We start from the raw sequence: 56,695 nt of genomic DNA, 5'->3' as shown, positions 1-56,695 counted from the left end.
AATTGGCAGAGCAGCCGGCTGTTAACCGGCAGGTTACTGGTTCGAGTCCAGTCGGGGGAGCACGCTGAACGAGGACCCCGGCGGGGTCCTTTTTCATGTTCGGCGCATCCGCGCAGGCCGCGGCGCGGTCCCCACGGGCGGCGAAGTCGACCATCCGAGGCAGGAGATCGTATGACCGGCTATGCTGCGGCAGACGGCGCGCACACATGTACGCGACACGCCGTTATGGGGCGGTAGCTCAGCCGGTTAGAGCAGCGGACTCATAATCCGTCGGCCGTGGGTTCGAGTCCCACCCGCCCCACCACAACGCTGATGACGCAGGAAGGTTTCACCCGGGTCGCCAGCGTCCACGGTGGACTCGCGGTGAGCTGGAGTTTCGTAGCGACACGGTGGGCTCACCCGGACACAGCGCATGACGTACATGACTGTGGCCCCTGGATTCGGTCCAGGGGCCACAGTCCGTTCTGCGCCTTTTGGTGGGTGGGGTGAGGAAGGATTGAGGAAACCCGTTCCCCTTTCTGTGGAACGGCCGCGTCAGGCGGCGGTCTGGCCGCCGCCGTCGACGACGCGCAGGGGCCGCTGGCGGCCGGCGCGGGGCACGATGGCCACGGCGGCCTCGGCGGCGGCGCGGGAGAGGGCGGGGACGACGCTGGTGTAGGTGTCGGCGGTCAGTGTGATCGTCGAGTGGCCGAGCATCTCCTGGACGACCTTCAGATCGGTGCCGGCGGTGAGGGCGAGCGTGGCGGCCTCGTGCCGGAGGTCGTGGAGCCGGATGGGCGGCAGGCCGGCGTCCTTGGCGAGGCGGCGGAAGCGGCGGCTGATCCACTCGGGGTGGTAGGTCGAGCCGTCATCCTCGGAGGTGAAGACGCGGCCGGTCTCTGTCCACTTGCCCTGGGCGCTGAGGGAGCGCCGTTCCTCGTCCTGCCGGGCCTTCCACTCGAGGAGTAGCGTACGGGTGGTCTCGTCAAGGACGATGGTGCGCTCGCTGTCGGCCTTGGGGGTGTCGGTGTAGGGCTCGTAGGAGACGGCGACTATCTGCTGGGTGATGTTGATCAGGCCCTGGTCGAGGTCCACCTCGGTCCAGGGGATCGCGGTGGCCTCGCCACGGCGCAGGCCGCGGAAGGTGATCAGGTGCCACAGTGGGAAGAGCCGGTCGTCGGTGACGTGGTCGAGGAACTGGCCCACCTGCTCGGGCGTCCAGACCATGACGGGGGACGGGGCGGTGCCGGTTCGCTGCCACTCGGCGACCCGGGCGTCGGTCCACATGAGGGCCTTGGGCCGCTTGCTGGAGGGGAGGGAGACGAGCTGGGCCCAGTTGGTGGTGATCAGCCTCTGGCGTACGGCGTCGGTGAGAGCGCTGGACAGGGTGGCGCGGATGCGGTGCTGGGTGGCGACGTTGGTGTCCTTGCGGTGCGAGGTGCCGTTCCGTGCCTCGCGCAGATCACTGGCCGCCCGGTGCCACTCTGCTTTGAGGCGCGCGCGGAAGGCGCGGATCTCGGTCCGCTTCCTGTAGCCGCCGTGCGGCTTGGGGGCGGCCTTCCAGCGCGTGTGGGCCTCGTCTCGGAGGGCTTGGAGCTGCAGGACACGCAGGCGGTCGGCCTGACGTTTCTCGTTGGCCTCACGGATCGCGCGGAACATGACGTCGATGTGGTGGGCCCTCAGCTCGGTCAGCTTGATGCCACCGAGGTGGGGGACGAGGTGGTTCTCGATGTGTCCGCGGTAGCTGTTGACGGTTGATCTCTTGAGGCCGGCTTGGGCCTCCAGCCAGCGGCGCAGGTACTGCTCGACGGTTTCGTCGTTCGTGACGTGGATGCCTTCGGAGGACTCGTTGAACAGGCGCGTGCCCTCGGTCTTGGCTTCGGCTCTCGACTTGAAGCCGCCGCGGCGGACACGGACGGGATCCCGGCCGGGCTGCGGGATGGAGAAGTAGAAGTACCAGTAGCCGTGCGAGTGCTGCTTGAGTTTCGGGCAACGGTCGCCGAGTGCGCCGATGACCGGGGTTCCGTCGTCGTTGAGAACCGGTTTGCCCGCGCGGTCGATGCGCGGCCCCTTGCAGGTGCAGCGCTTGTACGTGGTGACGCTCATGAATGCGTCGAGCCCCCTTCTCGTGCCAAAAGGTGCCGGAGCCTAACGGCCTTGTCCGCGCGGTGCCAGGGACTTTAGGCTCCGGTCGGAGCGTGCGGGGGGAGACGAGGAGCACCTCTATGTACGTTCAGGACACGGGAGTCACGTGCTGGACGGCGGTGAAGCCGTGACGCGTGACGAGCTTCTGTCACTGCCCGTGACGGTCGATGTCGAGACGGCGGGCCGGGCGTTCGGAGTCGGACGGACCGTGGCCTACCGGATGGTCCGCGACGGAGAGTTCCCGGTGCCGGTGATTAGGGTGGGGAACAAGTACAGGGTGAGTGCGGCCGAGTTGTGGAGAGTGCTGGGCGTGGCCCCGGAATGAGTCGCCGGACCGGGCGCCGCGGTGTCGGCGCCCGGCCTGTTGGTGTGCGGCGGGGGAGACCTGCCTTCGTCGAGGCCGCACCAGGACGCCCCCTGACCTCCCACGCGTATGACGTCTCTACCTGTCAGTAGGCGTGTAGGGTCCCCGTACTTCCTCCTGACCAGGGCATCAGATACCCCACATGTCGGGGTGACAATGGTCGGTTATGGCATAACCTGTGACTGGGGAGCACAGGGGGGACACGGGCTGGAGAGGGCATGAGGGCGTACGGCCATGAGACGGACGGGGTCACCGCCGTCCCGGAGGAGGCCGGCTATCTGGTGGCGGTCGCCAGGCTTCTCGTCGAGGAGAAGGCGACGCTCACGGAGGCCACGCAGTGGATGACGGAGAACGCGGGACCAACGGTCTCGGGGCGCCCGTGGTCGCCGACCACGCTGCGCCGCCGCCTGCGGAATCCGGCGATCGCCGGCCTGAGGGAGAACGCCGACGGTGAGCTGGTCCCGGGCCCTGCCGAGCCGCTGGTCGACCGCGAGACGTTCGACGCGCTGCAGGAGCTGTTCCAGGAGAACCAGAGGAGCCAGGGCAGCAAGCCGAAGCACGTGCACTACCTGTCCGGCGGTCCGGCGACCTGCGTCCTGTGCAAGCAGCCGCTGGTGGCCCGCTCCACGGCGAACGGCGGGCGAGGATACGTCTGTGAGACCGAGGGCTGCGGCAAGGTACGGATCTCCGCCGAGCCCTTGGACGAGTACGTCGGCGAGCGGGTCGTGGCCCGGCTTGCCAGCCCCGCACAGCTCAGGCGTCTGGCCGCGATCCGCGACCGGTTCGCGGCGGAGGCCCGGGAGGCGGATCGGTTCCAGAAGGAGCTCAGGGGCCACAAGGAGGAGTTGGCTCGGGCGTACGGTGCCAAGGAGCTGAACCTGGGTGAGTTCCGGGCGGCGAAGGCCGCGTTGGAGAAGCGGCGCGGTGAGGCGATGGCGGCCGTACGCCGGGGCAAGGCCCTCGAGGAGCTGCCGGAACTGACGCCGCAGGGCGTCGAGACCTGGTGGAACGACACGGCGGGCCGCGAGCAGCGACGGAACCTGGTCCAGCTCACCGTGCGCGAGGTGCGCGTGGGCCCGGCGACGGTGCGTGGGTCCCGTAGGTTCGACGAGGCCCGGTTCGAGATCTTCTGGCGATAGCGCCTGTGCGCGTGGGCGGTGCCGAGACCGCCCACACGAGGACCGCTCAGGCCAGCCCGGCGAACACGGCGCCGGCCACCAGGGCGCCGAGTACTGTGCCGGCCACCACTTGGCCGAACGTGTGGTCCCGCAGGGCCACCCTCGACCAACCGATGAGCGCGACCAGGGGGAAGGCCAGGGCCCACACAGGGCTGACGCCGACGGCAAGGATCGCGATCGCCCCGGCTGCGACCGAGGTGTGCACGCTGATCTTCCAGAACGCCGTCACCGGCAGGATCGCCCCGAGCGTGGCCAGCATCGCCACCACCAGGGCGGTCATCTGCGCGGGCGCGTCCCAGATCACCATGGCCGCGATGGCGATGCCGACGGACGCCATGATCACGGGTATGAGGTGCAGGCGTCTCTCCCGCTGGCCGACGTGCCGGTCCTGCCAGCGCCCGGAGCGTATGCCGTACTTGATGTACGCCATCGGGATCACCGCGGCGAACACGATGGCGTGGACGGCCCACGCCAGGCCGACGAGCATGTCGTTCTGGGCGGCCCCGAGGACGAGGCACACGGCCAGGATGACGTTCTTCGGCTCCAGGCCGTCGGTGACCGCTCGGGCGGTGCGGTTCTCGGTTGCGGGGATCGTGGTCACGCTGTCTCCCTGAGGGCGGCGAGGCGGGATTCGAGGACGTCCATGAGCGGCGAGTCGTAGTAGGCGGCCACACGGGTGAGCCAGGCTGCGTTGGTGTCGAGGTCGTGGCCCATGCTCAGCAAGGGGACGGCCAGGGGGCGGTCGACGCGGGGTTCGTCGTCCGCGCAGCCGCGTCGGCCCGTGCGCAGGCACAGCGCCTGCGCCGCGGCTTCGGCGTCGTCCGCCGTGAGGCCGCAGGCGCGGGCGGCTTCCGCCGCGCGCCGCGGCAGGTTGGCGTCGATCCAGGGCAGGACCTCGAGGGCGGAGTCGCTGATCTCCAGCACCCGCTGGTCCAGCCGGTTCCACAGGCCGCGCAGGTCGTACCGGTCACGGAACCGGGACGGTGCCTCGGCGAGCACGCGGACGATGGCCTCGGCGGGAAGGATCGAGACCAGTTCCTGCCACAGCCGGCGCAGCGCGATCAGCCTGCGTCGGCGTCGGACCAGGTGGGTGGCGTTGTCCCAGCCGCGGAACGAGACGCCGACGAGGATCAGGCCGATGGAGACGACCTCGATAAGACTGGCCACCTCGTCGGCGTCCTCGATGGACATCGGATAGGCGGCGTCCGCCAGGCCGTAGACCAGGAAGCTGCCGCGGAAGAAGCAGTAGCCGACCCCGATCCAGCAGCCCAGGGACATCAGACGCATGCACGCGCTGAACATCCGCTGTCCCGTGCGCCGCGCGGCTCCGGCCGCCACCGCGCACAGGGCCCCGGAGAAGGAGAGCGCCAGGGCCATGGTGCCGAGGTAGGCGGCGAGGTACGCGGTCCCCACCGGATGGCCCACCTGCGCCCCGATGAAGTCCCGATCACCGCCGGCTTCGATGAGGGAAGGCGCGGTGAACGGGAACATCAGACAGACCGCGGCGAGGGCCGCCGTCGCGATGACGGCGCGCGGGCGCGCGGTCGTGAGCTTCTGCCACCACCGGCGGGGTCCCGGGACGGCTGCGACGGAGTCCACCCAGCGCCACAGCAGCACCGAGCTCAGCATCACGGCCAGGTGCTTGACGAGGACGGCGAGGTCGCCGACACCGGTCCACTCGGCGACACCGTGCTCCAGGCGGTTCAGTCGGAGGGTCGCGGCAAAGGCGAGGACCGCCAGGACGGTCCACAGCTCGCGCTGGCCTCGGGTGCCGCGGAGGTATCCGAGGCGGAACAGGCACCAGGTCCACAACGGCACGATGGTGCACAAGGCGATGACGTCGTCTCTGATCATGCGGAGGTCTTCACCTGTCGTCGGTCGTCTCTTCTCAGAGGCTGCGGTGCAGCCGGTCGAGCAGCGGATCGGAGTGTCGGCCGGCGTTGCGCGCTTCGGCGCGCCGGCGGAGAAGCAGGGCGAAGGACTCGGCCTCGTCCTCGCGTTCGGTGTACAGAGGATCCCGGCGATGGTGCGGCGACCGGGTGCGGACACCGAGGAGGTCGCCGTCGAGGAACGCCGGAGACAGCCAGGTGAAGGTCACCGCCTCCTCCGGTTCCGGGAGCCGGGGCTGTGCGTCGTCACCCGACACGACAGGAAGGGGAGGGTGGCCGAGGAGTTGGTGGCCCAGCTCGTGGGCGTAGGTGTGGACCGCCTGAGCGCCGACCGTCTCGGGAGCCACCCAGATGTGGTCCGCGTCCTCCGTGGGCCACCAGAGGCCGCACGGGCGCTGGAGACCAGGCGGAAACGGATCGCGGTGCAGTACCAGGGGCCGGTCATGGTGATCGACGGCGGCCTGGTGGAGCGTCTCGATCGTCAGCGGATACGGGATCGGGAAGCCGTCGACTGCTTCGACACAGCGTCGACGGGCTGAGGGCCTCAACACGAGTGGTCAACACCCTTGGAGGTCGGTAACTGGAGGGTGGTCACTGGATTCGGAGGGGTCGGGGGTTCAGTCCTGGGGCTTCTGCATCTTCTGGAGGCTGGAGACGAACTCCATGGCGAGCCTGAGGCCGCGGGCGTCCAACCGGCGGGCGCTGCGCGCCAGCATCTGGATTCCCTCGGACTCGTCGGCCACCTGGCGGGTCACCGTCTCGGTGTGCTTCCGCCGGATCTCCAGGACCTTGTGCGCCTCGGCGGCGACCGCCTCGTAGGTGGCGGTGCCTTCCTTGAAGGCGTCCAACGGCACCTGGAAGAAGGCGGCGATGTGCGCGACCTTGTCGAACGACGGCTGAGGGCCGCCTGGTGACCGCAGCTTCCGGATCGTCTCGTCGGAGATCACGCGCCTGCCGGCACGAAGGTTGATCGCGTTGGCGACCTCGGAGTTGGTGTACTCAACGCCGTTGCGGGCGGTCGCGGCCGCCTCGAACAGCAGGTTCAGCATCCGGGCGCTGAATGACCACTCATCCACGGACACAGCGTCAGGTCGTGACACGCGCATCTCTCCTGTCGAACCGGCGCACGGGCCACATGATAGCCACGGGACACAGATCCTTGGTGGGCCAACTCCCCTCACGCCAAAGATCCTTGACATTCCGTGAAGCAGATGTGTTGGATCTGTAGCGCAAGTGAGCGGTTTTGTTCCTGTCAGCTGCCAGGTGACGCAATCCGGCGCGCTACACGCTCCGGGACAGGCAGGGCTGCCGCATTCCTGACGACGCCTGTCGCCGAAGGGCAACTCCATGGGAGCCATCGACACCTCGTCCCATCGCAGCCTCTCCCTGCCGTCAGAGGAGGGGTGGGCGGCGGATGTGGGGGACTGGCGGGACATGGAGCTCCTGAAGGTGTTCATGGGGGCCGACGTCGAGCTGAGTGAGGAGGCGGAGGCGCCTGTGCAGGAAAGGGCGGATCTCGCCTGACATCCTCATACCCATCAAACTAAATAACACTTGACGCTCAAGATCGTTTGATCATAGTATTTAGTCATCACCTCAAAGAACTCCCCCAAGGGATCGAGAGCGCAAGGAGTCGACAGCATGAGCGTCAACGAGGCGAACGTCCAGGTCACCGCGATCCCCCTCGCGGACATCGAGCCCAACCCGGACCAGCCCCGCAAGTTCTTCGACGAGGCCAAGCTCGAGGAGCTGGCGGCCCAGTTCCGCTCGGTCGGGCAGCTCCAGCCCATCGTGGTCCGGCCAGCCGGCGACAGGTTCCAGATCGTGATGGGCGAGCGTCGCTGGCGGGCAATGCACCTCGTCGAGGGTGCCACCACCATCGAAGCCAAGATCGTCGGCAGCGTGGACGACGAGAAGGCGTTCGTGATGGGCATCTCCGAGAACATCGGCCGGGCGGACATGACGCTCATGGAGGAGGCGCAGGCGTACGCGGACCTGGTCGGGTTCGGGTACACGGCCGAGGGCATCGCGGAGATGTTCGGTAAGACCACCGACTACGTGCGGTGGCGGATGGACCTGCTCAACCTCACCACGGACATCGCGGAGCTGGTCTCCGAGGGCAAGATCAAGGCGGACTTCGCCTGGTACCTGTCGAAGCTCACGCCGGCGAACCAGAAGGTCGCCGTCACCCGGTACATGAAGGGCGACTTCAAGACGGAGACCGACGCCTCCACGTTCGCGCAGGCCCTGCGGATGAAGGAGAACCAGGAGGGCTTCTTCTCCGAGAAGGAGCTGTCGGAGAAGGAGAAGGAGACCAAGGCCACGGAGCGCAAGCAGGCCAAGGGCAAGGTGGATCAGGTCGAGCGGGCCGGCGCCCTGCTGGACGAGCTGGCGAAGCTGACGCCGTCCGAGCTGGCGGACCTGTTCGAGGGGGAGGTCGGCAAGCGCCTGGACGCGGTGGAGCGGGTGCGCAAGGCGGCGGCCGAGGCGGTGAAGAAGCTGCGGAAGGCGAAGGCGATGTCCGAGGCGAAGCAGCTGACGGTGCGTCCGGAGCTCGAGGTCGAGTCTCAGGCGGAAGCCGAGGAGCCCACCGAGGTGGAGCTGGCCGAGGTGGAGGCCGAGGTGCCGACGGAGGATGAGCTGGAAGTGGCCGCCTGACGGTCACCTCCGTCAGAGCCGATGGCTGGGAGCCCCCTGGGTTCCTGGCCATCAGGCGTTTCCGCGCCGACGAGGTGGGGCGGCAGAGGGGTGAGGGTTGGGGTCCTCGAGCGTAGGGCCCTGATGTGAAACAGTTGACGGTCGATCAAGTGTGAAATAGAATTTACTTGACAATCTCGATCACGCGACGCAGTGAGTAGCAAAGGAGCGATGTGTTCGAACTGTTCACGCACAGGTACCAGGGCTTCGAGTCGTCGATGGGTGTACCGGTGCGCATCACGCTGGGCGCCCCGCGGTGGACCCTGCCCTACTCGTTGGAGTACCAGGTGCGGGAGGCCGCGCCGAGCCGCGAGTACTTCGGGGCCGCGCGGGCGGTGTACGAGCCGGCCTACCTGGGGCAGCTGGACCGGCATGGTGTGGGTTTCTTCGCCTCGCGGTTCCAGGAGATCGCGGTGGCCGCCGGGGATCCACGGCTGGTGCTGCTGTGCTTCGAGGACCTGTCGAAGTCGGGCCAGTGGTGCCACCGGCGGATGTTCGCCGAGTGGTGGCAGGAGAGGACGGGCGCGAAGGTGAGGGAACTCGGGCCGCTCGGGCCGGAGTACGAGCAGGGGACGTTGCTGTGAGCGAGAAGCGGAGACCCAACTGGGCGGAGATGAGGCGTGAGGACTTCGAGGCCCCGGCGCGGCCGCGGCCGGCGCCGCCGGGTCAGATGGAACTGTTCGAGCCTGGCCCGGGTCAGGCGAGGGCGAGGTCGAAACCGCAGCCTGAGTGCCCGGTCGGGACGCTGAGCATCCTGGACCTCGACGACGCGGACGCATAGCGGTCACGGCCCTCGACATCTGATGTGGCGGGTGCGCTCCTGCACCCGCCACATGTGTTGTGACAGTGAAAAGTCTGGTACGGTTCACATCCGGTGAGACGATCTTCCTTCCCGGTCGCCTCACCACGCGCTGGTGGTGCACCTGGCAGCACGCCCCGCCTCCGGTGGGGAGAAGCCCGTTCGAGTCGGGCCCGGCGCTCGAGGACGCGTCCGCACAGGCACGTGGTGCGGAGCCGACCAGCCAAGGAACCATCCCCCTCCAGGCGTCCCCCGCGCCTCCTGGTTCCCAGGCGGCCCGGCACGGCAGGTTCAGCCCCCTGCTCCTCCGGGCCCGCGTCCTTTCCCTCACCGACTCCGCGCAGGGGAGGCAGCGTTGTTCCACGGCTCGGTCCCCGCGGACCTGCGCGCGATCATCCACGAGCACGCGGCCACCTGGCGCGGCCGGGCGGAGGACGTCTACGTCGGCTGCTCGGGCAACTTCACCATCGAACGCGTCCTGCACGACTCGGGCTTCCGACTCCACGGCTGCGACGTGCAGCTGTACTCGTCGGCGATCGGCTGGTACCTGTCCGGCCAGGAGCTACCGATCACCGTCCGCCAGGAGTCCGCGGAGGAACTGTCCTGGGTGTCCCCGTACATGGACGGCCGGGCGGGGAGCCTCGCGGTGGTGCTGCTCGGCTCCCGCTTCCTCCAGTGGACCGGACGTGAGGACCACCCGTACTACGGGCGGATGTTGGCCGCGTACCGGCAGCAGTTCCCGCAGCTGCACGCGAAGACCGTGGCGAAGATCGAGGCGCTGCCGCTGCGGCTGGCCTCGTACGCGCCGATGGACGTGAACCAGTGGCTCGCAGAGCAGGTGCCGGACGAGGCCCCCGTCGTGGCGTTCCCTCCGTTCTACGCAGGCGACTACGAGGGCCAGTTCGCGGCCCTGGACAAGCACCTGGACTGGCCGGCGCCTGACTACCCGGTGCTGGACGACGCGGCGAAGCAGACGCTGGTCGAGCGGATCACCGACCGGCCGCACTGGGTGCTCGGGCTGCACGTCGACGTCGACGAACTGCGCGAACACCTGCGCGGTCAGGTGCAGACGGCCAACCGCGGTCTGCCGGTCAACGTCTACTCGTCGGTGCCGCGGTCGCGGATCGTACGCCCCCACCAGCGCCTGGAGCCGGTACGCGCACCCAGGCTCGTACCGGGCCGACGGCTCGGCGAGACGCTGACGCTGGCCCCGCTGACCATGGGGCAGTTCTCAACCCTGCGGTCGCAGTACATGAACCACAACATCCGCCCGGGCACGCCGACGATGGCCCTCGCGGTGCTGGTGGACGGCGTCGTGGTCGGCGCCTTCGCGTTCTCGACGCCGAAGTACGACCCGCACAACGTGTACCTGCTCTCCGATTTCCCGGTCGCGCCGACGTCGTACGGGCGGCTGGCCAAGCTAGTGCTGTACGCGGCGCTGTCCACCGAGGCGCAGTTCCTCGCCCAGCGCACCATGAACACCCGCCTGACCCGGCTGAACACGACGGCGTTCACGCACCGGCCGGTGTCCATGAAGTACCGCGGCCTGCTGCGCCTGAACTCGCGTAAGGACTCCACCGACCCCGCCCACCGCTACCAGCTCGACTACGCCGGCGAGCTGGGCCGCTGGACGCTGGCCGAGGGCTTCGCCGAGTGGAGGAGCAAGCACGGACACATCACCGACGGACTCGCGGAGGACCTGCCCCGGTGACCCAGCTCAGCAAGCCCCGCGTCGTAGAGGGCGACCCACGTGATCTGACGCTGCTGGACGTGAACGCCCGCTTCATGCGGCACGAGCAGTTCCAGCGCCTGGTGGCGAACGTCCGCGAGGACGGCCACCTGACGTCGACGCCGCTGGTGTGGCACGACACCGAGAGCGGCCGACGCATCGTCCTGTCCGGCAACCACCGTACGAAGGCCGCCGTCGAGGCCGGCCTTCCGTCGATCTTCTGGCTGGAGATCACCGACCCCCTCCCACACCAGAAGCAGATCGCGCTGCAGCTCTCCCACAACGCGATCAACGGTGAGGACGACCCCGCCACGCTCAAGGCCCTGTACGAGGAGCTGGAGGACGTCTCCATGCGCCTGTACTCCGGGCTGGACGACAAGACCCTCGACCTGCTCGACGAGGTCACCGTGCCGAGCCTAGCCGAGGCCAACCTCGACTTCGCGACCGTGCAGATCGTGTTCCTGCCCGAGGAGAAGGAGGCCGCGGAGAAGGCGCTCGAGGCGGCCCGGAAGGCCGCCTCGGCCGACGCCCGCTGGCTCGCTCGGATCGAGCAGTACGAGCAGGTCCTGGACACGCTCGACTCGGTGAAGGGCGCGCACAACATCGGCAACGTCGCCGCCGCGTTCGCGATCGTCCTCTCGGTCGTGGAGCGGCACCTCGGCGAACTGGCGGAGGGCTGGTACGACCCGGACGAGCAGACCGCGAAGCGCAAGGGCACCGCCCCGATCGAGACGGTCCTGGCCACCCGCACCATGCCGGCCGACGCCGCGGCGGTCGTGCAGCGGGCGATCGACCACATGGAGCGTGAGGGCGACATCGCCGCCGGTCAGCGGTGGCGCGCCCTGGAGCTGTGGGCCGCCGACTACCTGGCGGGTGCCTCGTGAGCACGGTCCGGGCGGCGAACGAGCAGCTGTACCGCAAGCTGCTCACCGAGAGGTACGGCTCCCTGGCCCGGCTGGAGGCCGAGCGCTACCCCGTGACGACGGACCCGGCCGGCGTGGCCGCGGGCGCGAGCGAGGAGCAGTGGCGCCGCCAGGTGCGCGACATCGCCACCCGCTACGGCTGGCGCCTGCAGTACCACACGGCGGACTCCCGTCGCTCGGATCCCGGCTGGCCGGACGAGGTCTTCGGGCACGTCGGCCAACGCCGCACCCTCTTCGTGGAGTTCAAGACCGACACCGGCCGCATACGCCCCGCACAGCGCGAGTGGCTGTCCCATCTGGCCGACAGCGGCTTCGAAGTCGCCGTATGGCGCCCTCGGGATCTGCCCACCGTGCTCGAGGTCCTCGGCCCCGCCCGCCGACGCGCCACCCTGCCCCCGAACTTCCGGAGAGCCACCCCGTGAGCACCCCGCACCCCGACGACCTGAACCGGCTCCACGCCGAGATCGACCACCTGACCACCGTGCAACGCACAGCCGCCGGCCTGGCCCGCGTTCTGACCGAGCACCTCGCGGACGAGCCGTTCCGCCTCGCCGACCAGCTCGCCCGACTCCTCGAGGGCGAGCTGGAGCCCGACGACGTACGAGAAGGGATCACGCAGTGAACCTTGCCAAGGACTCCGCATCCTGGGAGCGCACCGTCTCCGTCACACCGTTGCCCGACTCCGTGCGCCGCAAGGCCGCCCTCCAGGTCGCTTCCCGCTCCGCCACCGGCGCCGACTGCCGTGACCTTCTCGAACACCTCGGCCTCTTCGATCCAGGGCTGCGCAGCACGACGAGCTGAAGCGAGAGGACCCGGCCACCGGGAGGAGGCGGAAGGGCGGGTACGGACCACGGCAGGAGATCTTCGGACGGATGGCGGACAGCGCCGAGGCATGGGAGCGGCAGCCGGGCGAATCGGCGGCCGCGTGGGAGGCGTTCGCCTGCTACCGCGACCTCGGCCTGTCCCGCAGCATCAGCAAGGTCGCAGAGCGCCTGGCCAAGTCCCGCACGCTCATCGAACGCTGGTCGACCGCCCACCGCTGGGTGCTGCGCGCCGAGGCATGGGACCGCGAACAGGACCGCCTCTGGCGCGCCGACCAACAGCAGGCCGCCCGCGAGGTGGCCCGCCGGCACGCCCGCCTCGCGTCCGCCGCCCAGTCGAAGATCGTCGCTCAGCTTCAGCAGCTCGACCCGTCCCGCCTCAGCCCCTCGGACGTGATCCGCTGGCTGGAGGTCACGGTTCGCATCGAGCGGCAGGCGTACGGCATGGATCTCGCCGAGGCCGCCGTGGGCCGGGCCACGGGCACGGAACCCGCGGACGTGTCCGGCCTGACGGACGAGGAGCGCCGGTCCCGGATGGAGCAGCTGCGGCGCGAACTCGAGGCACGGATCGGGACACCGGGCGGTGAGGAGAGGTGACCGCCGATCCGCTGGCCGGGCTCCCGGACCCGGCCGGCATGTCCGACGCCGAGCTGCACGCCGAGATCACCGCACTCGTCGAGGCCGACGCCGCCTCGGCGCGCCGCTGGGCCTGCGACCGCCCCGGCTGCGACGGTCTGCCCCACGAGGGCTGGCTGCACCATCACGCCCGCGCAACCCAACGTCTGCCGGAAGGCGACTGGGCGGCCTGGATGATGCTGACGGGCCGCGGCTGGGGCAAGACCAAGTCGGCCGCTGAGGCGGTCCGGACGTGGGCCGGGGCGCCGGGCACGATGGTCGCGGTCGTCGCGAAGAACGCCACCCTGGTCAAGGAGATCTGCTTCGAGTCCCCCAAGTCCGGCCTCCTGGCGGTCATCCCGCCCGAGGACATCCGCCGCTACAGCCCCGGCAACGGCCTGACCACCCTCCGCCTGAAGAACGGCTCCGCGATCTACGGCTTCGGCGCCGAGACCCCGGACAACCTGCGCGGCTTCGCCTTCGACAAGGGCTGGCTCGACGAGTACGCCGCCTGGAACCGCCACACCGCCCAGTCCGTGTACGACATGCTCTGGTTCTGCCTGCGCGAGGCGCCGAGCCCGCAGGTCGTCATCTCCACCACGCCGAAGCCCCTGCCGCACGTCAAGCGCATCGTGGAACGCGGCCGCCGACCCGGCTCCACGGTCGTACTGACGACCGGCCGCACCGAGGACAACCGCGCCAACCTCTCCCCGGCCGCCCTCGCCGAACTCGACTCCGAGTACGGCGGCACCCGCCTCGGCCGGCAGGAACTCGACGGCGTCCTCCTCGAGGACGTCGAGGGCGCCCTCTGGAAGCAGTGGATGTTCGAGGTGGAAGGCTTCCGTGTCGCCCGCGCCGCGGTCCCACCGCTCGACCGCCTGGTCGTCGCCGTCGACCCGGCGGTGACGACGACGGACAGCGCGGACCTGACCGCCTTCACGGTGGCCGGCCGCTCCTACCCGCTGGAGCAGATGTACGGCGACCGCCGCCCCCGCGGCTACCTCCTCCACGCCGAACAGGACCGCTACACCCCGACCGCCGCGATGCGCCGAGCCGCCGCGCTGTACCACGAGCACCAGGCCGACTGCGTGGTCATCGAGGCCAACAACGGCGGCGACTACCTCCCCGCCCTCCTCGCCGAGGTCGACCCGACGGTCCCGTCCCGAGTCGTCCACGCCACCCGCGGCAAGCGCGCCCGGGCGGCGCCGGTTGCGATGCTGTACGAACAGTCGCGCATCAGCCACGCTGGCTCACCGCGGACGTTCGCCGTGCTGGAGGAGCAGATGACGACGTACGTCGGTGCGTCCGAGGCCGAGGAGAAGTCGCCGGACCTGCTCGACTCCTGTGTCTGGGCGCTGACGGATCTCTTCCTCGACGCCTCGATCGCGGCTACGCCGTCACGTCCCTCCGACGGCCGCCTCACCGGCCGGCGCTGATTTCCCTTACGGCGGAGGTGCTGCGTGACTACTGGAGAAGGATCTCCTCAGGACGTCGGTTCGTGACGGCAGTCTCCTGGCCGCTCAGGACGTGCTCGATACACGCCGTCAGGTCACCTCCGTGGTTGTCGCGGGCGATGTTCTGCAGTTCGCGGACCAGGTCCAGGCCGTTGATCAGGACGACCGGGTACTGATCCTCCACCATCTCCGTCTGGGCAGACTCCGAGTAGGCCCCGGTCGTCACGTACACGCCTATCCATCCGCGACGTAGTCGGGCCACCACGCGAGCGATCTGCTCGGCGGTGATCAGAGTGTCGGGCCTGACGCACTTCGCCTGCCCGAGCACGACGAGGCTGGTCCCGGCCAGTCCGCTGCCGAGATCGAGCCGCCCGACGAAGTCGGCCCCGCCGTCGCCCGATCTCCGTGTCAACCAGCCTTCGAGGTAGCTGTGTCCGGACCCGCGCAGAACGCGTGCGGCCACGGCGGAAGCCAAAGCCTCGAAATCGTGCTTGCGTCCGTCGAAGTACTTGTAGACCAGCTCCAGGTCGGTGGCGTCCGTGCTGCCGGTCTGGGGGCGCTGATCGCGCACCTTGGTGACCTTCGCTCGCGCCACTCTGCGCCGAAGTCTGGGCAGAGCGGAATCGCCGTGCTTGACCCATTCGCGCCAGGCGCGCGGTGCCAGCGCAAGCGCCTGGGCACTGGTCAGGTCCTTGTCCCTACGAGCGTGGATCCACTCCCAGGCCACCTCGTCGTGCTCGGCGGTCAAGTCTATGAGGGCGATGTCGTAGACGTAGTTCACGAACGTCGTATGCTCACGCCCGCCCCACTGCACGAGCCGCTCGGCTCGCTCGATGACGCCCAGCCCACAGAACTCCACGTGGCCCTTCGGCTTGCCGTTGCGTGACACGGCGCGGAACAGGAGCAGGGGCGTCGCGGCTGCTCGCTCTTCGGGCGTGTGCCCCTGATGACTGGTGAATGCTTCCAACAGTGCGGCGTTTCCCGTGGTGGTGCCCGGTGCAGCTCTCAGGCCGGCCTTGTGATCACCGAAGTAGCGGACGTGCCCGTTGTCCATGTCGAATACGTCGTGCCATGGCGTCTGCTCGGTGCCGGCCTTCCAGGGACTCGACCGGATGAGGATCGCCGGACGCCGCACGCCATCTGGACCGTTGACCTTGGCCATCCCGTTGATGCCCGCTTCCAGCAACGCTCGCTTGAGGCCCGGCGAGTGCGTCACATGATGAAAATTGGGGTGACCGTCCAGAGTGGGCGGGTCCGGGTCCTTGCCGCTCGCGTAACGGTAAACCTGCCCGACTCGCAAACTACCGCCCATGGTTGGCTCTCTCCGCATGGCTGACTCGACGACCTTCACCGACAGTAGCTGTCCCCACCGACAGCAGCTTGTGAGCTGCAGATTCAACGGCCCGGTAGGGCTGAGAGGGGGGCGACGAGGACCCACGAGCCCGGGAAAGGCCATCCCAGGCCGGCATCTGCGCTGGTGGTCCGCCCCACCGGATCCGTGACGGCACCGGACCGGGTTCCGTTAGGCTGCGCCGTCCTTCAAGTGGGTCATCGCTGGGAGTTCGGATGCGGCGCTGGAGAAAGGTGCTCATCGATACGTGGAGTGCGCTGGGGTACAAGCCGTCCTTCCACGCCGCCGTCGAGGGGCGGCCGACGACGCTTCCGGGCTCCGTGGGTGCCTCGTGGGTGCCTGAAGCGGATCGTCGTCGCCTCGCGGCGTACACGTTCCTGGCCGCATACGACAACAATCAAGCCGCGGTGCTGCTGGGAGAGAACGGCGACGACCGACGCGAGTACGGCGACGCCTCGTTGATCGTCGACCAGACATTGACCCATCTGCTCGGGGAGACCCAGCAGATCGTCGTCGACGGCAGTGACGACGACACGGTGGCCCAGGAACGAGAGGCGCTGCTGCGGGAGTGGGCGCAGAAGGAACAGCTGCGAATGCGCATGCAGTACGCGGAGCGCAACGCCGTTTTGCTCGGCGACACCGTCTACCTGCTCGCCTGGTCCCGGGCCAAGGGCCGTCCCGTGCTGAAGACGATCGACCCCGGCTTCTACTTCCCCGTCCTACCGGACGGAGCGCTCGACGGCGAAGAGTACCCACAGCGCGTCCACCTGGCATGGGAGGTGCCGGAGGACGCGGCCACGGGGCGGAAGGGGAGCCTGCGACGAGTGACGTACGAACTTGGGCCCATCGGCGACGGCAGTGCGCGGCGGACGTACCCGTGGTCGAGCCAGCCGACCACCGTCACGTGCTACCTCACCGACGCCGAATGGGACCTGGGCCAGGTCGACCGGACGGGGGACATCGACGCCCTCTCCCTGTCCCACGCCCGCTTCCGCACCAACGCCGACGGCCAGGTCCTCAACCGCCTCGACCTCCAACTGGACTTCATCCCGCTCGTCCACGTTCCCAACACGATCAACGGCGCCGAACACTACGGCCAGTCCAGCCTGCTGTCCGCCGCGCAGCTGCTCGACGACCTCGCTGCGGCCGACACCGACAGCCAGCGCGCCTCCGCGACAACGGGCTCGCCGATCATCGGCCTGTCCGGGTCCCGGTTGCCGGTGGACCGCAGAACCGGCAACCCGCTGCCGGTCCAGGTCGAGCCGGGCATGGTGTGGCCTCTCGGCGACAGCGGGCAACTGAGCACCGTGGACACCTCGGCCCAGCTCGCCGAACTCCGCGCCTATGTGGAGACGTTGCGGGACCGCCTGTCGGTGGTGACCCGCCTGCCGGCGAGCGTGCTCGGCACCGTACGTCCCTCCGAGGTGCCGTCCGGGTACGCGCTGCAACTGAGCTTCGGCCCGTTGGACGCGATGGTCCGCTCCATGCGCCTGGCCCGCGAGGCGAAGTACCCGCTGCTGCTGAAGATGGTCCAGCGGCTATACCAGCTCGGCGGCGTGCTGCCACCGGGCAAGAATCCCCGGGCTGCTATGGCCTTCGGCGCCTACCTGCCCACGGATCTGTCCGCGGCGCTGGAGCTGGTGGCACGGGGGGTGCAGGCAGGAGTTCTCTCGCTGGAGACGGGCGTACGGCTGCTGGTCGATGCAGGCTTCCCGATTGAGGACGCCGCGCTCGAGGTCGAACGCATCCGGGCGAGTGCCTCGCCCTCGGCGGCCCCACGTGGGACGAACAGGTCCCAAGAGGATGAAGAAGCTGGCCAAGCCGCGTGATCTTGTACACGTCGGAAGGCACGCCAGGCACCCACGCGGGTTAGACTCCGCGCCGACGCGGGGGCGTCTGGGCGAGGAGAACGTCTGCCCATGAGCGTACGAAAGCACGGTACGCGTCCGCCGCTGCCGCTCGCTCCCCTCGGCTACCGCCGCGATGGCCGCCCGATCCTCCCGATCGTCGGGGCATCCTCCGACGATCCAGGGGACCCGCCGACCGGCGATCCAACGACCGAGGACACCGGCGTCACGTTGGTCTCGATCCCGCAGGACGAGCTGTCACGCCGCTTCGCACGCGAGAAGGACCAGGGCCGTCGCGCCGGCGTCCGGGACCTTCTCGGCCAGCTCGGCTTCGAGTCGGCCAAGGCCCTGACGGAGTACGTACAGAACCAGCGCCAGGCCGAACAGCAACAGAAGGACGCCGAACGGGAGCGCCTGTCCGAAGTCGAGCGGCGCGAGCAGGCCGCAGCGGAGCGCGAACGCCAGGCCCGGGAGCGGGAAGCAGCCGCCGCCGCCCGGGAGCAGGACGCCGCCCGCCGGGCAGTACTGGTCGGCCTGGGTGCCACCGGCGCGGAACTGGAGGACGCGGTGGTTCTCTTGTCCCGCGAGATCGAACCGGACGTCGACAAGACCGCGCTCGCCCAGGCTGCTGAGGAGCTCAAGCAGCGCCGCCCGGAACTCTTCAGCACCGCCGCCCCGCAGGCACCGGCGCCTCCACCCTCGGGCAGCCCGGCAGGAGTCCCTGCCCGGTCGCGCGGCATCCCGCCACGGCCAGGCCAGCTGGGGTTGGACATCGCCCGGCGTCGCGGCCACCTCAAGACCTCCTGACCCACGGCCGTTAACGGGGACCGCGCTCCGCTCCACCTCCGCGGACTACGGCACGACCGGTGACCGTACGCATCGCACCGAGACGCCCTACCCGGAGGAACCCGGCGTGGATCTCCAGACGATCACCTACTCCGAGTCCGCCACCGCAGACCGCCCCTGGCTGGCCTCACGCCACGGACTCGACACTCCGCTCACCATCACCCTCGATACCGCGCTCTTCACCGAGGGCACCCACTACACGCCGCCCATGCTCGGCCAGCCCCGCAATGTCATGAAGGCCGGCATTCCGCTCGGCCGCGTCACCGCCACCGGCCTGTACGGCCCGTGGGACACCACCGCCACGGACGGTCGCGCCACGTTCACCGGCGTCCTCCTCGCCGACGTGCCCTTCACTCAAAGCGGCGGCCGTGCCGGTGCAGCCCTGCTCTGGCACGGCGTGATCGCCGCAGCCCAGATTCCGGGTGGTCTGGACCCGGCCGCCATCACCGCCTCGACCGCGCAGATCCACTTCATCTGACTACTGAGGAGCCTGCCCCACCATGCTCGAGACCCTGCTGCGCGACATCGACGCGGCCGACCTCAACGCCTTCGCCCGCACCATGCAGACGCCGGCTGACTTCGAGCTGACCCGGACGGTCATGCCCGAGCGCCGCCTCAACTCCGTCAAGTTCCGCATCAAGAGCAGCAAGCGCCGCGTCAACGCCGCCAAGTTCCGGGCCTACGACGCCCAGACCGCCGTCGCCCGCCGTCAGGCCGAGAAGATCATCACCGAGGGCATGCTGCCGCCCCTCGGTCAGAAGCTCATCGTCGGCGAACTCGAGCAAATCCTCCTCGACACCGCCCGCGGTGCCGACTCCTCCGAGTTCGTCGAGCTCCTCTATGACGACATCGAGCGCCACGTCGAGTCCATCCACAACCGCATGGAACTGGCCGCCGGTGACCTCCTGGTCAACGGCAAGTTCAGCCTCAACGGCGAGAACGGCCTCACCCTGGAAGCTGACTTCGGCGTCCCGGCGGCGAACATGCCCACGGCCGCCAAGCCCTGGTCGGATCCGACGAGCGACCCGATCGCCGACGAGCTGCGCTGGATCGAGTACCTGCGCTCCATCGGCGCCCCGCTCCCCGCCCGCGTGCTCACGTCATACAAGGCGCGCGCGACGCTGGCCGCGAACGACGCCTACCGGGCGGCGTACTACGGCAGCGTCAACGGCTCCACCACCCCGACCGCGGTTCTCGCGCCCAACGAGGTGGAGGTGGTCCGCGCCCGCTACAACCTTCCTCCGATCACGGTCTACGACGTCCAGATCTCCGTCGACGACGCTTACCAGCGCGTCATTCCGGAAGATCGCTGGATCCTTCTCCCGCCCAACCCAGAGTCCTGGGCGGAGACTCAGTACGGCATCACGGCGGAGTCCCTGGTCCTCTCCTCGGGCACCAACCCGGCGATCACCCGCGAGGATGCCTCGGGCATCGTCATCACCGCCGACTACCAGGACGACCCGGTCCAGGTCTGGACGAAGGGCGCCGCCGTCGCCATGCCGGTCATGTACGTCCCCGACATCCACATCACCGCGAAGGTCCTGTGATGCCCGCCGCAACTCGTACCCTCGCCACCGCGGTCTTCCTCGCCGACCCGAAGACCCACGAGACGCTTCTACTCCAGCCCGGCGCAGAGGTCAGCGACCCGGCGATCGCCGAGCAGATCACCCACCCCGATGCCTGGGTGCCGGACCAGATCCGCCAGTCCCGGCGGGGCAAGGCCGAACCGTCATGAGCCTGACCGACGCCGAGTACGCATACCTCCGCTCGGAACTCGGCGACACCGACCGGGCCGACATCGAAACCCGCTACCAGCGCCTCGGCTCACTACAAGCTGTTGCGATCGAAGTCCTCCGACAACGCAAGGCAGCACTCGTCTCCGACCCCCTGGCCGTAACTGTCCAAGGCATCGCCACCGTGAACAATGCGGAGAACGTACGAGCGCTCGAACGGCAGATCGCAGCACTCGAAGACACAAGGGCGGAGGAAACTGTGCATACCATCCCCACCCCGCTCTTACGCCGAAGTAGTCGCTGAGGCCGCTCGGCGTCGCGGTCGTGTGCCTGTACCTGGCAGAATGCGAACGTTCGTCGCGGCTTCCTGTCTCATGTCTCGAAGAACCGATCTGGGGGTAGGGAGTCGATCTGTCAGTGGCTGCATCTACAGTCCGTGGCAGGTCGATGGTGTGTGAAGTGACGCACCGTCGATGAACATGGGTGAAGGGGCCAGGTAGGTGCAGGTCTGGCAGGGGTGTGCTGCGATTTCGGCAGCCGAAGGGGGGCGGCCGTGACGATGACGCGTGCCGAGTGGGTTCCCGACGAGGGGCTGGTCCGCGAGGTTGACAACCTCTTCGGGCAGGCAATCAATGCATATCGTGCAAATCCAAACCTGGTTACAGAGCACGCCAACCACGAGGAGTCCATCCGGGTCGGCGGTTACTCGAACCGCACACTCCTGGAACTGGTACAGAACGCGGCCGACGCGATGTCGGGGACTGCCGAACATGAGGACGGAGCCGGCCGGGTCGAGATCGTCCTTGACCTTGACCACCAGACTCTGTACTGCGCAAACGGGGGCCGTCCCTTCTCGCGAAGCGGCCTCACCACGCTCGCTCACGCACACCTCAGTGGTAAGCGAGGCGATGAGATCGGGCGGTTCGGGCTCGGGTTCAAATCGGTGCTCGCGATCACCGATTCCCCGCAGGTCTTCAGTAGGTCGGTCTCCTTCGAGTTCAACTCCCCCAAGGCGAAGAAAACGATCGCGTCGATCGCCCCGGCGGCCAGGAGACTGCCGATCCTGAGGACCCTGACGCGGGTCGATGCCGACGCCGAGTTCGCCAAGGATCCAATTATGGCGGAGCTGGCGGAGTGGGCGGTGACGGTCGTCAAGCTGCCGCAAGCGTCAAAGCTGGAGAGGCTCAAGAAGGAAATCGAAGAGTTCCGCTCCGAGTTCCTCCTCTTCGTCAACGCGGTGCGCGAGGTTCGGCTCCGGGTTATCGGAACAAACGCCGGCTTCGTGACGAGCCATGTGTCGCGTGACCTCGGGGACGGAAGGTTCCGGATCGAGCGTCCCGTTGGTGACCACGACGAGTGGTATATCGAGAACGCGATGCACGCGCCCACCCCCGAGGCGCGGGCCGAGGTCGGTGAAGCGGTGTCGCGTGACCAGATGAAGGTCACAGTCGCCGTTCCTGCCCGTCTGTCTCAATCGAGGCTCGGTGGGTTCTGGTCGTACTTTCCGCTCCAGGACAGGACATCGGCGTCCGCACTCTTCAACGCTCCTTGGAGCGTGAACGACGACCGAACCACGCTACTCGAGAACACCTACAACCGAGAGATCCTCGTAACCCTCTCCAACATGTTCGTCGGCATGCTGCCGAAGCTCCCGTCCGCCGATGACCCCGCTGTTCACTTGGAGTACATGCCGGCGCGTGGTCGTGAGGCCCACTCGTTCGGTGACGAGATCCTCTGCGCCCACGTACCGCGGATCGCGGCCGAGAAAGCACTGATCCCCGACGCAACTGGCGCCATGCGGACGCCGCAAGAGCTTCGTCCTCTCGACTTCGCCGTCAACGGTGTGACCGAGCGCCACCACGAAGAGTGGATCAAGTCGCCCAACACCGGCGACAACGTGCCGCACTGGCGTTGCTACGCCAACGGCCAAAGGGCGACTCGTCTGCGGCATCTCTTCATCCACAGCGTGTCCTCCACTTTCGCGGACCCACGGACCAGGGATGAACCGAGGGTGTGGGAGACGATCCCCAATCGGGGGATTCTGACGTGGCTGCGTGAGTGGGCCGAGGGTGCCAGCATGACCTCGGCCGCGATGGCGTTCGATTTCGTCGTGCTGAATCCCAGAATCACTGGCATCAAGACTGCAAAGGTCATACCGACGACCAGCGGAATGCGGGCCGTGGCAGACCATAACGAGGTCTTCCTTAAGCGTGTCGACGACGTTGACATCGAAGGGGCGTACTTCGTCCACCCCGGCTTCCTGACGATCCCCGGCATCGAGAAGAAGCTGCGCGAACAGGGGTTCCGGGACCTGGATCCGATCGCGATCCTGCAAGCCAGGATGGCCAAGCTGTCTGCGGCATCTGGGAACGAGGAACTTACAAGATTCTGGGACGCTGCACTTGACGTCCCTGTTGCGCAGGCTCAGAAGATCGTGTCCCGCGGTGCGGCAGGCCGAATCAAGGTGCCCACGCGAGACGGCGGCTGGTCTACCCCCCGGCAAGTGCTTGACATCGACGGGCTCGGTGACGCTATTCCCGACCGTATGTTGGACCGCCCGAGGTGCGTTCCTGCGGTCGCCCATGAGACAGGAGTCGTTCACGGTCCGGAGTCCGAGTACTCGGTCGAGGACGAGGTTTACTTCGAGGACTACCGGCGATATGTGACGGACTTGCTCAACAGGAGCCTCGGGCCCGGAGAGCGCCCTGTCGAACGGCTCGAGTTCGACAGGAACGAAGGGCCGGGCCCGTTCTCGGTCCTCTTCATGCTGAAAGAGGCGCAGGCTCCTGACCGGGTCCGTGAGAAGTGGACTCTCGAGCTACTCCGGTTGGACCAGGGGGAGTACTGGACCTGCGAGGATATCGATACGGGTCGAACCCACCGGGTCCCTTCCCCTGTTCGCTGGGCGGCGGAGGCAGCGGGTTTGGTGAACTCGACCCGCGGCTACCGCGCTCCAGGGAAGGTCGTGTCTGCGTCGCTCGTCGAGTTCGAGGCCCTGCTGCCTCTCTTCCGGGGACCGCGCCCTGTCGAAGACGCTTTGGCGCTGCCGAGAGAACTGGACAAGGTTCCTGCCAACGTGCTGAGCGAAGCGCTTGCGGCTGCGGACTTGATTCCCTCGCAGGTCAAGGACGGCACGCTGACGATGTTCATCCTCGCTGCAGGTAGAAACGCCTTCCCAGGCGGGCATCCGGCACAGATCCCCGCCAGGGTGGGGCGCGGCATCGAGGCTCGGCGACCTGACACGGTGTACTTGGCGACCACCGACGAAGAGCTCAAGGTCCTTCGCTCCAAGCACAAGCCTTACCTGCTAGCAGATCAGGGCCAGGTGGCGCCGCTCGTCGAAGAGGTCGGATGCCGTCGGTTCGAGGACAGCTTCTCCTTCTCCATGTTGGTCGAGGGCCAGCAGGACGGAGAGCGAGTCATCGACCTGTACACCGGGCTCCGGTCCACCTTTGTGGCGGACAAGGTGGTGAACGCGACCGTGGCGAGGGCCATTCGCATCGCCAAGCGCGTGAGCACTGACGACGGCGTCGACGACGAGTCACTCGACTCGTACTTGGACGGGCTCACGCTTGTGGTGCGTGCGGACCTCGGCGAGCGGCGTGTCCTGGAGATCATCAACGACGTCTTCCGACTGGGACTGTCGAACGCCGAGCTGAGTGAAGTCCTTCAGGCCGGTGTCGACCAACGTCTGGAGAAACAGCGCCAGGCCGCACGTTGTGCGGCCAGTGACGCAGAGCGTCTCGAGGTGTTCTTCGGTGAGGACACGCTGAAGGAGGTTCTACCGAAGGGGCTCTGGCAAGCACTCGAGGAGCAGGATCTGGTAGACGACTCGACATCCGTCGCGCAACTCTTCTTGACCGTCTACGGCAGCGATTCGATCGAGCTCCTCAAAGACCAGTTCCGGCAGGAGGGGTACACGGACGTTCCGACCAAGTGGGCGGGCGGAGCGCTTGCGATCGCCTGGCTCCGGAAGATGGGGTTCGGCGCGAAGTACGCCGGCCAGCGGAACCAGCGACAGGACGACGAGTTCGTCGTCCCCGGTGCCGTGAGGCTCAACCCTCTGCACAACTTCCAGAAGCAAATCAGTCGGCAGTTGCGGGATGTCCTGACGCTTCAGGAAGCGGACGGTCGCGCGCTGAAGGGCATGGTCGAACTTCCGACGGGGGCCGGTAAAACCCGCGTTGCCACCGAGACCGTACTGCGGCTCTTCACCGAGGACCGCATGAGCGGAACGGTCCTCTGGATCGCTCAGTCGGCTGAACTCTGCGAACAGGCTGTTCAAACATTCAGCACAGTTTGGCGTGGGCTCGGCGATGAACGTCCGCTGACGATCGGCAGGCTGTGGGAGGGCAACACCGTTCACGAGCCTGACACCGAGTTCAGCGTGGTCGTAGCCACCGACGCCAAGCTCGACGAAAGCGTGATCGACGCTCCCGAGTATGAGTGGCTACGCCAAGCCTCTGCCGTCTTCATCGACGAGGCACACCGAGCCGGCGGGTCGACACGCTACACGCGCATCCTCAGGTGGCTCGGTGTCGACGGCCGAAGCTGGGAGCGGCCACTGGTGGGTCTCTCGGCCACGCCGTTCAAGGGGAGGGCCGACGACACCGAGCCGAATAGGGAACTGGCCGCGCGTTTCGGTAAGCGCATCATCAGGGCCTTCGAAGGCACTTCCGCCTATGAGGAACTGGCTCGGATCGGCGTCCTCGCCCGCGTCAAGCACGAGGTACTCCCGGGCATCGACGTCAAGCTGGAGCCGGGTGAACTCGCGCAGGTGCAGTCCAAGCGCAAGCTGGAGCCTCAGGTACTCGACCGCATCGGCCGCGACCAGGCGCGAATGAAGGCCCTTGTGAACCACATCATGAGTCAGGATCCCGAGTGGCCCATCCTCGTGTTCACGCCGAACGTCCTGTCCGCCCAGGTCCTCGCCGCGACGCTTCGTTGCCGACGGGTCGAAGCCGAAGCGGTCAGCGGTCAGACCGGACGGCAGCAGCGCCGTGACGTCATCGAGAGGTTCAAGGCGGGCGGGATCCGCGTCCTGGCCAACTGCGACCTGCTGATCCAGGGCTTCGACGCACCGGGTGTCCGGGCCCTGTACATCGCGAGGCCGACGTTCAGTCCCAGCGCTTACATCCAGATGGCCGGGCGCGGGCTCCGCGGCAAGGAGAACGGTGGCAGTGAGGAGTGCCTCATCGTGGACGTCGCCGACAATTTCGGTGCGGTCAACGACTTCCTCGGCTACCGCGCTTACGAGGACTTCTGGCTGGAGCAGGAAGCATGATCCTTATACCGGACCTGGCCGACATCGAGGCGACGACCACAAGCAACGCCGAACGTCGAGTAGCACGGTTGCTTCAGTCGGTCGACGGCCCCGGCGACGCAGTCGCCTTCCACTCGGTCAAGCTGCGCAGCCACGCGGTAAAACAGCAGGGGGAAGCCGACTTCGTTGTGCTCTGGGACGGTGTCGTGATCGTCATCGAGGTCAAGGGCGGGGGCGTCAGGAAGTACGACGGCGTGTGGTACTCCATCGACCGCCACGGTGACTGGAAGAAGCTGCGTGAGTCTCCGATGGACCAGGCGCAGTCGGCGATGTATGCGTTGCGGGACATCCTGCACGAGGAAGGTGTCGGTTGGTTTGCGACCGAGGCCGTTGCCGTCACACCCGACATCGATGCCCCTCCTCCCGCCGTCGAGTGGAAGGGAAGCCACTGGTGGGCCAAGGACCAGATGAGCATCACCGCGATGACGAACGCCTTTGAAAGGGTTGCCGGCGAGGCCAGAAGAGCCCCCTCCGGGGTCAGGATTGCGAGGCCGGAAAATCTCCGGGCGCGCCTGTTCGGTGAGTTCACGCGGATGCCCGTCATCGATGCGCAGCGTGGCGCCGTCATCGAGGAACAGAACCGAGCGACAGATGGCCAGGCCCGGGTTCTGGCCGCGCTCTCGCGCAACCCGAGGATGCTCGTCTTCGGCGGTGCGGGTACAGGGAAGTCCTTGGTGTTGGCGGAAGGAGCGAAGCAGGAGGCCGGCGAGGGAAAGTCGACCCTCATCACTTTCCACTCGCCTTCCCTGGTCGGATTCTTCGGCCCGCGGATAGCGGGAAGAGACATCGATCTGCTTCCGTTCTCGGAGTTGTCCGGTGACAAGCAGTACGACGTCGTATTCGTCGATGAGGCGCAGGACCTCATGAACGCCGAGGGCATGGACGCACTTGACGCCGTGATCCGCGGAGGTCGCGCAGGCGGTCGATGGAGGATGTTCCTCGACCCCAACAACCAAGCACGGGTGGACGGTGAGTTCGACCCCGACGTGTGTGAGTTGGTGCAGCAGGAGGCGCTCCAGTACGACCTCGACCGGAACGTTCGAAACACCCGGGCGATCGTCCACGTCGTGCAGGAGTACCTCGGCGCTGACGTCGGAGACCCGGGAATCGTCCACGGTGACCGTGTGCAGTGGCGGTGGTCTCAGGGAAGGGCCGATGTCGCAGCGGCCGAAGCCGTCGCGCGAGACCTCGTTGCGAACGGCGCTCGTCGCGAGGACATCTGGATCATCAGCGTCTCCGCGGATGTCGATCCACAAAGGAGCCGGTCCGGATTCCTTGTGACCAACCCGCGGTTCGCCAAAGGGCTGGAAGCGGAGCACGTCATCGTCTGCGAACTGCCGCAGAGATACGACGATCGAGGGCTCGCCGCGTTCTACGTCGCTGTCACCAGGGCCCGCGTGACGCTCCATGTAGTCGCATCCAAGGAAGACAAGAAGCGGCTACAGGACCTTCTTCGAAAGCAGGTTGTTAAGTGAACCTCACTGCGGCCCAGGAGAAGGCGCTTCATCACCTCCGCACGTCCTACGTCGGGCCTGAGGACGGAGACGAAGAGGTCACGCTGAACTTCCCCCACCGGCAATACGCCGTTGGCATGCTATTCCCCGCCGAGGCTGGAACTCATGAGACCTCTAGTGGCGACGACGCGGACGAAGAGGTCTCCGCCGACGTCCCCGACGGCGATGTCGAGGAGGACGGAGCGGGGGTCCCCCTCGCGGAGGACTGGCGGCCGTCGTCGGTCGCCGTATCGTTCGTGACCGACGGGGACTCCGTCAACGTCGACTTCTCGTGCGGCACATACGCCGCGGTCGGCGGTGACGGCCCGCCGAGGTGGCGCCGCACCCCCTTCTCCGCCGACGACCTCGTTCTTCGTCGGAGGCAAGGACCCATTGTTCTTGCCGTGGGAGACGTCTCTGTCGAGCTCGGGGCACGCTGGCGCGACTTCAAGAGTGACTCGTTGGTCACGGTGCACGTCCGGGTCCTCACCGAATCCACGGGGGACGACAAACTGGACATCGCTCGGATGTTGTTCCAGGTCCATCTGGCCGTCACTCCGCCCGCAGGTGACCGGTTCCTGGAATACGACACGACCCGCTCCTATGACGTTGACCCTGAAGCCGCGGAACTGCGTCTTCGATACCGCAACCGGAAGGTCTACGCGGTCGGTCACGGCATGGCTGCGGACTGGAAGTTCTCGCAAGGCCGTTGCACCATGGTCTTCCTCGACCCCGTACCAGCCTGCGTCGTGCCTGCCGTCGAGACCACGGGGTTCAATGCGGAGACGGTCGAGGCCAAGTCCTTGGAACTCAGGCACCTCCAGCAGATCGATACCAATCCCGATGCGGTTCTTCGATCGCTGGACGCCTTTGTCGACGCTTTCGCCGGCTGGGTCTCCAAACAGATGGAACGAGCCGAAGCCTTCGACACCGACAGGGACGTGGCTGTCCGGATCGTCAAGCGTTCTCAAACCGCGGTTGACAGGATGCGGGAGGGTGTGAACCTCCTTCGGGCACCAGAACGGCACGACCTTCGAACGGCCTTCTCGCTTGGTATGACTGCCATGCGCCTCCAGATTAGGCAGGCATCGATCAACCGCGGGGCGTCGGAAGATCGAGTGCAGGAGCCGCAGTGGCGTCCATTCCAACTCGGTTTTCTACTCGTCTCGTTGGCGTCCACCGTTGATGCAACACACGAGGACAGAGATCTCGTCGACCTCATCTGGTTTCCGACCGGTGGCGGCAAGACCGAGGCGTACCTCGGCCTTGCCGCGATCGAGATCTTCCGTCGGCGGCTTGCTCATGGCGTGGCTGGTGGGGGAACCGCCGTAATCACCCGCTACACCTTGCGGCTTCTAACCTCTCAGCAGTTCCAGCGTGCTGCAGCGCTGATCTGTGCGATGGAGAAACTACGGGGCATGGACGAGCGGGCCAAGGGGATGGCACCGTTTTCGATCGGTCTCTGGGTAGGCAACGAAGTCACCCCCGGTACGCGGAAAGAGGCGCGGGATGCGCTCGAACGGCTTCAGAAGGCTGCACGTCCGGAAGAGGCGAACCAGTTCCAGGTCGAGAGCTGCCCGTGGTGCCTGACACCGTTGGTGCCGAAGATCAAGGGCAGGATCCAGGACTATGGCATGCGGTTGGTGGGGAACGATGTCGTGCTTCGCTGCGTCGACGAATCGTGCGCGTTCAGCGACGAACTTCCACTCGTGGTCGTAGACGATGTCATCTACGATGAACCGCCTACGATTTTGCTGGCCACGGTCGACAAGTTCGCGCGCCTTCAGTTCCAGCCCAAAGCCGGCAAGCTGCTTGGAATCGGGACCCCGTTCAAGCAACCGTCTATGGTCATCCAGGATGAGCTGCACCTGCTTTCGGGGCCGCTCGGTACCACCGTCGCCGTCTTCGACGCAGTCATCCAGCTCTTGCTGAGCCGGTCCGGTACCAGTCCCAAAATCGTTGCTTCGACGGCCACGATCCGTGCGTCGGAGGAGCAGGTACAGGGACTCTACGGGCGTGACGTCGCCCTCTACCCACCATCCGGACTCGACGACGACCGCACCTTCTTCTCCCGGCCGGTGGAGAGTGGAGAGGGACGTCTTTACGTCGGTTTGATGCCGCAATCGGTCTCGCAGCCTTCGGCCGTCATTTCGGCGGTCACCCCGATGGTGGAGATTCCGGAGACGCTCGCCGCCCAGGTTCCGCCAGCCGCAGCGCGAGATGCGTACTGGACGCTGGTCATGTACCACAACAGTCTTCGTGAGCTCGGACGGACGGGACCGCTGGTGGTCGACGACGTCAACGGTCGTCTGGAGCCTCGCGCCGACCGGCTCGGGCTCCCGTTGCGTCGAGTCACGGCGGAGAAGGTTCTGGAACTGACGAGCCGCCGCGGTGCCGAAGAGCTCCCGAACGATCTACGCGCGCTCCGAATCAGTGCCGACGAGTCACCGGACGCCGTTGACGTTGTCCTCTCGTCGAACATGCTCTCCGTCGGCATCGACATTCCAAGACTCGCCCTGATGCTCATGGTGGGACAGCCGAAGACCACGGCCGAGTACATCCAGGCCACCAGCCGTGTCGGTCGCGGTGACACAAATGGCGTCGTTGTCACGCTCTTCAGGTCCAGCCGGGCCCGCGACCGGTCGCACTTCGAGACTTTCCGCGGCTACCACGAGGCGCTATACCGCAGTGTGGAGCCCACAAGTGTGACGCCGTGGTCCTTGGCTTCGCGTGACCGATCCCTGGCCGGCGCACTCGTTGCCTTGGTGCGGCAATCGTTCGTCCCGCTCGCCGAGAACGACTCTGCGCACCGGTTGGACCTTGGGGACGACAGGCTCAGCGACGCGGTCGAGCGTCTTGTCGAGCGGTTCCTCGGATACGTGACGCGTGCCGACCACCTCGAAGCAGAGGAGACGAGCGACGCTGTGTGGAGCCTACTGAGGGACTGGGACCGTCGGGCGGCGCAAGCACGCGAGTCGGATGACACCCTCTACTACCAGCGCTCGAAGAAGGATCAGGCAGCTCTGTTGAAAAAATTCGGTCAGTCCGGCGAAGGGTGGCTCGTCGGAGACTCGATGAGGTCCGTGGAGCCCAATGTGGCAGTGGAGGTCCAGGAACCGCAGGAGGAGGTGCACCGTGGAGAAGATCAGGCATGACCTTCGCCTCTCCGAGACGATCTCGCCGTTCGGCGTGGGGGCGATCGTCGATGTGCGTGGTGAATCGCTCATGGCGCCTGACACATCTTGGTGGGACAAGAAGGTCGCCCCGGAAATCAGCTGTGAGCGTCTGATGGCCCGTCTCGGGGCCGGTGTCCTGAGGCAGCCGCCTACACATGCGAGCCGTGCCGGCAAGGACACCCCCGCGTTGCCGTACTGGCGCTTCCCTGCATGGCGGTTCTGCGAGCGCTGCGACAAACTCTCGAAACTGACCAGGAAGAAGAAGGGCAAGTGGAGCAACACTTGCGAGTGCGGTGGTCTTCTGGTCCCGATGCGATATATCGCGGTCTGCGAAAGGGGCAGCCATACCCAGGACATCAACTGGTTCCAGTGGGTTCATCGCGGGCGCGAGGCCGGTTTGAACGAAGCAGTCCGCTTCTGCCGTGACTACAAGTCGCTCAGGTTTAAGAAGCTCGCCAACCGTGGTGAGGGCCTCGCGTCACTGATGGTCACGTGCCATGGGTGTGGAAACTCGCGTTCCTTCGCGGAGCTGGTGACCAAGGGGGCCTTGCAGCGAGACGGGATCCGTTGCGCGGGGCGGCAGCCTTGGGAACCGGAGGGCTCGGTCAAGAAGCCCTGCCCGCACCAGTTGGTCGCCGTGCAGCGTGGCGCTACGGGCAACTACATGGTCGAGAGGATCTCGGCTCTCGACATACCTGAAGAACGTCCACAGTCTGCGGAAACAGCAGACAAGATCCGCGGCCACGTGTACTTCGAAAAGGTCGTGACGGACAATGGCGGACCGCAGGCGGAGATGGTGGCGGGGTGGATCGCGGACGAGCTCGGTGTGACGCCGGAGACCGTCCTCGCCGTAGCAGCTGGAGAAGAGACCACCGCTGACGAGATGCTGCTCGACCTCAAGGACGGCGAGTGGGCTGCATTCCTCAAGAAACTCGATGGTGGACGCGACCGTACGGGAAGTGACTTCGTCGTCGACGGGCGAAGTCTTGTAGGCGTCACAGGACCGGAGAGTCTTCTCCGCAAGATCAGCGGTATCGGGCAGGTGCGTCGGGTCCGTGAGGTCCGTGCACTCCGCGGATTCCGGCGCCATGATGCCGAGGCGGCATTGATCAACGTGGACCTAGGCCCGGACCAGTGGCGTCGGCCCACTTACCCGGCGATCGAGTTGTTCGGGGAAGGTATCTTTCTGCGGTTCGACGAGGAGAAAATCGCCGCCTGGGAGGCGAAGCCAGAGGTTCAAGCGCGAGCCGGCATCCTCAAGAAACGTAGAGGCGACTCTCCGTGGGCTGGCCGCCTGGACGTTCCCGAGCCCAGGTACGTCGCCCTGCACACGTTGGCGCATCTGCTCATCCGCCGTCTGGCATTCGCAAGCGGTTATGCATCCGCCGCATTGCAAGAGCGGATCTATGCGAACTCGGACCGTACGGACAAGACCGCCGGGATCCTGATCTACACCGCGGCAGGGGATGCGCAGGGAACCCTCGGGGGGCTTGTCAGGCTCGGGGAACCCGACAAGCTGGTCCCACTCCTGGTATCAGCGCTGGACGACGCCGACTTCTGTTCCAACGACCCGGTTTGCATCGAGAGTGACAGGCAGGGAGCGTCGCAACTGAACCTTTCGGCCTGCCACGGTTGCTCCCTGGTGAGCGAGACCTCCTGCGAAACCGGGAATCGCCTCCTGGATCGGCAACTGGTCCTGGGCGGAAGCGATGTGACGGGGCTCCTGGACGACGTCCTGGCGGAAGTCCGGCGCGCGCCCTGAGTGACCATTCTACGGCCCAGGCGGGTGCACTAAAAGCCACGGAGGGCCGTCCTCGGGGCCGCATGGACTGGCGCCCACCGGCGCTCTGGCGGCCATCACGAACAGCAGCGTCTCGGTGGCGTGCGATCCTGGCGGAATGATCCGAGAACCAGCCCAGGTCATGGTGCGTGCAGACGGCTCCGTCGAACTCCCCATGGGGATTCTCGTCGAGGCCGGACTTGCCCCCGGCGACCGTCTCCTCGCCTACAGCGACGGAGACGGACGGATCGTGCTTCGAAGAGAGGCGGATGCCGTGGACGACCTGCTCAACGGACGTCTGCTCTGAGTACGCGGGCCGCACGGTGCGCCTTCGACTCCTCCAGTCCGAGTCGCACAAGGGTCACCGCGTGCTCGACGGGTGTGTGCTCCCAGACGCGGACCACGAACCAACCGTGTTCGACCAGGAGTCTGTCCGTTTCCTTGTCACGGCTCTTATTGCCCTCGATCTTTGCAACCCAGAAGTCGCGATTCGTCGCAGGGACCGACCCATGGGTAGGGCACCCATGCCAGTAACAGCCGTCTACGAACACCGCCACCTTGTGCTTGGTGAACAGCACATCCGCGGTTCGGTGGAGCGTCGGTACCGGCCTGGCGGACACCCTGAACCGCAGACCTTCGCGATGCAGCAAGGAGCGAAGCCTGCGCTCGGGCCCGGTGTCGCGTCCGCGATTGGAGCGCATCGATGCCCGTGTGCCCGGCGACGATGCCCAGGAGTCCCCAAGGTCGTCCTCCGCCAGAAGACCGGCCTCCCCGGCCAGGTGCCAGGCGGCACGCAGGTTCGCAGTCCGGGTGGGGTGTACTACCTCGCCGAGGGTAAACCGATGTCTTCGGCCAGCGATTGTCCACTGAAGCCTGGCACTGACACGTCCCGTTCTCCGCACCGGAGCCAGTACAACGGTGGCGGGCACCCTTTCGCCGCCATCACCCGCGACGAATCGCTTGAACGCTCCACCCGCGGCCCTGTCCTGCTCACGTATGCGGTCGGCCCTCGTCATCCCGGCCCGGGGACGCCAAGCGCGGGCAGGCGGATGCTCGGTGGAGGTACGTCGTCCCTTCCCAGGGGTGTCGGCGGTTCCGCCGGCGGTACTTGTGCGGGCCACCCTTTGAGATTAGTAGGCACGTGCCCTGATGGAGCCATGTGGGTGACCCAATTAGGGGCCGGCGTAGAACCCTGCTGGGCTGTAGGCTCACTAGATTGCCCTGGAGCCGGCTAGCCGGCTACAGTGCGCCAATGAGCTACGTACACCCCGAAGTCGGCGGCTCCTGGGAGGCCCTCGGCGGCGACACCTACCTCCCCCCGCTACGGACGATCGATCTCTTCGCGGGCTGTGGAGGGCTGACACAGGGGTTCGTAGACGCCCGGCATGACGGTTGTGCGGTTTATCGTCCTGTCGCCGCGGTCGAACTGGACCCAGCGGCAGCGGCAACCTATTCCGTGAACTTCGCCAAGTGTTTCGGAGCACACATCCACCAAGGCGACATCGCCGAGTGGGTCGATCGTCCAGGGGCGATCCCGGAAGCCGACATCGTGTTGGGAGGGCCGCCGTGTCAGGGGTTCTCACGACTCGGTAACCAGGATCCGAACGACGAGCGGAACCAGCTTTGGCGGCACTATCTGAAAGTCGTCTCGACCGTTCGACCGATGGTCTTCGTCATGGAGAACGTCGACGCTTTCAGGAAGTCTCCGGAGTTTCGACTCCTGCTTGATGAAACGCGCGAGGGTCGCACTCTTTCCGATTACCTCATCTTCGATGCTCTCCTGAATGCTGCCGACTATGGCGTGCCTCAGAGACGCTTCCGCACCATTGCAGTCGGAGTTCGAAAAGATCTGCTGGTGGAGGCGGAGTCGGGGTCGATCCATCGAATCGATGAACTGACGGACCTCGAACTGCAGGCAAGACTCATTCCGAGCTCTGCAGGCGCCCATCAGCGGACTGTATGGCAGACGATCGCTGATCTCGTGTTGCGAAAACTTTCCCCTGACCTCCCATCTCGAAGCGATACTGTAAACGGGAACAAAATCGCTGGCCCTTTCTCCATGGATGAATTGCACCTGAGTCGAAATGGGATAAGGCCGATTTCGATCGCGCGTTACCGGTCCATTCCGGAAGGGGGTAATCGATTTGATATCCCCTTCGAGTTGCTGTCCGACTGTTGGAAGAAGCATAAAACCGGCTCTGCTGATGTTATGGGTCGACTCCACCGTGACAAGCCGTCGGTCACCATCCGTACGGAATTCTTCAAGCCGGAGAAGGGTCGCTACCTGCATCCGTGGCTGCATCGTCCCATCACTCATTTGGAGGCGGCCCGGCTACAGGGATTCCCGGACACCTTCCGGTGGTGCGGAAGTAGGAGCCAGATCGCGCGGCAGATCGGAAACGCGGTGCCTGTCGGGCTGGGCCGTGCCATCGCCGAGCACTTGGCCCCGCTGCTGCTTGCTCAAAGAGAGCTACAGGCCCGGCGCACCGCGAGTGTGTCGCGCGTGCGCAAGGCGCGACGGAGGGTTCCTGCGGCTGCCTGATCGTAAGGGAAGGACCTGCAAGCGTTGAGGCTGCCAGTGCGCCAATTGTTGGCAAGCGACTGATCCGTTCTCGCTAACGAGTCGCAACGTCGCGATCCGGCAGGAGTTCAGCGCCTTTCAACGTGGTCCAAAGTGCGCCACCTTGATCGACAAGGCGGGAATCTCGTGCCTGGGATTGCTGACAGCGGACAGCACACGTGCGGAGGTCAACGTAAGGGAACCGAAGTTCATCCTGATGTGTCTACAAGGCGCTTCCATGGCGCAGAGGCGCCCTTGACCAAGTTCGATCAGAGCTGTTCCGTTAGGGGCGTTGGGGCGTTGGGGCGTTGGGGCGTTGGGGCGTTGGGGCGTTGGGGCGTCGGACTCGGGGGTGGCCTTCGTGACCAGGTCGGTTGGCGGTGCGTGGTGTCTCGTCAGCGCCACCCGAGCAGAGTCGACCGCTTGCCCGGCCGCTCGGACCTTCGCGTGAGACCCCGGCGCGGGATCGCGATCGCCGTCGTCGCCGGCGGCGGCGCTCTCACCACGCTGCTGGTCGGGCTCGTCACCAACGCCGTGTCTGATGAGTCGCGGTGGCCGGGCTGGCTCGGGTGGTTACAGGATCACCCCTGGTTCTCGTTCGTCGTGTTGGGCTTGACGATGGCGGGGCTGACGACCCTGCTCGCTGCGCTCTCCGAGACGCGCCCTCCCGTCCAGCCGGGCCGACCGGAGGATGGAGCGGGGCCGCCGGGGGCCGCCCAGGTGTTGCGTTCGTTGCCGCGCGATACCGCCGCGTTCACCGACCGTGCCGCGGAGCTGGAGCGGCTGCTCGGCTCGGTGCGGGCCTCGCAGGAGCGTGGCGAGGGGATGCCCGTTCATGTGATCGACGGCATGCCCGGCGTCGGGAAGACCACCTTCGCCGTGCATGCCGGACACCTGCTGTCCACGCGGTTCCCCGACGGGCAGCTCTTCGTGAACCTCAATGGGCACACGCCGGGGCGTACTCCGGTGCAGGCTGGCGAGGCGCTGGCCTCGCTTCTGGCGGCCGCGGGCGTGCCGACGCAGCAGATTCCCGTCGGTGACGACGTCGGAGCGGTCACGGAGGCCCGGGCCGCCATGTGGCGGAGCAGGCTGGCGGACAAGAAGGCGCTGCTGATCCTCGACAACGCGGCCAGCTACCGGCAGCTGGAGCCGCTGCTCCCGGGCGGAAGCGGGTGCCTGGTGTTGGTGACCAGCCGCAAGCGGCTGGTGGCGAACGAGGAGGTCGTCATGTCGGTGGACGCGCTACCGCCGAACCATGCGGTCGACCTCTTCGTGCGGCTCAGCGGGCGGCCGGCCGACGCTCTCGGCCGGGATGTGGTCGAGGAACTGGTGCGGCTGTGCGGGTGTCTGCCACTGGCGGTGTCGCTGCTCGCGGCACGGTTGCGGCACCATCCGTCCTGGACCGCCGAGGACCTGCGCGGGCGGCTGGTTGCGGCGCGGGACCGGCTGGGGGAGCTGCGCGCCGGGGAGCGCGCGGTCACCGCGACGTTCGATCTCTCCTACCGGGATCTCGCCCCGGAACGGCAGCGCTTCTTCCGAGAGCTCGGCTTCTTCCCCGGCACCGATCTCGACTCGCACATCGGCGCGGCGCTCGGTGAGGTCTCGGTCGTGGCGGCCCGTCGGCACCTCGAGGCGCTGTACGACGACCACCTGATCGACGAACACCCGGGGAGTCGCTACCGGCTGCACGACCTGCTGCGTGACTACGCTCGCGGTCTCGCCGCCGAGGGAGACAGCATGGACCACGTACAGGCAGTCCAGCGTGTGTGCACCTACTACCTGGTCGCTCTCGCGGCCGCGAACGTGCACATCGCACGCAGCGGTGCCGCGGTACCTCCGGCGCCGGACGACGCCTCGCGGGTGGAGGCCCCGGTCCTGGAGTCGCGGACGGACGCCCTGAGCTGGCTGGAGACCGAGCGGGCCAACGTCCTGGCCTGCTTCCGTCGGGCGAACGGCCTCGCCCTGCACGACCTCGTGGTCCGGCTCGCCGCGGCCATGGCGCCCTTCCTGCGTCAGGCCGGCCCCTGGGACCAGGCCGTCGGGCTTCACCGGACCGCCGCCGAAGCCGCTCGCCAGGCTGGCGACCAGCGAGCCCGGGCGGACGCGCTGGCCGAGCTCGGCGTCGTACGCCGCTTCATGGCTTCCTATCCCGAGGCGATCGAGGCCCTGAACGACGCCGTGACAGCGTACGAAGCGGTCGACGACCGGCGTGGCAAGGCGGACGCTCTGAACCAGCTCGGCATCGTCTGGTACCTGACCGCGGACAACGAGGATGCGGCCAGGGCCCAGACCGAGGCCCTCGCCCTCTACCGTGAGCTGGGAGACCGGCTCGGACAGGCGAACGCGCTTGCCGATCTCGGCATGACACACCGACAGATGAGCCGGTTCGACGCCGCGGTGGAGGCCCAGAGCGAGGCCCTGACGATCTACCGCGAACTCGGTGACCGGTACGGGGAAGCGAACTCCCTGCGGGACCTGGGCGTCGTGCACTGCCTGATGGGCGCGTACGCCCTTGCCGCGCGACATCACCAGGAAGCGTTCGACATCTACCAAGAGCTGGACGACCGTGCGCACCAGGCGTACGCGCTGAACGAGTTGGGCGTCGTCCAGCGGTTGACCGGAGACACCGAGGGAGCCCGGGCAGCGCACAGCCAGGCCCTAACGCACTTCACCGAGCTCGGTGAACGGTTCGGCCGCGCGACCAGCGTCCGCCACCTTGGCGTGGTGGACCGTGTGGCCGGGAACGCGGCGGAGGCGATCCGGCTTCTGGAGGAGGCCCTAAACGCCTACCGCGAACTCGGCAGCCGCGGGGGCGAGGCGGCCGCGCTGAGCGAGCTGGGCGTGGCGCGCGGCCTCGCCGGTGAGCGGGACGGCGCGGTCGAGGCGTTCCAGCGCAGCTTGGAGACCCTGCGGACGCTGGGCGACCGATGCGGTGAGGCGGAGGTACTGAACCACTGGGGGATGCTGCTGCTCACCTCGGGTGAACCGACGGCCGCTCGCGCACACTTCGACCAGGCGCTCACCCTCGCGCGGGACATCCGCTGTCCGCTGGAGGAGGCGCGGGCCCTGGAGGGCACCGGACGCTGCGACCGGATCGTCGACGGACCTGCTCAGGCCGAGAGCTCGCTGCGTGCCGCTGTCGCCGTGTACCGGCGGTTGGGGTTGAGCTCGGCCGTCGACGACATTGAACGGCTACTGGTGTCACAGTCGGGTTGACGCCGACCATGGCCGAATTCCCTGTGCCGGGTCCGTCGTTGAGGATGCTACGTTTCCGGCTGATCTGTCGCTTCAACACCGTCGCACCGTGCCGCCTTCGGTACGTACCCCACGAGGAGCGTTGAATGCCGTCTCCCACATTGGTCACGGAGCCACACACGGTCATGCCTGTCGGCCCGGCGACCGGGGAGCCGACAGCAGCCGGCACCGCTGTCCTGGACCGCGTGGCCGCCCGCGTCCGGCAGCGGCTGGAGGCCGAGGAGGGCGAAGCGAGCCGGGTCGGTGACGGCGCACACGCGGCCTCACTCATCTGGCCCTTGCCGCTGTGAGTACGTCCGCTCGATGACCGACCCCGAAAGCGGCGCCGTTCCTTTCCGGACGTTCATTCTCAAGGTCGCCAACCGCTGCAACATCGACTGCGACTACTGCTTCGTCTTCAACTCCAGGGACCAGGCGGCGCGACGCCTGCCCGCCCGAATGGACCTCGCCGTGGCCCGGGCCGCGGCCCGGCGCATCGGTGAGCACGCCGCCGCGCACGACCTTCGGACCATCCACGTGGTCCTGCACGGCGGGGAGCCGCTTCTCGTCGGCGTCGCGCACATGGCCGACCTCTTGGACGCCGTTCGGGGCGGCGTGCCGGCCGGGACACGGATCCTCTTCGAGCTCCAGACCAACGGGACCCTTCTGTCCGAAGCGTGGCTGGACCTGTTCGAGCGGTACGAGGTGGTTGTGGGCGTCAGCCTCGACGGACCGCCGCGTGCCAACGACCGACACCGGCTGACCCACGCCGGGCGGTCGAGCGCCGCCTGCGCCGTGCGCGGCATCGAGCTCCTGCGGTCACGGACGCACCTGTTCGCGGGACTGCTGGCCGTCGTGGACCTGGCCAACGACCCCGCCGAGGTTCACGACTACCTGGCGGCGTTCGAACCGCCCGTGATCGACTTCGGCCTGCCGCACGCGACCCACGACGACCCGCCGCCCCGCGCCGACGCGGGCGTCCCCGAGTACGGCCTGTGGTTGAGCAGGGTGTACGACGCCTGGCTCGCCCGGCCCGAGCACCGGCACAGCGTCCGGATGCTGGAGGACATCGTGGCCCTCAGCTCCGGCGTGCGCGGCTCGGTGGAGACGCTCGGTCTGGCCCCGCCGACGAGCGTTGTGATCGAATCCGACGGCTCCATCGAAGCCGTGGACACTCTCCGGTCGGTCGAGGAGGGTGCCTCCTGGCTCGGTCTCGACGTCCGCCGGCACTCCTTCGACGACGCCCTGTCGCACGCGAAGCTGCTGCACCGGCAGCACGGCACGGAGGCACTCGCCGAGCAGTGCCGCGCCTGCCCGCTCGTGGACGTCTGCGGTGGTGGCTACCTCCCGCACCGTTTCAGTGCCGCCCAGGGCTACCGGAATCCGTCTGTCTACTGTGCGGACCTGGAGTACGTCATCCGACACGTCCAGAGCTCCCTGCGACAGCACGGCTGGAACCCGAATGCGCAGGCCGCCTCGTCGCCGTAGGCGCGTGTGTGCCGTAAGTGCCAGAGTGGGGACACGCGTTGGACCGAACGAGTGCAACAGCGACCGAAGCGATCGAGGAAGGACAGGATGCACCGATGACCGTGACGATCCGTCCCGCGGAGAAGCGGGACGTTCCGGCCGTGGCAGCGCTCATCGAGGAGATCGAGCGGTTCTACGGGGCGACGGACACCGACATCCAGCCGTTCGAAGAGCGCCGCCTCCAGGTGGAGGAGGCCCTCTTCGGCGCGCCACCGCTCGCCTCCGCCCTGCTCGTTGAGGACGAGACCGGGGACATCGTCGGACTCGCCGCCTACTCCTTCCTCTGGCCGGCCGCCGGCTCCTCGCACTCCCTGTTCCTCAAGGAGCTCTACGTCCGCGACACCCTGCGTCGTCAGGGCGTCGGCGCCCGCCTCATGGAGGAACTCCGCGCACTCGCCGCCGCGCGCCCAGGATGTAGCCGCGTGGAGTGGATGACCGACAGCGACAACCCGGGCGCCCGGGCCTTCTACAAGTCACTCGGGTTCGCCGAGTACGACGGAAAGATCGTCTACCGGGTCGACGCCGGAGCGGCTCAAGAATGACCAGGGCTGGGAAGGAAGAGCGCTGCGAGCGGTGTGACTGCATCGTCGGCCTGGGGTGCGCCTGCGCACCGGACGGGTCTCGCCCCAAGGCGCAGCAGACAGCCCCCGATCAGCAGGAATGGCGACGCTTCCCCTCCGACACCATCCTTATCTCGCCCACCCGTTACGCGCACCTGCCGGGCGCATGCGCCCACCTCACTGAGGAGCTGGTGCAGCCGCCGCGCTGGGGTTGGATTCCGCATCCACCGCACGGGCTCTGGGACAGGCTGAGCAGCAGCCAGCCGGCAGTCGCCACGGAGGGCAACACCGCACGGCAGGCTGTACGGCGGTGCGAGGAATGTCAGGCGTCGTTGTCCAAGTGACAGGCGGATCAGCGCTTGAACTTCGCCGTAACCGCTCAGCTGCTTGCGTCTACTGTCGCGCCGTCTACTTGCTGCGACTCCACCGCCCTCCTCGGTACCAGGACAGCAAGGGTCCTGCGCGCTTCGCGCCGCAGCGTACGACGCCGGGCAAAGGTCGCGGTAAGAGCGAGGACGGAGATCGTGCCCCCGTAGAACACAGCAACGATCGTGGAGAGGAGCCCGATCGGCATCGGGCACGCACCTTTCTTCCCCCGTTCGGCCCGCCTGACTCATAGCCCGGGGGGGGGGGGGGGCGTTGATGCGTTTCCTCTCCACCATGCGCGCGCCGTCAACTCCCGTGCGCAGCATGGCCAACACCGCGAAGACTTGTGGTCACGGCACTGGCGCGCTGAGCAAGCCCGCCGTCTCTCGGCAAGTCCTTTCAGTCACCGAGGATGGCTTCTCGGGCCGCCCGAGCCCAGACGGCCTGCTGGTCGGTCGTGAAGCCCATCCGGTTCCAGTGGAAGAGGACGTGACGAGCCAGGACTCGGCGTATGCCGAGGCTGAGCCGGTTCTGCTGCGCCGCCTCGCCGAGGGCTCGTCCCGCGTTCTGCATTCCAGTAGCCCAGGAATCCAGCGTTGCGAGCGCGCCTCCGGACTGGAGGACGGGCGCCGCGTCCACGGCCAGGATCCTGCGCAGCGGCTCGGCCATGGCGGTGATGCGGTCGGTCGGAATGTCGCCTGGTAGCGGCCGGCTGGCTTCCACTCTGGCCCATACGTCACCCTGCTCGCTCCACTCCAGTCCTGCCGCGCGCAGAAGTACCGAGACGACGAGGAAGGAGGCGGTCTTGCCGTCCGGGAGGCCAGGCGTTTGCGCCTTCTTGTGACTCAGGTACTCGCAGACGCCGACGCTGTCGGTGTGAAACAGGCCGTGAGCGATCCGCATGCCCTCCGGTCCGCCGAACGCGGCCGTCTCCTGTTCGTACAGAGAGGGCCACCAGCGCCGGACCACCCCCCAGGAGACCGCGTCGTTGAGGGCGCCGGTGAGGTGCTTCGCGGCGTCCGCGACACTCGCGTCCTGTCTCGGCCGAACCCGCAGGCGCCAGCACGGATACTTACGTACGAACCACCATGGCCCGACCGGCCCGTCGCCGTGCAAGGAGGGCAGGACGTAAGCCTGGAACGCGCGTTCGGCGGTCGGATAGTCGACGAACTCTATGTGGATCTGGTGCCAGCCCGAGGACGAGAACCGTGCCTCGAGCGCGGCTCGACCGGCCTCGCGGTACAGCTTGACGGCGTCGGCCAGGTGGGCTGGCGGGATACGCACCTTCTCGGCTGCGGCCTCGACCGTCGTCCCCGCGAGGACGGACAGGACGGCCTCCTCCATGGCGCCGCTGCCATGTGCTTCCATCCGGTGGCCTCCTCAGCTCAGGAGCAGGCAGGCATCCCAGTCGCTGACGGGACCCGAGCCCGGTTCGGCGCTCTGGAACGCCAGCGCAGCCCCAGCAGCACCTTCAAGGAAGCCGGCCTCTTCCGGAGGTGGCAGGGCCAGGAAGCGCTGCCGCAGTTCGGGGAGCCGATCGGTGAACGCGGTGGGCGTTTCCGCGTCCTCGGCGACGCGTTGCACGGTGCGGAGCAGTCCACCGACGCCGTGGCAGAGTCCACGGTTGGCGAGCTGGTCGAGCTGGCGAGGGTCGGCGAGGCAGTAGAGCAGGGCCCGCTCGGCCATCCTCTTGCGGTGGTCGTCGTTCAGGGCGATGGCGGCGAGCTGCTGTGCGCGGGCCAGGCCCGGGGTGCCGTAGCACCAGGAGGGGGTGGCCGGCTGGGTCGGGACGGCGGTTGTTTCGGTGACCCATCGCGGCCAACGGCTTCCGCGGTGGTCGGTCTGTCGTATTCGGTCCAGCCAATTGCAGATTCGCGCGATGCCGGTGTCGTGGCCGTCCACGACGACACCCCGACGCTTCGCCAGAGCGAGCAGAGCGAGCGGGCCCGCGATGCCATGAGCGAGGCCCGCGTTGGCGTGGCCGCCCGGCGTCGGCGTCCCGAGACGGGCGGGGGCGTGCCACACCCACCAGCCGGGCAGCGGCTGTCCCTGGTCCCCGGTCACCGGTTCCGTGAGCCGGACCAGGTACCGCAGGACCTGCTTCATCTCCTCGCTGTCCGGCTTGCGCCGCAGCAGAAGGACACCGAGTCCGGTCAGGCCGCGCAGCAGGTCGTACTCGGCGAAGCCGGCGTGCCGTCCCTGGTCGATGCGTGCGTGAGCCGCGGTCAGGCGACGGCGGATCTGCCGGATGAGAACGCCGTCGAGCATCCTCAGGGCGCCGGCGTACCGGTTACTGTCGGCGGCCGCCAAGTGGAGGACGTACGCCATCGCCGGCGCGCCGAGGAACAGGTTCGCCTCGTCGCTGTCGATGAGGGGGCCCGTGGCGGCGACGTGCTGGTGCACGGCCTGCCACGAGTCGAGGTTCCGGTGGGCTCGCTCGATGTCGAGCAGGGTGCTGCCGAGAGGCCCGTGTGCGAGGGACTGACGTACTGCGGTGCTCGTGTCGGGGGCCGGGGGTGCGGTCGTCACCTCGGGACTCCTTCTCCTTGGGCGTGCCAGGACAGTGCGGCGCCGCGGGCCAGACGGCGACAGGCGGCTTCCTGGTCGGGGGCGATACCCGCGACCCGGTTGTGGTGCATGTGCAGCAGGGACGGGAGCACGTCGGCGGGGTCGTTGCCCGCGTCGGTCAGGGCGACTCTGTACTGCTGCAGGGCCCGGCGCCGTGCGGTCCAGGCCGTCACGACGTGGTCGCCACCAGGCAGGGCCCGGAGGGCGGCGAAGTCGGTGTCGGAGGTGCTGAGGCGGACGGCCGCGGTCTGTACGTCGCGTGCGGGGGCGGCACCCTCGGACCTGAGTAGGTGTTCGATGAGCCAGCGGCGCCCGGCCGCGGGGCTGCCCGTGATGGCCTCGGCGATGTCCACGAAACTGGCCGCGGTGACAGCCGGACGCAGCTCGGCCGGGACCTGAAGCGCCATCTGGGCGATGGCCGCGGCGGAGTCGGCGGTGAAGTAGTGCTCCGCGGTCTCCAACCTGCTGCCGGCGCCGTATCGGCCCGTCTCCGGCTGGTCGGTGTCCCACTGGACGCGGCTGACCAGGCCATCCTCACGAAGGGCTGCGGCCCAGCTGGCGACTCGCTGCACGGTCTCCACGACGTCGGCGGGGCCGGACAGCCGAAGCCGCAGACGGAGGTGGGTCTCCGGGTCGCTGTAGCGGCTGAACCACCAGGGCGGCGGGTTGTGGTCCCACCGGGCGAAGAGCGCGGGCAGGTACTTGGTCAGGATCTCCGGGGCCCGGTCGGCGTGGCTGTAGACCTTCAGGAAGGCCCACGGGGAATCGCCGGGCAGACGTCCGGCGTCACGGCGGACGACCACGGTGGCGGCGCTCCGCGAGGCCGGCGGCATGGTCGAGGCGAACGGCATGGTGATCTCGTGCGCGCGGCCCAGCCATCCGTAGGCGTCCTCCTCGGGAGCCTCGTGAAGGGTGAGCACGCCTCTGCGATCCAGGTCGGTGCGCAGCAGCCGCAGGTGTGTGGGTTGGTCGAGGTCGAGCCGCATGCGCTGGTCGTCGTCTCCGACGAACACCGTCCGGGTGACTCCGTACCGGCAGCGCCAGTCGGTGAAACGGCGCGTCCAGACGGCTCCTCCGTCCGCGCCCACATCGCGGGTCCTGAGCCGCCAGCGGGCCGGTGACAGGATGGTGCGCCCGACACGGACCTCCGGCAGGAAGGGCAACCGCTCTGCTGCTCCCCAGGCGAAGGGCGCCAGGACGGCGGTGTGTGAGCGGTGCACCTCGCACAGGAAGCGCACCAGAGGATGGGTCGCGTTGGTGAGTTCGACGGCGTTCATCACCGACGGCTCGATGCGTCGGCCGGTACTGCGCGAGGCGAGGAACAGGCGCCGGGAGTCGGCTCCGACGGCGAGGTCGTCCAGGTCGAGGGCGGCGCCCGGGTTGTGCTCGCCGAGAGAGAGCAGGTGCGACACGACGGAGGGAGAGCGGCTGACGTTCTGTGTGCGCAGACGGAGCGGGGGGCTGGAGATCTGGGCGCGGACTGCCCCGTCCTCCAGGGTGGGAAGGGCTGCGTACGCAGCGCTCATCCGGTCCCGGTCGGGCTGCTCCAGCATGGAGAGGAAGCGGCCCGTGGTGGTTCCGGCAGCCAGTGACAGACCGACGATGCTCACAGCGAAGCGGCCCCGCTGCAGGGCGTCCAGGGAGCTCGCCAGGACGGTGAAGCACAGCTCGACGTGAGCGGGTACCTGGGCGACCTCTCCTACGGTGAGGGCCGCGAGGTCCTCTTCGGTCAGGACGATCTCACGGACCCTGCTCGCCGCGGCGTCCTGGGCCAGAGCGAGGAGGTGTTCGTCGCGGCGGCTCGTCGCGAGGACGGGACGTCTGAGGACCGAGTCGCGGTAGCCGGCCGGGTAGCCGAGCCCGATGTCCGGGTCCACGAGATCACGCACGGGCACGAGGGCACCCATGCTGTAGCGCTCCAGGAAACGTGCGCGGTAGTCCTGCCAGGCCGGAGGGCCCGCCGGGTACGGCGAGGTGCGCGCGACGACGGCAAGGGCCCGCTTGGCCTCCACGGCGATGGCCGCTGGCAGGACGATGTCGCAGTCGGGGCGCAGGTTGACGACTAGGGTGCGGTCGGCCACGCCGGTCACGGCCGTCATTCGGCGGGTCGCGTGGACGCGGATGATCCGCTGCTCGTCGGCGGGAGCATCGTCGTGTCTTGCCAGCAGCTGACGGATCTCCCGGAGCTGCGTCAGGTGGTCGTCGACCTCTGGGATGGTTTCCGCCGCTACGACGTCGAGCTGGGACATGAGGTGGCCCAGAGCGTCGTCGGTCGTCATGGGCGCTTGCAGGCTGGTGAGCAGAATCCGGTTCTCCACCAGGTGGCGAACCATGTTCTCGATGGTTGCGGCAGGGGTGTCCTCGTAGTCGGCGCGTACCTTCGCCACGAGGGTGCCCACGGCGATGGGGGAGCGGGTCAGTTCGAGCACCCTCTCGACGGCGGGTGTGCGCCGCATCGTCCTCTCGAGGGGACCGTCCCTGCCCGGCTGATGGGGGATGACGACCTTGGTGCCTCGGACGGTGTGGGTGGGATCGACCACGACCTGAAGACGTCGTAGAAGGCCGGGATGTCTTTCCAGCGCTTCGGTGACCTCGGCCAGCCACTCCGCGTCCGCGCGGATGGATGTGCGGTGCTCCGTCCCCGAGCGGGCTTCGGCCGTCATGCCCAGGCGTAGGGGAGTGGGGCCGGCGAACAAGCCGAACGGTGTCGCCCGGTGCCGCATCCTCAGCAGGTACCGCAGGAGTGACAGCGTGGCCCGTCGTACGGCACGGGACTGCCGGACGCGACCTGTGAGGACGCCTTGCACCGCCTCGGCCAGCACGGGACTGGCGAACTCGACGGCTGCCGCCGTGGCGTCGGTCGTCCACACCTGCCCGATCCAGTCGCGCCACCGAGCGACGTCCTCGGCGCTGTTTCCGTCCAGGTCCGGCCAGGGAGGCAGCCGGACCGCCAGTGGTTGAGCGGTGGTTCTGATCAGTGACGCGTCAACCACGTCGTACATCGCGATGCCCCCTTCTGTGATCGCGGTGGTGGGGGGGCCGGCACCGGCTGGCAGCGGCCCCCCCACCGCAGGTTCATCCGCCGATGCAGGTGCTGTTGGAGCAGGCGGACTGGCACGTGGAGCCGCAGCCGTCACCGGTGTCGTTGAGCAGACCCGGTACGACCGGCGCGCCCGCGATGGTCTCGATGTCGAGGTCGAAGTCGGACTCGGGCGTGAAGTCCGTGGCGGCCTTCAGGGTGGTGCTGCTGTGTGGTGCCATCTCGCGTCCTCCTGTGAGGTGTTGGGATGTGCCCTTGCGGCCTGGCCGTGGCTCTCGTCGAGCTACGGCCAGGTGATCGTGACCCGCGTGTGGCGTCGGTCGATGACGCGACCTGCGGGAAGACGGTCGTCCGGCGTTCCGGCCGGAAAGACCTCGATGAACGCCCGGTGGGAGCGGTGCTCGCGGTCCCACGTCCGGATCTCCTCCACCAACCGCTCGGCGACCTCCCGGTCGCGGGGGCCGTGGCCGACGGCGCCGAGCTCGAAGCGGTCGGGGTCCCAGGTGGGGCGTACGGTGCGGTAGGCGAAGCTGCCGGCCTCGACCAGGGCCGGGATGCCGTGCGGTGAGACGGAGGCGACGATGCCGCGCTCGCGGGCGCCCGGCTGTGCGGTCAACAGGGGCAGGTTGTCGAGTGCGGTCGTCAGCCACAGGTCGAGGTGCTCGTTCGACTCGTTGGCCGCGAGCGTCACCCCGGACCACGACCTGACGGATGGCGAGAGCAGAGCGGCCCGAAGGACGTCGGTGTCCGGCTCCGGGTGGCCGTCCAGGCGCAGGCCGACCTCCTCACCTTCCGCCTCGTGCAGGAGAGCGAGGCGGACGCGGTTCTCGCCGACGCCCTGCATCGGCACGAACCCGCACAGCTCGAACCCGTCGCTGACCAGGCGATCACCGTCACGGACGAACGCCACGGTGCGGGTCATGCCGCGCATCCGCAGCGGCACGACGAGTCGCCCACCGTCCTTGAGCTGCTCCCGCCAGGCCGGCGGGATGTCAGCGGCCTGTACCGTCACGATGACGCGGTCGTAGGGAGCGTGCTCCGGTACGCCGTTCTCCCCGTCCGTGGTGACGACTTGGACGCTGTCGTACCCCGCCTTGGGCAGGAAGGCCGCGGCGCGCTCCGTGACGTCCGGATCGATGTCGACCGTCACCACCATGCCGTCCCTGCCGACGATCTCAGCGAGGTACGCGGCGTTGACCCCGCCGGATCCGATCTCCAGAACGCGCATGCCCGGCCCGAGCTCGGCCTGCTCGATCTGCATGGCCTGGATGCGCGGGGCTGAGACGGAGCTGATCTGGATGCCCTCGGCGTCGGTCTTCGTGATCAGTGCCCGTTCGACGTCGTAGGTCGTGGCGACGTCCTCATCGGGCGTGGCGAGGTGCCGTGGGACCTTGCGGAACGCGGCAACCACGTGACTGCTGCGGAGCGCGCCGAGCTCGATGAGCTGCTGGACCATGTCGTCGCGCAGCTGTTGGTCCGTCCTCTGGGTGTTGTCGTCGGTTTGCATGGCGGGGACGTTGTCCACGGATCCTTCTCCTTCTCGGCGCGCGCCGAGGGCTTGGGGTGTTTTGCGGTCTGCTCTCCGGCCGGCTCGGTCCAGGGGACCAGCCGTCTGGTGCCGGAGAGAGGAATTCGGAGCCTGACACCCGGACACGGCCTCCACTACTGGATCCGGCCGATGAAGAAGGTCGCCAGGAGGCTGCTGACCGAGATCACGGGGAGGAAGACGATCTGGAAGAGTCCGAAGCCGAAACGCCCCGCGTACGCACCCGGGTGACGTAGTGCCCACCGCGCCTGTGCCGCGGTCGTACGTGGTCCAGGCGCCTGCTTCTGCTCGGTCACGCCGCCCCCGGCAGCAGTGATCGGCTCTTCACCGGGGTGTCGATGCAGGAGGACGTGAGGATGTGGGCACCCGTGCGGGCCTGCCAGGAAGCAAGGTGCTCACTGTCCGGTCCGTATCCGAGCATCACCATCAGCGGCGTGACGATGCCCGCGGCTCTGCCCTGCTCGATGGCGGCGAGAGCGTTGTGCCAGCCGTGGCATCCCGCACGGCTCTCCATGGGATCCGCCCGGTCGACGTACTCCTCCACCACTTCACAGGCTGCCTGCCGTGCGTACCGGCGAGCGGCCCTGACCGAGTTGTCCGCTGTCGCGTCGAGCGACGGGGGTAGGCAGGCGTACAACACCAGGCGCGTACCCGGGGGCACCTCCGGTGGTGCCGTCTGCCTCACACTGCTGCTCATTCCGCGATACCTCCAGCCGGGTGCGCCGAGACGCCGGGGGCCGGCGCCTCGACGAAGAGCCTCGCCGGGGGCGGTCGGCGGCGGTACGCCGTCAGCACGCCGTTCGTACGCCGTCCGGCAGAGCGCGAAGAGGTGGAGGCACGACGTACCGCCGCGGCTCACGTGTGGAGAGGCTGAGCGGTCCAGTACCTACCTGAAACGAGAAGCGGCGATGGACGCGGTGGACGAACAGCGCCTCTGCAGGCGGACACCAGTACGGCGTCATTGGGTGAAGCTGGCCGGCTGCGCCGAGCCCTCGGGCCTCGCGCGCAGGCACGTACGTCAGACCCTCGAGAGACGCGCCTCCCCGGAGCGGGTCGACGACGCCGTCCTGGTCGCCTCAGAGCTCGTGGGCAACGCGCTCAGGCACACGGCCGGCGGTCCGGACCGTATGTGTGTGGAGGTCTACCGCGACCTGGCGGTACTGCGCGTCCAGGACGCGGGACGGGACGTCTGCAGGGTGCGGGCACGCTCCACGGAGGTGTCAGTGGACGATCCGGCGGACAGTGGTCTCGGACTCTTGCTCGTTGGGGAGTTGGCCTCCGGGTGGTCGGTCCGGCCGACCGAGACCGGCAAGGAAGTGATCGCGGTTCTCACCCTGGACACTGGTGGGCTATCCGAGCGGGACACTCTCCCGGACGTCCCAGCGGTACGTCCGCCCCTCCCGACGGAGCTCCACCAACTGGACGGTGGACACGACGAGTTCGACGGCCGGGAGAGCACGGAGTCCTGAGACCGCCTCCACGACGGGGGCAGCGGGGCGTCGACGGTTGTTGTACGCGAGGCTCAGATGCGGACGGAAGGCGGACGTGGGCTTCTTCGGGGCCAGACCGACGCCACTTCCTGCCTCGGCCAGTGCGTGGTGCACCCGGAGCAGGGGTTCCCAGGGGCCAAGGGACAGACGGACGGCGCCACGGGAGCCGGCCAGCGGCATGGCACGCACGGAGAACGCGGAGGGCAACAACACCTCGGCATCCCGCGCCAGGCTGTCCAACTCGTCGAGGGTGACGACGTCCGGCGTTCCGACCCGGGCGAGGGTGATGTGCAGTGCGTCCGTCGGCACCGGGTCGAGCCCGAGGGGCGCCAGCCTCTCCTGGCAGTGCCCGGCGAGGGCCGCGAGCGGCTGGTCGTCCGGGAAGGTCAGCATCCAGTAGTACGCCCGGCTGCCGTCCGCCCAGCCGGGGCGTGCCCAGTGGTCGGTCATCTCGCCGAGTGCGCTGAACGCCGCCCAGTCGTGGGCCGCGGTGACCGCCGGATCGTGCGTGTCGGCGGGGGGCTCGGCGGGGAACGCGGCGGGATCGGCGCTGAGCAGGGGCACCCGACGTACTCCTTAGGCATCACACGGCCCCTGACTGGGACGACGCCGACAGCGCCTACGACGCGGATGACGCCATGGCCAGGGCCGCTGGCTGCGAGCTCCAGGTCCGGAACTCGTCGCCATAATCCCGTACCGCCGGGTGCTCACGCCACGACCCGGCCTGCTCGTGCAGGTCGCGGGAGCGCTGGTAGACCGAGCTGATCGGTGTGTCCGCGCACAGCCGCAGGGCCTCACGGCCCAGCGCCATCGCGTGGTCGACATCGGGCGTGCGCTGCTGCAACAGCGCGGTGGCGACGTCGAGGCGTATGAGCGAACGGCTCCAGGAGGAGGACGAGTGTTCCACCAGATCGTCGATGCGTTCGGCGTCGCGCAGTACCTGCGCCGTGTTGCGCAGCGCCACGTGTGACGTGACGGCGTTGGCCAGCGTCCGGGCCCGCCCGTACGGCTTGAAGGAGATGCAGGAGGTCAGCCCGACGGATACCTCGTGGAGGTCGGAGAGACGGAGTGCCTGCCCGATGGCCCGCTCGACGGCCCGCCGGTCACCGGTCTTCCCGAGAGCCCGGGCCCGGCCGTTGGCGAGCAGACGGATGGACTGGGCGTGTCGGGGAGCTTGCTCGACGGCCGCTGCGGCACAGGCGTCCGCCTCGGCGTACCGTCCGGCGTAGTAGAGGCTGAAGGAGAGGGTGCCGCACGCCCAGAGCTCGGTGTCCAGATCGCCGATCTCACGACTGAGATCCCGGGCCTCCGTGCAGTACGCCTCCGAGAGCGCGAAGTCGCCCGTGTTCACCGCCATGTAGCCGAGCAGGCCGGAAGCGCGGGCGGCGAGGCGGAAGAGCTCCCTGCGTGCACGAGGAGGCTGACGGCCGTCGAGGAGGGTGTGGGCGAGCTGCCGCGCCTGGCGGGCCTGGGGCCGGAGGACGTAGGGCCCGTCCTGTTCGTACCGGCTGGTGATGCCCTCCAGGGAGGCGCCGAGGAAGGCGAGCGTGGCGTCGTCCGCGTTGCTGGCCGTGAGTTGCCGGGTCCGGCTGACGATGTCCAGTGGGTTCTCGTCGTCCTCACGTGGCGGAGGGAGACTCGTCACCTGCCGGCGTGTCCCCGGCTCCTCGGCGCCGTCGTGTGCGGAGTCGCCGTCCTCTGACGTGGAGAACAGCTCGGACACGGGTCTGCCGAGCATGTGTTCCAGCACCCGGCAGGCGTCAGGGCGGGGGAGCGTCAGTAACTCGCCGCCGTACCAGCGGTCGAACTGGCGTGAGGAGACCCGGAGGGACGCCAGGCGGGGGTCGCGGTCGAGTTCCGCCAACCTGGCGGCGGCTCTTTCGTACTGGGTGGCGAAAGCCTCGTGCGTCGTCAGGTGCCGTTGCTGGAGCAGCTGCCGGAGCAGCGTTGTCCGTGGCATGGCCCACCCTCCCGGTGCGGCGTGCGGGACCGACTCGGAGGCGCGTGCCGGTGGCGGGGTGGCGAGCGTCGCCCATCGGTCGGTTGCGGCACACGCACAAGCGAACGCGCGCCGTGACTGCTGACAGCATGCCGAGGCAACCACCAACTGGGCAACATGTCTTGAGAAGTTGCCCCGTATGGGTTGTAGAGGCGCCGTCGGTCCGGAGAGACTCCCGGCATGGCCCTCAAGAGAAGCCTGGTCCCGCAGTCGGTGTACCGGCGACAACTCGCGGCACGGCTGAAGGAGCTGCGCGACGCGACCGGGCTCACCCTCAGCGAGGTCGCCGATCAACTGGAGGTCAACCAGGGGTCGCTGAGCCGGATCGAGAACGGCGAACGCGGTACGACACCGGTCCTCGTCCGGGCCCTGCTTGACCTGTACGGCGTCGACGACGAGGACCGGCGAGCCGACGTGCTCGACCTCCTCCGGGCGGACAAGGAGCAGCAGAAGCCCTGGTGGCGGAAGTACTCCACGGTGCTCACCCCGACCCGCTACGACGGGTACCTCGCGCTCGAGGCCGGCGCGACGCACCTCGCCAACTACCAGCCGATGCTCGTGCCGGGACTGCTCCAGACCGAGGACTATGCCCGTGCCGTGATCTCCCAGATGAGACAGGACCTGTCCCCGCCGCAGGTCGAGGCCCTGGTCAGGGTGCGCATGGAGCGCCAGAACAGCCGACTGGGCGGTGAGACCCCCGCCAGGCTGTGGGCGATTCTCGACGAGGCCGTGCTGCGCAGGACGGTCGGCTCCGTCGAAGTGATGCGCGACCAGATGCGGAGGCTCGTGGAGGCGAGTGAGCAGGCGAACGTCACCGTGCAGCTGCTGCCGTTCTCGCTCGGCGCGCACCCCGGGCTGTACGGTCCGTTCGTCATCCTGACCTTTCCGGACCCCACGCCGAACCTGGTGTGGCTGGAGAACCCCAAGAACTCCGTGTATCTCGAGTCCCCGGAGGACGTGGACAACTACACGGAGATCTTCGACCAGCTGAGGGCCTGTGCCCTCAGCCCGTCGGAGACCCGTACCCGCATCGCACAGATCAGCAAGGAGCTCGGAGAGTGACCACGCCCAGCACGGCCGCCCCGCACGACGTCGATCTCGCGCACGCCCGGTGGCGGAAGAGCTCGTACAGCGGGGGTGCGAACGACTGCGTGGAGATCGCGGAACTGGGAGAGCATGTCGCGGTGCGCGACTCCAAGGACATCAGCCGTCGGCCGCTGCTGATCTCGAAGACGGCGATGCGCACGCTGGTCGAGGGGCTCGCCGGTGGGGGACTCGGTGTGCGTCAGACGGACCTCAACCCTCACGGCTGATCTGCCCGTCGCCGCTGTCGCACCAAGGCGTTTTCTTGATCAGGAATCGGTCATTCCGGGATCAAGAACCCGCCAGGTGGGAACGTCCTGTTCGAATTGAACCTCTTGGCGTACAGGCTGACCACGACCAGTCAGCTTGATCAGGGGGTTTCATGCGTACCGCGCAGCACAGACAGGCGCTCGCCGTAGTCGCGACCACGGCGGCAGCGATCCTCGCGCTCGTCGACATACCGGCGCACGCTGAGTCATCGGCTTCAGTCGCGTCGCCCACGGCGAGCGCGGACAGCACCGAACTCGCTCAACTCGCCGAAGGGTATCTGCAGCAGCGAGCCGACATGCTGACGACTTCCCGCCCGACGGCACGAGCCGCCATCGCCCACGTGCAGGCCACACGTTCCATGACGGCACAGGTGGAGGACGATCTCACCGCTCTCGCGAAGAAGGGCGAGCGGTACAAGGCGGTCGACGGCGGTTACACAAAGGCTGAGGTCGACGTGAAGCCCGGCGACCTGACCGTCTCCGGCCAGTCGGCGACACTGCAGCTCACCGAGAACACGCGCCTCTACCTCCCGTTCACGCCGCAGGAAGTCGAGGACGGTGCACCGGAGTACGAGGAGCTGTCGCTCCCACACACGGTGAAGTTCACCCAGGGCTCCGACGGCGCATGGCTGCTCTCGTCGGACAAGGCGGACGCGGAGGGCGGCCCGACGCCGACGACACAGGTCACCGACGCTGACCCGGACAGCGGTCCCGATGCCGGGGGCGGCAAGTCGGACGAGGACGAGGGAGCCAAGGAGGACTCGTCGTCCACCGAGTCGCTGCCCGACAGCAGTGCCGACGCCTTCGTCAGGCCGGCGGCCTCCGCAAGCTACAACTACGACAAGATGGTGTCGTACGCGAACAAGTACTGGGACCACCACAACGGCGCCTACCGCACGTACAGTTCCGACTGCACGAACTTCATCTCGCAGTCCATGCTTGCGGGCGGGTGGGGTCCCGCAGGCGGCTCTCTCATCCAGCGCACCAGCAACAAGTACTGGTTCTACGGACCCAGCACGCTGTGGACGTCCTACACGTGGGCGGGCGCCGAGAACTGGTACTGGTTCGCGTCGAAACACTCGAGAAGAACCAAGATCCTCGACAACGTGTGGAAGCTGGACAAGGCGGATGTTCTCCAGGCCGACTGGAACCGCAACAACGTCGTCGATCACTCGATGATCGTCACCAAGAGATACCGCGGTACTCCCTACCTGACGTATCACAGCGGCGACACACACAACAAAAGCCTGAGCAAGCTCCTCTCGGACCACCCGCGTACCTGGTGGTACGCACACCGCACGTGACAGGCTGCTGCTCCCTCACAGGAGATACATAGGAGTGTGCTGTGAAACGTCGACGGCTTTTGGCCGTGGCGGCCGCCCTGGTTGTCGCATCCGGCTGCTCATCAAACGACAGCGATGAAGCCGGCCCTGGAAATTCGAAAACCTCACCGTCGAGTTCGGCATCTTCCGACGGGGCACGCAAGGCCGTCGAAGCCTACGTGCAGGCTCTGAACTCCCGTAGCGCGAAGGCGCTGATCGAAGTCGGCGGCGTGAAGGACGAGGAGTGGTCCAGGAAGGAGGCCGCCCAGATCCTCGCCACCCGAGGGGGGCGAGGGTGGAAGATCAAGGATCTTCAGATCGACCACGACATGGGCCCGGACACCGGATCCGCCCGCCTCGTGGCCGAGGACAAGGCCGGCAAGTCTCTGAACGACACCTTCACCGTGACGCGGGAGAAGAGCACCACCTGGCACCTCGTGGTCTTCACGCACCAGACGCCTGAACCGGGCAAGGATCCCGCCTCAACTGACAAGTCCCAGACCTGATCATTCGGTTGGCGTTGGTCTGCACCCTTGACCGGGCGCAGACCGACCAGCCTCCCTGCACGGGGTTACTGGTTCAGGGGGCGATGATCAGAGGAATAGATGACCGAGGATTTCCGTGACGCGGCTCAGCCGTCGATGTCGCCCATGATCTGGGCTGCCAAGGCGATGGCATCCGCCCCAGGCGTCCGGTTACGCCGCCCTGGTCCGTGCTTGCCGTAGAGCACGCGATCCGCCAGCCGTTCCCGGGCCGCCGCCGGCGCCTTCTGACCCCAGGTGTGGGAGTCGCTGTTACAGAACAGATGGGCCAGGGCGACGTTGTCCAGAGTGTCCGTGCCACCCGCCATGATCTCGACGAGGTGATGGACGCTCGGGGAGCAAGGATGTGGCGACCTGAACGTGCGGTCGACCGTGCTGTGGCAGATCACGCAGCGCCACCCGTCACGGTCCCCTATCTGTGCCGGGGTGTAGACGTCCCGTGGACCACTCTCTCGTATGCGTTGTGCGCGCCGACGATTCTGCCGCCGTTTGATCGCCCGGTGACGCTCTGCCTTCTTCTCCTCCTCGGTGAGGCCGCACCATCGGTCTTGATCGAGTACGTCGAACGTCCACTGACCGGGGCGTCCCCCGCTGACCTCGACGACATGGAGGCGCTCCTTGCGGTTCTGCTTGTCCTCTTGCGCACCGCTGGGGCGTTGTTCGTTCACGAGTCCCATTCTGCGCGCGTCATCGTGATCGTGTACCGGTACGGCTTCAAGAGCGCTCGGGCCGGAGATGGTCAAGCACTGCCCGTTTACATGGTTCGGCAGCCATTTGCTCCCGAGGTGGGTTTAGGCTCCGCCGGTGACGACGCCAATCCGTTTTCAGATGGCTTTCGACGGGCGCTCCTACACCGTCGCGGTCGACGGGCAGGACGTAAGCGACCACGTGGCCGCAGTGGCAGTCCAAGCCGTGCCTCATGATCTGCCACGTGTCGTGTTGCAACTGAGGCCGACGGCGACGTGGCCAGCTGAACTTGACGCCCTCGCCAGAGTTGAGATCGGCGCTCCTCCGGACCCCGGACCTGCCGCCGCCATGTTTCTGGAGGCACTGGACCCTCTGGAGGTCGAACGGGCGGCTCTCGCTCGCATGGATATGGAGAACGTGCCTGGCGGTGGTACGGCCGCAGTGCTGCGGCAGTTGGCGGAGTGGGCCCGTGGCGCTTGATCTGTCGGGTGTCCGCCGGGTCGTGGAGAAGCTTCTCGACGACGAGCTGCAGTTGTGGCGGGACGCGGACGGTGACGCGGGAGACGAGCTGGATGAGGTGACGGGCGCGCTGAGGCCCGTCGGCCAGGCGCGTGTGCTGCTCTGGGACGGGCCTGGGGCCATCATGCGTCCGGGGCAGCTCTCGACCGCCCCGCCTCTGGACGGAGCGGTCGCCTCGTTCGCCGCCCCAACCCCGTACCAGGCGCTGCTGCCACTGTCCGCGCCGCAGGCGATGGTCGACGACGTGTTGAGCGTCTCCCGTTCCGTGCGTGACGAGCAACTGGTGGGCCGCCGGTTCCGGGTGGCCGAGGTGGCGGTCGGCACGCACGCGGTCGTGCGCGTGGTGCGCTTGGAGGTGATCAGCTGATGGTGATGAACCTGCACCCCAACGCTCATCCCGACGCCGTCGCGCTCCGGGACCCGATCGAGCTCGCCGCGGCGCTGTCGCGGTTGGGTCCGGCTGTCCGTGCCCGTACGCGCGCGATCACCCGGCATCACGCAATGCTGCTACGGGTCCGCATCCAGAAGAACGCCTCAGGACGGCCCGGGCCGAACGTGATCACCGGGCGGTACCGGGCGTCGTGGAACGTGAAGGTGTCCGTGGCCGGCGGCCGTGTCAGCGCCGTCGTGTTCACGGACGCTCCGCAGTCCCGACGGCTGGAGTACGGCTTCGTCGGCGTCGACCGGCTCGGGCGGCACTACCGGCAGCCCCCGTACCCGCACATCGAGCCCGCCTTCCGTCAGACCGAACCCGGATTCCTCGAGGCCCTGCGGACGGGGGTGCTGCCCCGGTGACCCTGCCCCGGTTGCCGCTGACCAGGGCGCTCGTCGACGTGCTCGCGACCAGCATCGGGCGGCCGTGCGGTCTCACGGTGCTGCCACGCGCCGCAGAAGGCAAGCCCCCCGCCTTCCCGTATCTGATCCTCGACAGCCTGCCCGGTGAGTTCTCCGGGCCGGGGTTCGCCGACTGGCACGCGGACGCGACGTGGACGTACCAGGCCACCAGCGTCGGCGAGCGAGCCGACCAGGTGCAGTGGCTGGGCGACCGGGTCCGCGCCGCACTCTTCGAACGCACGCCGAGCGGTTGGCGTACGGAGATCACGGTGCCCGGACTCCGCCTCATCGACCGCGAGTTGACCTATGACGCCGCCGGCGAGCCGGTTGACGGTTCGCAGGGCAGTATCGTTACCTACGTACAGCGGTTCACGATCACCGTGACGCCTGGCGCCTGACCTACGACA

54 protein-coding genes and 3 tRNA genes (1 of these 57 cut by a window edge) are annotated in these 56,695 nt (G+C 67.8%); 41 read left to right on the top strand and 16 right to left on the bottom strand.

What is annotated here, in order from left to right:
• Positions 1-60, top strand: a tRNA-Asn gene (locus tag ACH4ZX_RS12770); it begins 13 nt to the left of the window's first position.
• Positions 61-227: 167 nt separating this feature from the next.
• Positions 228-304: transfer RNA gene (locus tag ACH4ZX_RS12765), tRNA-Ile, on the top strand.
• A gap of 230 nt (positions 305-534) precedes the next feature.
• On the opposite strand, the gene xerC is transcribed toward ACH4ZX_RS12765, so the two are convergent.
• Positions 535-2,085, bottom strand: coding sequence for a tyrosine recombinase XerC (xerC, locus tag ACH4ZX_RS12760; protein ID WP_398271549.1), 1,551 nt, complete (start codon positions 2,083-2,085; stop codon positions 535-537).
• 145 nt (positions 2,086-2,230) lie between these two features.
• On the opposite strand from xerC, the gene ACH4ZX_RS12755 reads away from it, so the two are divergent.
• Both ACH4ZX_RS12755 and ACH4ZX_RS12750 read left to right on the top strand, forming a co-directional pair.
• Positions 2,231-2,449, top strand: a complete 219-nt coding sequence (locus ACH4ZX_RS12755; protein WP_398271547.1) for a helix-turn-helix domain-containing protein — start codon at positions 2,231-2,233, stop codon at positions 2,447-2,449.
• A 257-nt stretch (positions 2,450-2,706) separates the two neighbouring features.
• Positions 2,707-3,627 (top strand): recombinase family protein, encoded by a 921-nt coding sequence (locus ACH4ZX_RS12750; RefSeq protein ID WP_398271545.1) that lies wholly within the window; start codon positions 2,707-2,709, stop codon positions 3,625-3,627.
• A 46-nt stretch (positions 3,628-3,673) separates the two neighbouring features.
• Here ACH4ZX_RS12750 and ACH4ZX_RS12745 read toward each other — a convergent pair whose 3' ends face one another.
• Together ACH4ZX_RS12745 and ACH4ZX_RS12740 are read right to left on the bottom strand one after the other, a co-directional pair.
• On the bottom strand, positions 3,674-4,267 hold the full coding sequence (locus tag ACH4ZX_RS12745) for a phosphatase PAP2 family protein (protein WP_398271543.1): 594 nt from the start codon (positions 4,265-4,267) through the stop codon (positions 3,674-3,676).
• Positions 4,264-5,520 carry a DUF6545 domain-containing protein gene (locus ACH4ZX_RS12740; RefSeq protein WP_398271541.1) on the bottom strand — a complete coding sequence of 419 codons (1,257 nt, stop codon included), beginning with the start codon at positions 5,518-5,520 and terminating at the stop codon, positions 4,264-4,266. The genes ACH4ZX_RS12745 and ACH4ZX_RS12740 overlap by 4 nt, the downstream gene beginning before the upstream one ends.
• Between ACH4ZX_RS12740 and ACH4ZX_RS12735 the strand changes: the two genes are divergently transcribed.
• On the top strand, positions 5,501-6,094 hold the full coding sequence (locus tag ACH4ZX_RS12735) for a hypothetical protein (RefSeq protein WP_398271539.1): 594 nt from the start codon (positions 5,501-5,503) through the stop codon (positions 6,092-6,094). The two genes, ACH4ZX_RS12740 and ACH4ZX_RS12735, sit on opposite strands and share 20 nt — an antisense overlap.
• 78 nt (positions 6,095-6,172) lie before the next feature.
• Here the strand turns inward: ACH4ZX_RS12735 and ACH4ZX_RS12730 are convergent, their stop codons facing one another.
• Positions 6,173-6,631: a hypothetical protein gene (locus ACH4ZX_RS12730; protein WP_398271537.1), complete on the bottom strand. Its 459-nt coding sequence runs from the start codon at positions 6,629-6,631 to the stop codon at positions 6,173-6,175.
• A gap of 271 nt (positions 6,632-6,902) precedes the next feature.
• Between ACH4ZX_RS12730 and ACH4ZX_RS12725 the strand changes: the two genes are divergently transcribed.
• The 11 genes from ACH4ZX_RS12725 (at position 6,903) to ACH4ZX_RS12675 (ending at position 14,575) form a co-directional block, all read left to right on the top strand.
• Positions 6,903-7,079 (top strand): hypothetical protein, encoded by a 177-nt coding sequence (locus ACH4ZX_RS12725; RefSeq protein WP_398271535.1) that lies wholly within the window; start codon positions 6,903-6,905, stop codon positions 7,077-7,079.
• A 117-nt stretch (positions 7,080-7,196) separates the two neighbouring features.
• Entirely contained in the window at positions 7,197-8,213 is a 1,017-nt protein-coding gene (locus ACH4ZX_RS12720; RefSeq protein ID WP_398271533.1) for a ParB/RepB/Spo0J family partition protein, read from the top strand.
• A gap of 212 nt (positions 8,214-8,425) precedes the next feature.
• Positions 8,426-8,836 carry a hypothetical protein gene (locus ACH4ZX_RS12715; protein WP_398271531.1) on the top strand — a complete coding sequence of 137 codons (411 nt, stop codon included), beginning with the start codon at positions 8,426-8,428 and terminating at the stop codon, positions 8,834-8,836.
• Positions 8,837-9,160: 324 nt separating this feature from the next.
• Positions 9,161-9,232, top strand: a tRNA-Arg gene (locus ACH4ZX_RS12710).
• Positions 9,233-9,406: 174 nt separating this feature from the next.
• Complete coding sequence (locus ACH4ZX_RS12705) at positions 9,407-10,762, top strand: hypothetical protein (RefSeq protein WP_398271529.1); 1,356 nt, start codon at positions 9,407-9,409, stop codon at positions 10,760-10,762.
• Positions 10,759-11,664 (top strand): ParB/Srx family N-terminal domain-containing protein, encoded by a 906-nt coding sequence (locus ACH4ZX_RS12700; protein ID WP_398271527.1) that lies wholly within the window; start codon positions 10,759-10,761, stop codon positions 11,662-11,664. Before ACH4ZX_RS12705 ends, ACH4ZX_RS12700 begins: the two co-directional genes overlap by 4 nt.
• Entirely contained in the window at positions 11,661-12,125 is a 465-nt protein-coding gene (locus ACH4ZX_RS12695) for a VRR-NUC domain-containing protein (protein ID WP_398271525.1), read from the top strand. The genes ACH4ZX_RS12700 and ACH4ZX_RS12695 overlap by 4 nt, the downstream gene beginning before the upstream one ends.
• A complete protein-coding gene (locus ACH4ZX_RS12690) occupies positions 12,122-12,325 on the top strand; it encodes a hypothetical protein (RefSeq protein WP_398271523.1) in 204 nt (67 codons plus the stop codon). The genes ACH4ZX_RS12695 and ACH4ZX_RS12690 overlap by 4 nt, the downstream gene beginning before the upstream one ends.
• Positions 12,322-12,504: a hypothetical protein gene (locus tag ACH4ZX_RS12685; protein ID WP_398271521.1), complete on the top strand. Its 183-nt coding sequence runs from the start codon at positions 12,322-12,324 to the stop codon at positions 12,502-12,504. Before ACH4ZX_RS12690 ends, ACH4ZX_RS12685 begins: the two co-directional genes overlap by 4 nt.
• Before the next feature lie 71 nt (positions 12,505-12,575).
• A complete protein-coding gene (locus ACH4ZX_RS12680) occupies positions 12,576-13,121 on the top strand; it encodes a hypothetical protein (protein ID WP_398271519.1) in 546 nt (181 codons plus the stop codon).
• Positions 13,118-14,575, top strand: a complete 1,458-nt coding sequence (locus ACH4ZX_RS12675) for a terminase large subunit domain-containing protein (RefSeq protein WP_398271517.1) — start codon at positions 13,118-13,120, stop codon at positions 14,573-14,575. The genes ACH4ZX_RS12680 and ACH4ZX_RS12675 overlap by 4 nt, the downstream gene beginning before the upstream one ends.
• Positions 14,576-14,603: 28 nt before the next feature.
• On the opposite strand, the gene ACH4ZX_RS12670 is transcribed toward ACH4ZX_RS12675, so the two are convergent.
• On the bottom strand, positions 14,604-15,944 hold the full coding sequence (locus tag ACH4ZX_RS12670) for a restriction endonuclease (protein ID WP_398271514.1): 1,341 nt from the start codon (positions 15,942-15,944) through the stop codon (positions 14,604-14,606).
• A 215-nt stretch (positions 15,945-16,159) separates the two neighbouring features.
• Here ACH4ZX_RS12670 and ACH4ZX_RS12665 point away from each other — a divergent pair, with 215 nt between their 5' ends.
• From ACH4ZX_RS12665 to ACH4ZX_RS12615, 11 genes are all read left to right on the top strand, one after another.
• Positions 16,160-17,773: a hypothetical protein gene (locus ACH4ZX_RS12665; protein ID WP_398271512.1), complete on the top strand. Its 1,614-nt coding sequence runs from the start codon at positions 16,160-16,162 to the stop codon at positions 17,771-17,773.
• A gap of 90 nt (positions 17,774-17,863) precedes the next feature.
• Positions 17,864-18,598 carry a hypothetical protein gene (locus ACH4ZX_RS12660; protein WP_398271510.1) on the top strand — a complete coding sequence of 245 codons (735 nt, stop codon included), beginning with the start codon at positions 17,864-17,866 and terminating at the stop codon, positions 18,596-18,598.
• A gap of 106 nt (positions 18,599-18,704) precedes the next feature.
• Entirely contained in the window at positions 18,705-19,115 is a 411-nt protein-coding gene (locus tag ACH4ZX_RS12655; protein WP_398271508.1) for a head decoration protein, read from the top strand.
• A gap of 22 nt (positions 19,116-19,137) precedes the next feature.
• Positions 19,138-20,184 carry a major capsid protein gene (locus ACH4ZX_RS12650; RefSeq protein ID WP_398271506.1) on the top strand — a complete coding sequence of 349 codons (1,047 nt, stop codon included), beginning with the start codon at positions 19,138-19,140 and terminating at the stop codon, positions 20,182-20,184.
• A complete protein-coding gene (locus ACH4ZX_RS12645; RefSeq protein WP_398271504.1) occupies positions 20,184-20,372 on the top strand; it encodes a hypothetical protein in 189 nt (62 codons plus the stop codon). The genes ACH4ZX_RS12650 and ACH4ZX_RS12645 overlap by 1 nt, the downstream gene beginning before the upstream one ends.
• The gene (locus tag ACH4ZX_RS12640; RefSeq protein WP_398271502.1) at positions 20,369-20,674 is read left to right on the top strand and encodes a hypothetical protein; all 306 of its coding nucleotides are present in this window, start codon (positions 20,369-20,371) and stop codon (positions 20,672-20,674) included. The genes ACH4ZX_RS12645 and ACH4ZX_RS12640 overlap by 4 nt, the downstream gene beginning before the upstream one ends.
• Positions 20,675-20,929: 255 nt before the next feature.
• Entirely contained in the window at positions 20,930-25,654 is a 4,725-nt protein-coding gene (locus tag ACH4ZX_RS12635; RefSeq protein ID WP_398271606.1) for a sacsin N-terminal ATP-binding-like domain-containing protein, read from the top strand.
• Positions 25,651-27,168, top strand: coding sequence for an NERD domain-containing protein (locus ACH4ZX_RS12630; RefSeq protein WP_398271500.1), 1,518 nt, complete (start codon positions 25,651-25,653; stop codon positions 27,166-27,168). Before ACH4ZX_RS12635 ends, ACH4ZX_RS12630 begins: the two co-directional genes overlap by 4 nt.
• Complete coding sequence (locus tag ACH4ZX_RS12625; RefSeq protein WP_398271498.1) at positions 27,165-30,341, top strand: helicase-related protein; 3,177 nt, start codon at positions 27,165-27,167, stop codon at positions 30,339-30,341. The genes ACH4ZX_RS12630 and ACH4ZX_RS12625 overlap by 4 nt, the downstream gene beginning before the upstream one ends.
• Positions 30,322-32,124 carry a DrmB family protein gene (drmB, locus tag ACH4ZX_RS12620; RefSeq protein WP_398271496.1) on the top strand — a complete coding sequence of 601 codons (1,803 nt, stop codon included), beginning with the start codon at positions 30,322-30,324 and terminating at the stop codon, positions 32,122-32,124. The genes ACH4ZX_RS12625 and drmB overlap by 20 nt, the downstream gene beginning before the upstream one ends.
• Positions 32,125-32,260: 136 nt before the next feature.
• Positions 32,261-32,449: a hypothetical protein gene (locus ACH4ZX_RS12615; RefSeq protein WP_398271494.1), complete on the top strand. Its 189-nt coding sequence runs from the start codon at positions 32,261-32,263 to the stop codon at positions 32,447-32,449.
• On the opposite strand, the gene ACH4ZX_RS12610 is transcribed toward ACH4ZX_RS12615, so the two are convergent.
• Complete coding sequence (locus ACH4ZX_RS12610; RefSeq protein WP_398271492.1) at positions 32,430-32,843, bottom strand: very short patch repair endonuclease; 414 nt, start codon at positions 32,841-32,843, stop codon at positions 32,430-32,432. The two genes, ACH4ZX_RS12615 and ACH4ZX_RS12610, sit on opposite strands and share 20 nt — an antisense overlap.
• A 551-nt stretch (positions 32,844-33,394) precedes the next feature.
• Between ACH4ZX_RS12610 and ACH4ZX_RS12605 the strand changes: the two genes are divergently transcribed.
• The 5 genes from ACH4ZX_RS12605 to haaN all read left to right on the top strand — a co-directional run bounded on the left by ACH4ZX_RS12605 (position 33,395) and on the right by haaN (position 40,005).
• Entirely contained in the window at positions 33,395-34,684 is a 1,290-nt protein-coding gene (locus tag ACH4ZX_RS12605; RefSeq protein ID WP_398271490.1) for a DNA cytosine methyltransferase, read from the top strand.
• A 405-nt stretch (positions 34,685-35,089) separates the two neighbouring features.
• On the top strand, positions 35,090-37,918 hold the full coding sequence (haaT, locus tag ACH4ZX_RS12600) for a cyclophane-containing RiPP biosynthesis TPR protein HaaT (protein ID WP_398271604.1): 2,829 nt from the start codon (positions 35,090-35,092) through the stop codon (positions 37,916-37,918).
• A gap of 125 nt (positions 37,919-38,043) precedes the next feature.
• Positions 38,044-38,247 carry a HaaA family cyclophane-containing RiPP peptide gene (gene haaA / locus ACH4ZX_RS12595; RefSeq protein WP_398271488.1) on the top strand — a complete coding sequence of 68 codons (204 nt, stop codon included), beginning with the start codon at positions 38,044-38,046 and terminating at the stop codon, positions 38,245-38,247.
• A 13-nt stretch (positions 38,248-38,260) separates the two neighbouring features.
• Positions 38,261-39,424, top strand: coding sequence for an FxsB family cyclophane-forming radical SAM/SPASM peptide maturase (locus ACH4ZX_RS12590; protein ID WP_398271486.1), 1,164 nt, complete (start codon positions 38,261-38,263; stop codon positions 39,422-39,424).
• Between the two features lie 95 nt (positions 39,425-39,519).
• Positions 39,520-40,005: a cyclophane-containing RiPP N-acetyltransferase HaaN gene (gene haaN / locus ACH4ZX_RS12585; RefSeq protein WP_398271484.1), complete on the top strand. Its 486-nt coding sequence runs from the start codon at positions 39,520-39,522 to the stop codon at positions 40,003-40,005.
• A 783-nt stretch (positions 40,006-40,788) separates the two neighbouring features.
• Here the strand turns inward: haaN and ACH4ZX_RS12580 are convergent.
• From ACH4ZX_RS12580 to ACH4ZX_RS12550, 7 genes are all read right to left on the bottom strand, one after another.
• Complete coding sequence (locus tag ACH4ZX_RS12580; protein ID WP_398271482.1) at positions 40,789-41,757, bottom strand: thiopeptide-type bacteriocin biosynthesis protein; 969 nt, start codon at positions 41,755-41,757, stop codon at positions 40,789-40,791.
• A gap of 12 nt (positions 41,758-41,769) precedes the next feature.
• A complete protein-coding gene (locus ACH4ZX_RS12575; RefSeq protein WP_398271480.1) occupies positions 41,770-42,918 on the bottom strand; it encodes a lanthionine synthetase C family protein in 1,149 nt (382 codons plus the stop codon).
• A complete protein-coding gene (locus ACH4ZX_RS12570; RefSeq protein WP_398271478.1) occupies positions 42,915-45,959 on the bottom strand; it encodes a lantibiotic dehydratase in 3,045 nt (1,014 codons plus the stop codon). The genes ACH4ZX_RS12575 and ACH4ZX_RS12570 overlap by 4 nt, the downstream gene beginning before the upstream one ends.
• Before the next feature lie 73 nt (positions 45,960-46,032).
• Positions 46,033-46,218 (bottom strand): FxLD family lanthipeptide, encoded by a 186-nt coding sequence (locus tag ACH4ZX_RS12565; RefSeq protein ID WP_398271476.1) that lies wholly within the window; start codon positions 46,216-46,218, stop codon positions 46,033-46,035.
• 62 nt (positions 46,219-46,280) lie between these two features.
• Positions 46,281-47,522, bottom strand: a complete 1,242-nt coding sequence (gene fxlM, locus ACH4ZX_RS12560; RefSeq protein ID WP_398271474.1) for a methyltransferase, FxLD system — start codon at positions 47,520-47,522, stop codon at positions 46,281-46,283.
• Positions 47,523-47,659: 137 nt separating this feature from the next.
• The gene (locus ACH4ZX_RS12555; RefSeq protein WP_398271472.1) at positions 47,660-47,839 is read right to left on the bottom strand and encodes a hypothetical protein; all 180 of its coding nucleotides are present in this window, start codon (positions 47,837-47,839) and stop codon (positions 47,660-47,662) included.
• On the bottom strand, positions 47,836-48,240 hold the full coding sequence (locus ACH4ZX_RS12550) for a hypothetical protein (protein ID WP_398271470.1): 405 nt from the start codon (positions 48,238-48,240) through the stop codon (positions 47,836-47,838). Before ACH4ZX_RS12550 ends, ACH4ZX_RS12555 begins: the two co-directional genes overlap by 4 nt.
• A gap of 211 nt (positions 48,241-48,451) precedes the next feature.
• Between ACH4ZX_RS12550 and ACH4ZX_RS12545 the strand changes: the two genes are divergently transcribed.
• On the top strand, positions 48,452-49,012 hold the full coding sequence (locus tag ACH4ZX_RS12545; protein WP_398271468.1) for an ATP-binding protein: 561 nt from the start codon (positions 48,452-48,454) through the stop codon (positions 49,010-49,012).
• Here the strand turns inward: ACH4ZX_RS12545 and ACH4ZX_RS12540 are convergent.
• A complete protein-coding gene (locus ACH4ZX_RS12540) occupies positions 48,893-49,597 on the bottom strand; it encodes a 2'-5' RNA ligase family protein (protein ID WP_398271466.1) in 705 nt (234 codons plus the stop codon). The two genes, ACH4ZX_RS12545 and ACH4ZX_RS12540, sit on opposite strands and share 120 nt — an antisense overlap.
• Before the next feature lie 55 nt (positions 49,598-49,652).
• Complete coding sequence (locus ACH4ZX_RS12535; RefSeq protein WP_398271464.1) at positions 49,653-50,993, bottom strand: hypothetical protein; 1,341 nt, start codon at positions 50,991-50,993, stop codon at positions 49,653-49,655.
• A 219-nt stretch (positions 50,994-51,212) separates the two neighbouring features.
• On the opposite strand from ACH4ZX_RS12535, the gene ACH4ZX_RS12530 reads away from it, so the two are divergent.
• The 4 genes from ACH4ZX_RS12530 (at position 51,213) to ACH4ZX_RS12515 (ending at position 54,212) form a co-directional block, all read left to right on the top strand.
• Positions 51,213-52,094, top strand: coding sequence for a Scr1 family TA system antitoxin-like transcriptional regulator (locus ACH4ZX_RS12530; RefSeq protein WP_398271462.1), 882 nt, complete (start codon positions 51,213-51,215; stop codon positions 52,092-52,094).
• Positions 52,091-52,345 carry a DUF397 domain-containing protein gene (locus ACH4ZX_RS12525; RefSeq protein WP_398271460.1) on the top strand — a complete coding sequence of 85 codons (255 nt, stop codon included), beginning with the start codon at positions 52,091-52,093 and terminating at the stop codon, positions 52,343-52,345. Before ACH4ZX_RS12530 ends, ACH4ZX_RS12525 begins: the two co-directional genes overlap by 4 nt.
• 152 nt (positions 52,346-52,497) lie before the next feature.
• Positions 52,498-53,688 (top strand): amidase domain-containing protein, encoded by a 1,191-nt coding sequence (locus ACH4ZX_RS12520; RefSeq protein WP_398271458.1) that lies wholly within the window; start codon positions 52,498-52,500, stop codon positions 53,686-53,688.
• A 41-nt stretch (positions 53,689-53,729) separates the two neighbouring features.
• Positions 53,730-54,212 (top strand): hypothetical protein, encoded by a 483-nt coding sequence (locus tag ACH4ZX_RS12515; protein ID WP_398271456.1) that lies wholly within the window; start codon positions 53,730-53,732, stop codon positions 54,210-54,212.
• Positions 54,213-54,337: 125 nt separating this feature from the next.
• On the opposite strand, the gene ACH4ZX_RS12510 is transcribed toward ACH4ZX_RS12515, so the two are convergent.
• Positions 54,338-54,916 carry an HNH endonuclease gene (locus ACH4ZX_RS12510; RefSeq protein WP_398271454.1) on the bottom strand — a complete coding sequence of 193 codons (579 nt, stop codon included), beginning with the start codon at positions 54,914-54,916 and terminating at the stop codon, positions 54,338-54,340.
• A 136-nt stretch (positions 54,917-55,052) separates the two neighbouring features.
• Between ACH4ZX_RS12510 and ACH4ZX_RS12505 the strand changes: the two genes are divergently transcribed.
• From ACH4ZX_RS12505 to ACH4ZX_RS12490, 4 genes are read left to right on the top strand one after another with little or no spacing between them, the layout of a single operon-like run.
• Positions 55,053-55,415 (top strand): hypothetical protein, encoded by a 363-nt coding sequence (locus tag ACH4ZX_RS12505; protein WP_398271452.1) that lies wholly within the window; start codon positions 55,053-55,055, stop codon positions 55,413-55,415.
• Entirely contained in the window at positions 55,405-55,821 is a 417-nt protein-coding gene (locus tag ACH4ZX_RS12500) for a DUF6093 family protein (protein ID WP_398271450.1), read from the top strand. Before ACH4ZX_RS12505 ends, ACH4ZX_RS12500 begins: the two co-directional genes overlap by 11 nt.
• Complete coding sequence (locus ACH4ZX_RS12495) at positions 55,821-56,249, top strand: HK97 gp10 family phage protein (protein WP_398271448.1); 429 nt, start codon at positions 55,821-55,823, stop codon at positions 56,247-56,249. The genes ACH4ZX_RS12500 and ACH4ZX_RS12495 overlap by 1 nt, the downstream gene beginning before the upstream one ends.
• Positions 56,246-56,686 carry a hypothetical protein gene (locus tag ACH4ZX_RS12490; protein ID WP_398271446.1) on the top strand — a complete coding sequence of 147 codons (441 nt, stop codon included), beginning with the start codon at positions 56,246-56,248 and terminating at the stop codon, positions 56,684-56,686. The genes ACH4ZX_RS12495 and ACH4ZX_RS12490 overlap by 4 nt, the downstream gene beginning before the upstream one ends.
• Positions 56,687-56,695: the final 9 nt, after the last annotated feature.

Source organism: Streptomyces sp. NPDC020490 (assembly GCF_044335305.1).
Lineage (GTDB): Bacteria > Actinomycetota > Actinomycetes > Streptomycetales > Streptomycetaceae > Streptomyces.
Note: the sequence above shows the minus strand (reverse complement) of the source record. Positions and strands in the feature narration are given on the sequence as shown.

Excerpts from the sequence above, each read along its gene's own strand:
- xerC (WP_398271549.1), bottom strand. The coding sequence starts at position 2,085 with ATGAGCGTCACCACGTACAAGCGCTGCACCTGCAAGGGGCCGCGCATC.
- ACH4ZX_RS12750 (WP_398271545.1), top strand. The coding sequence starts at position 2,707 with ATGAGGGCGTACGGCCATGAGACGGACGGGGTCACCGCCGTCCCGGAG.
- ACH4ZX_RS12735 (WP_398271539.1), top strand. The coding sequence starts at position 5,501 with ATGACGTCGTCTCTGATCATGCGGAGGTCTTCACCTGTCGTCGGTCGT.
- ACH4ZX_RS12740 (WP_398271541.1), bottom strand. The coding sequence starts at position 5,520 with ATGATCAGAGACGACGTCATCGCCTTGTGCACCATCGTGCCGTTGTGG.
- ACH4ZX_RS12725 (WP_398271535.1), top strand. The coding sequence starts at position 6,903 with ATGGGAGCCATCGACACCTCGTCCCATCGCAGCCTCTCCCTGCCGTCA.
- ACH4ZX_RS12720 (WP_398271533.1), top strand. The coding sequence starts at position 7,197 with ATGAGCGTCAACGAGGCGAACGTCCAGGTCACCGCGATCCCCCTCGCG.
- ACH4ZX_RS12680 (WP_398271519.1), top strand. The coding sequence starts at position 12,576 with ATGGCGGACAGCGCCGAGGCATGGGAGCGGCAGCCGGGCGAATCGGCG.
- ACH4ZX_RS12665 (WP_398271512.1), top strand. The coding sequence starts at position 16,160 with ATGCGGCGCTGGAGAAAGGTGCTCATCGATACGTGGAGTGCGCTGGGG.
- ACH4ZX_RS12660 (WP_398271510.1), top strand. The coding sequence starts at position 17,864 with ATGAGCGTACGAAAGCACGGTACGCGTCCGCCGCTGCCGCTCGCTCCC.
- ACH4ZX_RS12650 (WP_398271506.1), top strand. The coding sequence starts at position 19,138 with ATGCTCGAGACCCTGCTGCGCGACATCGACGCGGCCGACCTCAACGCC.
- ACH4ZX_RS12645 (WP_398271504.1), top strand. The coding sequence starts at position 20,184 with ATGCCCGCCGCAACTCGTACCCTCGCCACCGCGGTCTTCCTCGCCGAC.
- ACH4ZX_RS12640 (WP_398271502.1), top strand. The coding sequence starts at position 20,369 with ATGAGCCTGACCGACGCCGAGTACGCATACCTCCGCTCGGAACTCGGC.
- ACH4ZX_RS12635 (WP_398271606.1), top strand. The coding sequence starts at position 20,930 with ATGACGCGTGCCGAGTGGGTTCCCGACGAGGGGCTGGTCCGCGAGGTT.
- ACH4ZX_RS12630 (WP_398271500.1), top strand. The coding sequence starts at position 25,651 with ATGATCCTTATACCGGACCTGGCCGACATCGAGGCGACGACCACAAGC.
- ACH4ZX_RS12615 (WP_398271494.1), top strand. The coding sequence starts at position 32,261 with ATGATCCGAGAACCAGCCCAGGTCATGGTGCGTGCAGACGGCTCCGTC.
- ACH4ZX_RS12610 (WP_398271492.1), bottom strand. The coding sequence starts at position 32,843 with ATGCGCTCCAATCGCGGACGCGACACCGGGCCCGAGCGCAGGCTTCGC.
- ACH4ZX_RS12605 (WP_398271490.1), top strand. The coding sequence starts at position 33,395 with ATGAGCTACGTACACCCCGAAGTCGGCGGCTCCTGGGAGGCCCTCGGC.
- haaA (WP_398271488.1), top strand. The coding sequence starts at position 38,044 with ATGCCGTCTCCCACATTGGTCACGGAGCCACACACGGTCATGCCTGTC.
- ACH4ZX_RS12590 (WP_398271486.1), top strand. The coding sequence starts at position 38,261 with ATGACCGACCCCGAAAGCGGCGCCGTTCCTTTCCGGACGTTCATTCTC.
- haaN (WP_398271484.1), top strand. The coding sequence starts at position 39,520 with ATGACCGTGACGATCCGTCCCGCGGAGAAGCGGGACGTTCCGGCCGTG.
- ACH4ZX_RS12580 (WP_398271482.1), bottom strand. The coding sequence starts at position 41,757 with ATGGAAGCACATGGCAGCGGCGCCATGGAGGAGGCCGTCCTGTCCGTC.
- ACH4ZX_RS12570 (WP_398271478.1), bottom strand. The coding sequence starts at position 45,959 with ATGTACGACGTGGTTGACGCGTCACTGATCAGAACCACCGCTCAACCA.
- ACH4ZX_RS12565 (WP_398271476.1), bottom strand. The coding sequence starts at position 46,218 with ATGGCACCACACAGCAGCACCACCCTGAAGGCCGCCACGGACTTCACG.
- ACH4ZX_RS12550 (WP_398271470.1), bottom strand. The coding sequence starts at position 48,240 with ATGAGCAGCAGTGTGAGGCAGACGGCACCACCGGAGGTGCCCCCGGGT.
- ACH4ZX_RS12545 (WP_398271468.1), top strand. The coding sequence starts at position 48,452 with ATGGACGCGGTGGACGAACAGCGCCTCTGCAGGCGGACACCAGTACGG.
- ACH4ZX_RS12535 (WP_398271464.1), bottom strand. The coding sequence starts at position 50,993 with ATGCCACGGACAACGCTGCTCCGGCAGCTGCTCCAGCAACGGCACCTG.
- ACH4ZX_RS12530 (WP_398271462.1), top strand. The coding sequence starts at position 51,213 with ATGGCCCTCAAGAGAAGCCTGGTCCCGCAGTCGGTGTACCGGCGACAA.
- ACH4ZX_RS12520 (WP_398271458.1), top strand. The coding sequence starts at position 52,498 with ATGCGTACCGCGCAGCACAGACAGGCGCTCGCCGTAGTCGCGACCACG.
- ACH4ZX_RS12495 (WP_398271448.1), top strand. The coding sequence starts at position 55,821 with ATGGTGATGAACCTGCACCCCAACGCTCATCCCGACGCCGTCGCGCTC.